Source organism: Coleofasciculus sp. G3-WIS-01 (genome assembly GCF_040223135.1).
Taxonomy (GTDB): Bacteria; Cyanobacteriota; Cyanobacteriia; order Cyanobacteriales; family Coleofasciculaceae; genus Coleofasciculus.
In genome coordinates, this window is the sequence record NZ_JAVJZI010000225.1 from 1 (window position 1) to 48,065 (window position 48,065).

The following is a 48,065-nucleotide window of genomic DNA, read 5'->3' on the forward strand; positions in this document are numbered from 1 at the left end:
AAGGATTTATCAGTAAGAATTCACAGTTGCCATGAGTGCGGATATACAACGGATAGAGATGTAGCTGCGGCACAAGTTGTGATGATTCGAGGTGTAGGTGCGACTGGGCAAGCCGTACCTGAAATTGCCTGGCCAGACGTACTGCCGGGGGTCATTGACCTAGGTAAGTGTCCGCGAACCAGGAAATCTCCGTAGCGATACTGGGAATCCCCAACTTCAACGAAGTAAGTTGGGGAGGATGTCAACCCCTCTAGGATCTGTTTTCAAACCTTTAGATCCCCCCTAGCCCCCCTTTGAAAGGGGGGAACCGGATTCAAAACGATAACTTAGGATTTGGAGAGTAGCAACATATAATTATTTAACCGGATATGATATTATTTCTTGTTACCTGGTTCTTGCCAAAAAACAATGGAATCATTTAACGGTTGAACTTGGGTTCCTGGATAGTAAAACGTGAGAATTTTCTCTCCTGCCCAACCAAGATTGGCTAAGTTATACGAACCATATTGGCTCAAACCAACGCCATGTCCAAAGCCACCGCCGACATAGGCATAGCCTTTGAGGGTTTTATCAGCGCCGTATATGGGTTCAAGGTAAAATAGGGTACTGCGAGGTGGATAAAAGGCGCTACGGACTTCATTTTTATGGAGTTCAACCACACCCTTATCTGTTTGCACATTGAGCTTGAGGATGCGTCCGGCTGGCGATCGCTTGACGACTTGCATCTGTTGTATGGTGGTAAACTCGGCTAGCGGGTGTTTGATTCGTTCCAAATAGCGCTGCAAATCTGCCTGAATTTGTTCGAGGGAGTTTTCTATCCGCCACCGGAAGGGGGATCTACCACTTTCATTGAACCCTTCTTTCAAATTAATGAATTCGCGGAGGTTTTGTTCATTCCCTAAAGGCTTCTTAGATAAGTCCCAAATCGGTTTAGGAGAGTCAACCACAGCTTTTAGGTAAGGACGTTCTGATCCGTTCCACGAATCACTAAAGGGCGCGGTGACACCGCCAGAGGTGGAGGAGTATAAGGCGTCTACCAACTCATTATCATAGGTTAAGACTAGCCCTTGGGTTTTTGCGATCGCGCGGTCAGCCGTGGGAACGGTTCCTGTGAGTCCCCGATAGACTTGACAATGGGTATCTGCACAGATTTGGTAATTGTCCGCCGTAAATCGACGCAGATTCCGCAGGGCGTAGGTGCGGGCAATAATAGTTTGCGCTTCTACTGCAGCATAAGGCGCCCCTGGTCCTATTTCATGGGGGACAACACCGCGCAGATAGGTTTCTAAGGGAACGTCATTAACCAGGGTGTAAGTCCCGTAAGCATTAGGCTGGATTTTCAGACTCCCTGCATACAGTCGCGGGTTGCGCTTATCTTCACCACGAGTTACCTGGATTAAATCATTCTCCGAATCAATCTCTATCCACTGACGACTATACCGATAGCCATCCACCACAAACGAAATTCGCGGCACTTGGGGAAGGACTTGACTTTCTAGTCTAACTGTGTTAATTTCTTGAGCTTGAAGGCTTTGCAGCAACAGGCGTCGCAGCAGGGGCGTCTGATAGACATCCCGTTTCGCCCAAACTTGCCAGCGTTCCGGCTGCACCACTTCCACCTGAATCCCCTGTGAACGCCATTGATTCGCCGCATCTTCTGCGGTTTCAAATGTGGCGTGATCGCTGAGGACTAAATGTTCAGCTAAAAGGGGTTGGGATAGGGGTTGCATCGCCACTTCCAGCGTCACCTGATCGGTTTCCAGGGTTTTGGGTTGCATATTTCCCGCCAAAAACCGCAAACTCAGCCGATCTCCAGGTGTGGCTTTTAGGAGCAGTTCATCGGTGGGTTCTGAGCCAAAACGCTGCACCACACCCACTTTCAGGTCTACATCCTCCGCCTGAGCCGCCATACTTCCAGAGAGTCCCCAAACCCAGAAGGCGATCGCGCAGGCTTTCAGGACAGTTGGGATTGGTGATGGGTGATTGATGATTGAGGAAGAGTTTTTGGTCTGCATGATATCAAGTTATATCAAGTCCGGTAGGGGAAGCTGGGGGAGCCTGTTCCAGACATACGACTACAAATTCATCAAGCCTCAGCACTAAAGAGCACTTCACCCTGAATCATCCGCACAGCCGCATCAAGTAGCACTTCTTCCAGATAGGGTTTGGTAAAGTAACCACTCGCGCCAAGCTGTGCTGCCATTTGCCGATGTCGTTTCGCCCCACGAGAGGTAAGCATGGCAATGGGTAACTGGCTAAGATTCTCGTCTTTCTGAAGTCGAGATAGCAGTTCCAATCCGTCCATTCTTGGCATTTCGATATCACAGAATACGATATCACAGGGTAAGCCTGAGCGTAGTTTATCCCAGGCTTCTTGACCATCGCGGGATTGTTCCACCCGATAGCCAGCTTTGGAGAAGGTCATCGAAAGGAGTTCGCGGACTGTAATCGAGTCATCCACAATCAAAACCAGTGGCTCATGGCGAGTTTCTGGGGCTTCCTCAATTCCTGCACCTTCGCTGTCCCCTCTTGACCATATCGTCACGCTGTCTTTCCGCAGGCGTCCACTGGCGAGATCAATCAGTTCTAACACATCGGCAATGGGCATGATTCGACCATCTCCTAAGACTGTCGCCCCAGCAATGCCAATGGGTTTAGGCGGAGGACCTTCGAGTTGTTTAATTACGATTTCCTGTTCGCCTAAGACTTGATCCACTTCAATCGCAATGAATGTCCCAGAACTGCGTAGCACGACAATTGAGATTTGGTCGTCTTCTCGCTTACCCCCATAAACATTGCCCCGACTAATGGAACGGTTGTAGGAGAGCAACTCGCTCAGAGGTTGTACAGACAGGAACGTGTCCCGCCAGGAGACACCGACTTGACCGTTGGCATCCTTGTGGAAGCGATCGCGCGATACATCAAACATATCTTCCACCCCATCCATCGGAAAGGCAATGCGAGCGCGCTCGGAAAGACAACATAGAGCTTTACAAATACTTAGGGTTAAGGGTAGACGAATGGTAAACGTTGTGCCTTTTCCTAATGTCGAATCAATGTAGATTGCGCCCCGAATTTCGCTCAAACTCGTGCGGACGACATCCATCCCCACACCTCGTCCCGAAAATTCATCGGCGTTGTCTTTGGTACTAAAACCGGGGTGGAACAGAAAGTCATACAACTCTGTCGGGGTTAGGTCTCTCGCCTCGGCTGGGGTGATCAGTTTCTTCTCCATTGCCTTCCGTTTAATCCGGTCTGGGTCAATACCCGTACCATCGTCGGAGATGGCAATCACCGTTTGGTTTCCTTGGTGGAACGCTCGCAGGCTAATTTGACCCACGGCTGGTTTACCCATCTCTTGCCGTTCTTGTGGGGATTCAATGCCATGGGTAATCGCATTATTGATCAAGTGGGTTAAGGGATCATAAAGGTGTTCCAGGATCATTTTGTCGAGTAAGGTTTCTCGACCTTCCACTTGCAGTTGGGCTTCCTTTTTTAACTTGAGAGAAATTTCCCGCACCGGACGAGTTAGACGGTCAGCCGCATTCGCAAAAGGCACCATGCGCGATCGCGTCAGTCCTTCTTGGAGTTGAGTTGTCACCTGTCGTAAGTTGCGAGCCACCTGATCGGTTTCATCCACCAAAAATTCCACGTCTGACGCCGACTCCCGCACTTGCACGATTAACTCGATCATCTCTTGGGAGAGTAAATGGAAGCCGGTAAAGCGATCCATTTCCAACGGGTGATAGTCCTCCCCTGACTCGGAATTCGTAGATGCAGATGCAGAATTCTCTGACCCGAACACAGAGCGAGAGCGCTGTTGACTACTGGCTAAAAGAGAACTCTCCAGAAGCGAGCGCTCATACAAATCCCGCATCCGCGCCCCGACATCACTTAACGCCGAGACTTGATGCTGTAAATTATCCAAAAATTGCCGCAGACGCTCTTGATCTTGTTCTAAGCTATTACGGCTCACCACCAGTTCTCCCACCAAGTTATTTAGACTGTCGAGATGCTTAACCGGCACTCGCATCGTCTGCTCAAATGTCCGAGGCGTGCGCCGACTTGGCAAGGAGGCGGTTTGTCGCGAACCTGTATTTGTTGTGGCTGAACCTACCGTGGATTTATCAGTTTCCTGAAGAGCCTCCTGCAGCATGAGTTCTAACTCTTTATCTAGCTCATCTTCCTTTTGAGATGGGCGAGTTTTAGCGACAGACGATTGATTGTCTTGAGTTGATTCCTCCTCGCCTAAGAATACTTCTAAATCCTCAAACAAATCTGTCTGTGAGGGAGTATCACTCAGCATGGCTTCTAATTCCCCAAACTCATCGCCGCTTTCACTGGTCAATGTTGCGGCTGGCGTCTCCCCGTTCAGCATGGCTTCTAATTCCCCAAACTCGTCGGCGCTTTCTCTGGGTGAATCCAGATCCCATTCGGTTTCTGCTAGAGTTGCTAATGAAAAATCATCGTCAACAGTCGCTTCGTCCAGACTAAAAAGTTCCTCTAAGTTTTCGCTAGGCGATGTTTCTGGAATTTCCCAATCCCCAAATATATCGGCGGCGGTTTCCCCCGTTTCTGGTTGCTGTATCTGTTGAGACTCATCGATTAACCAATCTGCATCTAAATCCTCTACCTCGGCGCTGTTGGCTAATCCTTCCTCTTCTTGTGCAAATAACTCATCTAACTCTTCACCCGACGGGGTTTCTGTTGTTTCCCACTCGCCCCATAAATCCCCTTGGGTTTGTGGTGTTTCCGGTTGCGGTGTCCCTTCTGACTCATCGGTTAACCAATCTTCATCATCTAAATCCTCTACCTCGGCGCTGTTGGCTAATCCTTCCTCTTCTTGTGCAAATAAGTCATCTAACTCTTCACCCGACGGTGTTTCTGTTGTTTCCCAATCCCCAAATATATCGGCTTGGGTGTCCGATGTTTCTGGTTGCGGTGTCCCTTCTGACTCATCGGTTAACCAATCTGCATCTAAATCCTCTACCTGGGCGCTGCTAGCTAATGATTCCTCTTCTGCTTCGCCAAATAAGTCGTCTAACTCTTCACCCGACGGTGTTTCTGTTGTTTCCCACTCGCCCCATAAATCCCCTTGGCTTTGTGATGTTTCCGGTTGCGGTGTCCCTTTTGACTCATCGGTTAACCAATCTGCATCTAAATCCTCTACCTGGGCGTTTGAGTCCAATGACTCCTCACCATCTTCATCTTCAGCAAAGAGGGCGTCTAAATCTTCGCTAGATGGCGTCTGCGGTGTTACCCAATCGCCAAATAGGTTAGCTGATGATTCAGTTTCCGATGTCCACGGTTGTTCTGTCTGTTGAGATTCATCCGTTAACCAATCGATCTCGAAATCCTCTACCTGGGCGCTTGAGTCAAATAACTCTTCACCTTCTTCAGCAAAGAGTTCTTCGGCATCTTCTGTTACTCCTGGCAGAATTTCGTCGCCTTCTTCCTCAAACCATGACTCCGAACTTTCCCCATCCTTTTGGAATGAAGTTGTGCTTTCATTCAATAAAGCTTCATCCCTGGATAGGGGCATCTCAACGATAGAAACCTCTTCTGGGTCAGTCAAGCTATTGACTGGCGTCGATTCAACTTCAGGTGATTCTAAATCAAAGAAGTCATTGAGAGCCTCAAAATCGGGGAGATCTTCTGACTGTTCCCAAGCTTCTTGAGCAAAATCGTCGAGAGATGTTTCTTCAAACATATTTGATACATCTCCCGCTTCCGGTGTTGCTGATTCGATGTCGATTGTATCAGCTTGATTGCTATTGTCTAAATTGTTTACTAGATCTAAATCTAAATCATTACTGTCTAGATAGTCTTCCAGAGCTAAATCGCTCTGATTGGCTGATTCTCCTGGGGTTTTAAGATTTTCCTCACTGCTGGAAATTTCTAGCAGGTCATCAAAGTCAAAGTCTGATTCTGAGACAGTTTCATCGCCCTCAAGGGAGGATTGGAGAAAGTCCTCATCTACGTCCAAATCCTCAAGTTCTGAATAACTGAGAATGGCTGCTGGCGAATTTTCTCCTTCCCCGTCAAAGAAACTATCACCAAATAAACCCTTTAAGTCATCACCTGATTGACTCATTGGGTCGGAATCCTCTGAGCTATCTGACTCAAATAGTAGAGCAGAAAAGTCATCGGTAAAGCTGGATGAGATATCTAGGGAATCTTGTGATTCTTTTGAGGTTTGAGGATTTGCGATCGCGTCTAGGGCGAACTCATCCGCTAACCCTTGCCTTAAGACATTATTTGTTAAATTCTCACTATCCTCACTATCCTCAATTAGATCCGAGAAATCATTCGAGTCTTCCAGATTCAGAAAATCATCTGAATCAGAGTTTAAGGATTGAGCATTTAGGCTGATAATTTCTTCTTCTTGCCAACTTTGATCGAAATCAGGTGTTTGAGTTTCAAAAATATCGGCTAAACTATTGAGTTCTGCGATCCCTACTTCGGGTTCGCCCTGATCGGAGAGGGGAGAGATCGAGTTTGAGGATTGAACCACCGAGAATTGGAGTCTATCGCGTCTGAACTGTGTTGTGTCGTTTGGATCTTGGATATAGGTATCCTCGGATTGGATATAGGTATCTCGACTATCGGGGAGATGGGTGGCTTTATTTAGGTTTAGGTCGGATTCTTCGGTTACGGGAGTTGGTTGATGGGAAGAATGGGTGCTAATATCATGTGCTGTCGCTGATTCGACTTTTGTGGCGTCTGGTGCCAGGGCTTTGAGTTGTTCACTGGGTACAATCTCAACGGAGCGACCGCTCAGAACTAATTCTTGAGCTTGTTTAATTTCCTTAATGGTGACGCTAGCGAGTAAGCGATAGGAATTTTCGAGATTCGCGATCGCACTTTTTGATGTCTCTAGTAATTCACCCCACCCCGGTAAGTCTAATTGGTCCCCTAATTCGATCAACCTTTGACAATGTTCTTGCAGGGCGTGGCGATGTTCGGGAGTATCCGACTGCTTATACAGTTGCAACATCTCCCGCAGTTCTACCAGCACATTTCGTTTAAAGGTGGCGGGCAAGGTTTTTGTTCCTTTACTAGAGGATTGAGATGAGTTGGCTACCGAAGGAGTATCACCAGCCGCTTGAGTGTTTTGGACTAACTGTTGCAGATAGCTGTTGAGTTGCTCAAAGACAGGCTCAGCATCAGACATAATCGTACTGGCTGTTTCGTCGGTCAATCCATAAGATCCTTGAAGCTGCCCTAAAAGAGCGCTGAGGGTATCGAAAACTCGCAGCAACAGGGATTCTAGGTGAGTATCTACTCTAATCGGAGCTTCTTGGAGGATTTTGAAGTAATCTTCTAGGCGATGGGCAGTTTGATGTATGCTATTGAGTCCTAACATAGCTGCTCCGCCCTTAACCGAATGAGCAGCGCGGAACATTTCGTTCACCGTCTCAGCGTCTTCGATGGTGCTTTGCAGATTTAGCAAACCTTGCTCTATGGTATTGAGGTGGTCTTGTGCCTCCTCCATAAAGTAGCCCATGATTCGCTGTTGTTGTTCCGACTGCATAGCCATGTCCCTCAAAGCGTTTTGAGTAATGTGGGGTATTTTGCTTCCCTAAGTGCCCTGATTCAGTGCAGCGCCCGATTAAGGTGGGAGCATCAATAGTTTTTAATGTAGCCAATCTATTCAGGATTGACCTCAATCCCTTTATTCACAAATCGAACATCGCTTTCCCCGTTACCCCCTCTGATTGTAGCATTGCGGTCTACCGCCTAATGTGAGTGTTTCCTTTCGGTGCGCCCACATAGCGACCATTCTCCCGTTGGATTCCCAGCACCACCACGCCTTCTTGCCTCAATCCCAACTCCGCTAACTCCTTGGCTCCATCAACGCCAGGAGTTGGGGATGGGAGATTAGTGACTGATTCAACCATCATAAATTTATTAGTTCAATAGACTATGGTTAAACTGCTCCAAACACAACAGCATTCACAGGCTTGCTTATTAGAGATTCATCAAATCATTCGAGGTGTTTTCGGTGGTTTCTTATTTGGCATTCCTCTGCTCTATACCATGGAGGTTTGGTGGATAGGTTCTTATATTGAACCTATCATATTACTGGGGGTTCTAATCATTACCTATCTAGTCGTGTTTTTATTTAATCGCAGCGAAGGCTTCCGGAAAAACAGGCGTGATGGGATAGTTCATGCGGCAATAGAAAGCGTAGAAGCCTTGGCAATTGGCATTGTTTGTGCGACAGTTATTCTAATTTTGCTGCGTCGAATTACCGGAGAAACTCCAATTGATGAAGCATTGGGAAAAGTAATTTTTGAGAGTGTACCATTTTCCTTGGGTGTAGCGATGGCGCGATCGCTACTGCCGGAACAATCGGCTGAATCTGACTCCAGTCAATACTTACAGCCGATCAAAAAACTCGGTTTCCGGGATATGATAGCTGATATTAGTGCGACCTTAATCGGTGCAATCATTGTTGCCTTTAGTATTGCCCCGACTGACGAAATTCCCACCCTGGCGGCTGCAGCATCACCCCCTTGGCTGTTGGTCATTATTGCCGCCTCCTTACTCATTTCCTACGGGATTGTTTTTGCTGCTGGCTTTGCCCACCAACGCCCACGCCGCCTACAGAAAGGAATCTTGCCAACTCCTATTGGGAAAACTATTCTCTCCTACTTGATTTCACTGCTGGCTTCGGCTTTAATGTTGTGGTTCTTCAACCGCCTTAGCTTGAGTGATCCGTGGTTTTTGTGGTTACGGTATACGCTGTTATTAGGGCTACCTGCCACTATTGGCGGTGCGGCTGGACGTTTAGCGATATGATGTCAACTGAGGCTTTCCTCCCCACATAAGAGTACATAGACGAGGTATCCAGCCACGAAAAATAGATGAGTGATCAGTCTTCCGATCAAGCGAACTCCTCTCATCGTTCCCCGGCGGAGTGGGTCAGCTTTACAATTGCCCTGTTCATTTTAATTACAATTGTGGGACTGGTCACATTTAGAGGACTGGGTAGAGACAGTCAACCCCCTATCCTCTGTGTAACTGTTAAACAAGTAGAAATTCGCCAAGTAGAAGGGCAATTTTATGTCCCCTTTACCGTCACCAATAGTGGAGGTAGAACGGCGGAATCTGTTCAGGTTGTTGCGGAACTCACAACAGCAGTGGGAGTTCAAGAATCAGGGGAACAAACTATTAACTTTTTGTCCAGTGGTGAAATTCAAGAGGGAGCATTTATTTTTAGCTACCCTCCCCAAGAGGGAGACTTACAGGTACGGGTGGCTAGTTATAAACTGCCGTGAGTAAGCTCCGACACCCGCCAAGAACTTGAGTTCTTGGCTAAAAGCTTAAACCCGTTAAAACGGGTTCAAAGATTTACTCAGTAAGCTCGATTATTACTTAAGCTTGGGTTAGAGGAAATTCATTTTCTGGCATCCAAGTTGGCGACATTCTACTTAAGGGGTGTGCCTTTCATATTAGGTTAATGCTTCAAAACCTGCCACCACATCTAGAAGTTCCGCCGTAATTGAAGTTTGACGCTGGCGACGATATTGAGAATTTAAATCAGAAAGTCGTTCATCAATGTTCTTTTGGGCGGATTGCATTGAGGAGAGACGACTGGCATTTTCACTAGCTAGAGATGCAGCAAACGCCTGATCAAGAGACACAAATAGATATTGGCGGATTAATGCGGAAAATAATTGCTGCGGTGTTCATGGTATAACTAGGCAACATTGATGTCGCCCATTCTCTGGCTTCTAACTGGCGCAACCATTCGGGATCGAGGGGTAAAAGCTGGAGATGGCGCGATTCGTAGGACGCCCCTGATAACGGGTGATTGTAAAATAAGAGGATGCGATCGCATTGCTGTTCCTCTCGCCATTGTTCAATCGTCAGCACGAGTTCTTGGACTTGAGGTGTAATATCTGATGCAGAACGCGGTACAGGAAATGCCTCAGTTACCGCATATCCAGCGGTTTCCAGGGAGGGAATCACTCGCGCCCCAATTCCTGCGATCGCTAATTTGTCGGACGGAATGTCTTGCTGATCCAGTTGTGCGATCGCATAATGAACAATTTGCTGATTAAATTGACCGCATAATCCTTGATCTGACCCAAAAATAATCGCAATCGTACTCTGTGACGGCGATTGGGCTTCACCTAGATTGATGAGCGATCGCGGTATGGTGAAGGAGTCGGCAAAATGACGCTGTTTGAGGAGAATCTGTAATCCCATTTCTACAGTACGATTGTACTCAACCAGAGACTCTACGGCTTTTTCCTACTGACGAATACTCACAGCCGCCAAGGCTTTCATCGTCTTCACCACCGATTGCAAATCTTGGGCGCTGCTAATTTGGGTTTTGAGTTCCTCAATGGTTGCCATTTCAGATTTTACTGTTTGGACTCAAACGCTTATCCAGTCGTCTTTAGAGGACTTTAGCCGCTTACTGTAGGAGAAGTCATCCGTCATAAGTCATAACTTACAGAACTTACGCCAAATCCGGGTTAGCTACCCCCGTTATAGTTTAGTCCGCGCAGGCGGACTTTGTTTGTGTGGTTCCGCGATTTCAATCGCCTCCTCTTGGTTTGTGTAGCCGCTTCAACTCCTAATGTAAAGTTTTGTATCAATCTGGAATAGTCCCCCCTTAATCCTCGTTTCTAGTAATAACCGAGGGACAACCCGGTTAATCACTAAGTACAGCGCGGCGGAAATCAATTGATCAGTCAAGCCTTACTGAAATGCTGACAATCAAACCATTGTGAATTTCTCGGAAGCGGTACTCAATTCTGATGTTCTATTAAAGGAGTTTCAAGCTAATGGCTGTATCCACAGTTATTTCTACATTCGAGCTTTTGGTTAAACCCTTGGTTCAGAAAAATGCTGACATATTAGGGGCGGGTCGGACTATTATCCAAGGCTACTTTTTGACAATTTCTAATCTCAATAGCAGTGTTCCTGTAAAATTGAGAGTGAACTTCACCGCTCAGTCTCCCAACTTAAGCAGCCAACCCCTACTTGCGTTTTTTGATGTCGCGGGTTCCAATGAGCTATTAAAGCCCATGAGTTCAACCCGAAAGACCCAAACTTATATGATTGAAATTGGCGCACACGATACCGGGTTATTTCTCTTACAGCCTGATGTGACCAAAAAAGAGGTTGTTGACAAGGCAGATACTGAAATACGTGGATTTGTTACGCTTTCCCTAGCCAATTTATTTGGTTCTAGCTCCTTTGACTTGTTGCTGACTCCTCAGCAACGAGGAACATTCTTGCCGAACAAGTTCCCCGAAAGCAATACAGACTTTGATCAACTTGCTTATGCACTTCCCACGGCTACAGGCGGTTCTAAAGTTACGCTAACTCAGTTTAAATTCCCAAGTTTTCCGATACGGCAACTTCCCCCGGAAATCCTTGATCTTGATCCTGGATTAGCCGAAATTATCCGAGAAAATCCTGATCTGATTAATCTTAACCCCCAGAATTTGGGCAATGGATCAATCTCAAGCACAACCGATAGCTTGCAACAGGTTTTAACCGCGATGGTGGAACGGATTAGTGAGTTAGAAACCCAAGCTCCAAGCCGTTAAATAATCACAGCTTAAACCGTAATCCAGTCGGTGTCAATCTAGATTTTGACCAAAAAGATAGTAGAGATGTAGCAGGTTACGTCTCTACTACCATACTTAGGAAATATACCAATTTTCCTTCGGCTTACTACCTATTCAGATTTCTCCTACCCCCCTAAAAGCAAAATTAACTGATATGAACGAGAAAATCAAATTTTCGCCCCTTTCCTTTAGTTGGGTTGCTATTCATCCCAATCCCAAAGGTGTTATTCAATTTATCGGCGGTGCTTTCTTTGGCAGTTTTCCCACAGTTTTTTATCGCTATTTATTAAAAGCGTTGTTTAACGAAGGTTATACCATCATTGCTCTACCCTTCCGGTTTACCTTTCGCCATTGGTCTGTCTCAATTAATTTGTTAAAAGAACAGAAAGTTCTGTCCCAGGAAATTTCCCAAATTGCCAAGAAACTTAACTATCCAACTGAAGTTTATCAAAATCAAAAAAACTATTTTTGGGTAGGTCACAGTTTAGGGTGCAAGTACATCGCCCTTTTAGAGCTTTTAAGTGGCGACAGATGGCGAGATATTTTAAAGCGGTGTAATTCAGACGCGGACAGCCAGATTCGCCAAATTGAACAGAGTTTTATGGATAGTCCTGACCTACAACGTTCTATCAAAGGTCAACCCTCTTTACTCATCGCACCTGATATTAGTGATACGCAAAGTGCCATTCCTCGACCTCTAGCTTTCATCGCCCGTTTCCTTGACTCAAAAAACCTGGGTGTAATTCCCACCAGGGAACAAACGTTATGCTACATCAGCAAAAGCCCACTGTTTAACTTAACAGGCATTATTTCATTTGACAGGGATACAATTGCTGGAAGTGAGCAGGACAGATTTAAAGATGAGGAACACAGAAGAAATAGTGATGTGCTGTGGCTCATTGATTATTTAAAGCAGGGCAAGTTTCCCTTACTGCACCAGGAACTATCCGGTAAGCATTTAGCACCTCTGGGAATTCAAATTGGGAATTATGTTATTGAACTCAACCCATTAACTAAATTTGTTCAAAGGATTCAATATAGACCGCTGGAAAGGGTGATTATCCAGTTTTTGGATAAACTCAGTATACGGGTATAAAAACTGCATTAATGATCGAATTTCAGGTAGGGAGGCAATACAACCTTGTCCCCTACTTAGCTAATTAATAGAAATATGCTATTGTTTTATTGTTTAGGGCAAATTAACGTTAAAATTATTAGACTTGATCCAGCGCTTACTTTAACAAAACAACTAAAAACCAAAATAATCTAGCCTACTGTTGGAACATAATTATAGTCATCTTTAGATGACTTGCGCTATAAGCCAAGAACTAAAGTTCTTGGCGCTTGATGCTAGAATAGCTAGAATTTAAGGACAGTCGAGGCGGGTTTTACCAATAACATTGCTTCAGAAAACCCTTAACTTCACTCAACACGGCGTATCGATATGACAACCCAACTGAAAGCCCAAGCACTATCGCTGCTGCGCCAAGCCCTCAACAACCCAACCGCTCAATTTCGGGATGGACAATGGGAAGCCATCGCTAGCATAATTTTAGCGCGATCGCGGCTCCTGGTTGTACAACGCACAGGCTGGGGGAAAAGCATTGTCTACTTTCTCGCTACTCGCTTGCTGCGTGATAATAATACAGGTCCCACTCTGCTGATTTCACCCCTCCTGGCGTTGATGCGAAATCAAATTGTCGCCGCTGAACGCATTAATATTAACGCCGCCACGATTAACTCCAGTAATCCCGAAGAATGGGAACAGATTAACACTCAATTACAAGCAGGAATCATTGATATTCTGCTCATTTCTCCCGAACGACTCGCTAATGAAGACTTTCGCCAAACCATTCTGTTACCCATATCGCAACGAATTGGGTTATTTGTTGTTGATGAAGCCCATTGTATCTCAGACTGGGGACATGATTTTCGCCCCGACTATCGGCGCATTGTCCGTGTTTTGCAAGCGCTTCCTCAAACCATTCCCGCCCTCGCCACAACCGCCACGGCAAATAACCGTGTGGTTAACGATATTATTACTCAACTGGGTGCCAATTTGCTTGTATCCAGAGGTACTCTTACCCGAAAAAGTTTACAATTACAAACCATTAAATTACCGAGTCCCGCCGCACGTATGGCGTGGTTAGCTGAACAGCTACCAAATTTACCCGGAAGTGGGATTATTTACGCCCTAACTATCAAAGATACCGAACGAGTTGCCGATTGGTTAAATCAGCAAGGGATTCATGCTCAAGCCTACCATGCGGCTCTAACCCATGAACAGCGTTTAATCTTAGAAGACCAACTAATTAACAACAAAATTAAAGCTTTAGTCGCTACAACCGCTTTAGGAATGGGGTTTGATAAGCCGGATTTAGGATTTGTTATTCACTACCAGCGTCCGGGTTCTGTGGTTCATTATTACCAACAAGTCGGACGAGCCGGGAGAGCGGTAGAGCAAGCTTATGGAATTCTGCTCAGTGGGGATGAAGATCAGGAAATTACTGATTATTTTATTCAAACTGCCTTTCCGCCAGAGGCTCATGTTCAGGATGTTTTAAAGGCATTAGAACAAGCCGAAGATGGATTGTCAGTTCCCCAAATCGAGCAGCATCTCAATCTCTCGAATGGGCAAATTAAGAAGGTATTGAAACTGTTATCCCTGGAGTCCCCTGCACCCGTAACCAAGCAAGGCTCTAAATGGTATGCGACGCCCGTATTTTATCAACCGGATACAGAGAAAATTCAACAGTTAACCCAAATTCGTCGCCAAGAACAAACTCGCATGTTGGACTATATGAACAGTCGAGAATGCTTGATGACATTTCTCGCCAGAGAATTAGATGATCCCCAGCCAACGCCTTGCGGTAAATGTGCGGTATGCTTGGGTAGACCGTTATTACCCGAAACCTATTCACTAGACCGAGTTAATCAAGCAATTCAGTATCTCCGTCGTAGTGACCAAATTATCGAACCTCGTAAACAATGGGCATCTAAAGCGCTCCCTAGTTATGGGTTTTCTGGGAAAATTCGCGACAATTTACGCGCTGAACCCGGACGAGCATTATCACTTTGGGGGGATGCAGGTTGGGGAGAATTAGTTAAACAAGGGAAATACCATAATCATGATTTTGACGACGCCTTGGTGCAGGGTGCATTTGAGATGATTCGACGTTGGCACCCTCAACCTTTTCCTACTTGGGTAACTTGTGTTCCTTCCTTACTTCATCCACAACTTGTGCCAAATTTTGCCCAAAGACTTGCCCATCAATTACAATTACCCTTTCAGCCAATTGTGCAGAAAGTTCGCCAGACTCAGCCACAAAAACAGATGGGGAATAGTTACCAACAAGCCCATAACCTCGATGGTGTCTTTGAAGTGAACCCTTGGCAAGGCATGAAGGGTGCAGTATTCTTAATTGATGATATGGTAGATTCACGTTGGACATTCACTGTCATTGCTGCACTGTTACGTCAGGCTGGAAGTGGTTCAGTTTTTCCGTTAGCATTGGCACTCAATTCGTTAACGTAGGCAAATTAGAAGATTATGGATTACCATCTGCTGTCACCCAATACTCAAGCCATTTTATTATTGTGTGCCAGCTTTGGACAAAATCGTCAAACTGAACCCAAACCCTTAACCCTGAGCGAGTATAATACGGTAGCGAGTTGGTTGCTGGAAAATGACATGATTCCGGAGGATTTGCTTGAGCAAACCCTGAAAAATCGCTTATCTCAAATTACCATTGGTAAGCTTGATTCTCAGCGGTTATTCGCTTTACTTGAGCGCGGTGTTATGCTAGGTTTGGCGGTGGAAAAGTGGACGAATCAGGGGTTATGGATATTGGGACGAGGTGACGCTTCTTATCCTCAATATCTGAAGCAAAGATTGAAGCATAATGCACCCGCGATTCTCTATGGAATTGGGAATAGAGAATTGCTTTCTCAAGCTGGGTTGGCTATAGTGGGTTCTCGTGATGTTGATCAAGAAGGACTCAATTATACTGAAAGAGTTGTCCAGACATGTGCTGAACAAGGAATTAATGTGATTTCTGGTGGGGCGCGTGGAGTAGATCAAGCTTCCATGTTAGGTATATTAGCAGCAGGTGGGAACGCTGTGGGCGTACTTGCTGATAGTTTAACGAAGGCGGCTGTGGCGAGTAAGTATCGTGCTGGAATTAAAGAAGGTAGACTGACATTAGTGTCTGCTTATGACCCCGAAGCGAGTTTCAGCGCGGGTAATGCTATGGGGCGAAATAAGTATATTTATGCGTTAGCTGATTATGCGTTAGTGATTAGTTCTGCTGTTGGTAAAGGTGGAACCTGGGCGGGGGCGACTGAGGTGTTGAGACAGGTAAAAGATGTCCCGGTTTTTGTACGAATGCAGGGAACTGTACCTGAAGGGAATCATAAATTACTGGAAAAGGGAGCGCTATTTTTTCCAGAAGCCCCTTGGAATAAACCGTTGCGTATACTTTTAGATGCGGCTATAGCTGAGGCTGAAGAAAGCAAAGTTGATGAGGGAGTAATAGAGTCTGAGAAATCCTCAGCCGGAGATGGTTTAGGCGGGGATAAAAAGATTTTTATTAATTTATCCGCAAAAGATATCTATGAAGCGGTTTTACCCTTTATCCTCAACCAGTTAGAGCAACCTCAAGATGCGAAATCTCTGGCTGAATCGTTGCAGGTACGAAAAGGACAAATGGAGGATTGGTTAAAACGAGCGGTGCAAGAGGGTAATGTGATTAAGCAGAAGAATCCGGTGATGTATGTAGTGAATAAGGAATTGAATTTATTGTCTTTGCTGGAAAAAGAGGATTCTGGATAACGCGAATGTGAGACGCCCGCCCAGAGTTCAAACTCCGGGCTAATAGCTTAAGTCCATTAAAATGGACTAGAACTCTTATCCAGTCCTCTAAAGACGACTTTCGCATTGGTCTTTGGGTTTTAAAGGCGGTTTAATTCGAGTGGTGTAAGATTTAAGCATAAGGGCGGGTTTTGTTGCTCAGTTATTTCACCAATAACTGACTGTAGTGGCGTGGCAAACCTAATTTGCTGGATTAGCATTGTAGGGGCGCACGGCGTGCGCCCAATTTCACCGTCAAATCTATCCCGCCATTTTAGCTGTGCCACGCCAGTATTTCCTAAACCCGCCCGTAACTGTATGGAGTGAAGAACAGCAACATTTATCAAAAAATTTAAATGATAAACTTAAGCCTAATTCTCGGATAAATTTAAAATCAGATTCAAGAAAACAAGAGAGGAATATCTCTTGTTTTCTACAAGGGTTAATTAATATTATTGCCAATTTAATTTGTGGTAAAGGTATTTCCTTGAATGGTTTATTTCTACGACAATCTTTTTCCATAAATACGTCTTGAACTATACAATTCTTCTCTTCCTTGTCTTCTTTCCTTCCTTGTCCTCCTTGTCTTGCCCCCACCCCACAGTAAAAAACCTACACCTGTCAGCATCCCCCCTAGCCCCCCTTTGAAAGGGGGGAACAGGAATCCGCCTCAACTGAATAGTTGATGAAACAAGCTCAATCGTCGGATATCCGTACCTGATGTTGTAGTTTCCCTACCCTTTGTCGGATTAATACGCCAAAACTGTGGGTAAACCACACCGGAAAGTTAGGGATAAATTTGGCAAGATTAAATTGGGAGTAGAAAAGCTTTTTAGCAGAAGTCTCGAAACCGACTTAATCAAAGCAACGAGGGATAAAAAATGTCTCACTCTACTAAAGAACGCATCACCACTGAGTTTCAAAAAGCTAAATCCGCAGAAAGGGAACGGGCAGAACGAATTCAAGAAATTGTCCAAGAGGCTTTCTCGAAAACCTTGGCTGAGGTGAAAGACGGAACGGGTGAAATTCGCGGGATTTTTCAAGAAAACTTATCGGAGATTTTGGCAAGGGTAAATAAAATCGAGAACGAAAACGATGAAGCCACGCCAAAAACACCTGGGCTTCGTTCCAAAGCTATCGTTATCGCCGTCTCCAAAGCGCTTAAAAATCGCCTGTTGCCCTATTTGCGCCAAGCCTATACGGATGTGCAGCATCAATATGCTACGATGAATAATCACGAGGTTAATCGTGATATCAACGGGGCTGAAATTGAGCGCAATCGCTATGAGCGTTTGAAGCAGCGCCTAGAGAATTTTGCCGCCTGGTACAACCAAGTAAAAGCACAATCTCAAACTGTAGAACCAAGTGTTGTAGAATACAAGCAAGCTGAGTTTGAGAATAAGATGGGTGAAGCTGGTGCAACCGTTGCTCAAAGGGAACGACAGGTTAAGCAACAGTTACAGCAATGGCTGCAAACGGCTACAGCTAAGCGGTGAATTAGTTTGTAGTTCGTAGTAAGGGCTTTAGCCTGTAAAATAACTCTGAAGCCCTGACTATAGTCCTTGAATTATTTATACGACTCAATCTATAGTGATTGTCACTGAATTAAGAGTTTGTAGTCAGCTTTTAAGCCTGTAGGGCGGGAGCATGTCAGGGAAAGCACATAACCTTCAAGCTAACCTGCTCTCGTTGGGTTTCGTACCTCAACCCAACCTACAAAGGTGACATGCTCCCTTTAGGGCGAATACAGCGCAACTACGAACGCAGTCGGTGACATCAGTAAGCATCAATAAAATTGTGAGTATATCAAATCAATCTTGGTTGACTCTTCTGCAAGAGCATCGTACCATTGCCGTAATTCGGGCGTCTGACCAATCGTTAGGACGTAAAATGGCGCTGGCGGTAGCCGCAGGAGGAATAAAGTTAATTGAGATTACCTGGAATACAGACGCGGCTGCTGAATTAATTCGTCATCTGCGCCAAGAGTTACCAAACTGTACGATTGGTACAGGGACATTATTAAATCTGGAACAAGTACATCAAGCTATTGATGCGGGGGCTGAGTTTCTGTTTACTCCTCATACCAATACCAGTCTAATTAATACGGCTGTTAACGCTGGAGTTCCCATCGTTCCCGGTGCACTTTCTCCCAGTGAAATTGTTACCGCTATTGATGCGGGGGCAAGTTGCGTTAAGGTGTTTCCTATCCAGGCGGTAGGCGGTGTCAGTTATATCAAAGCCTTACAAGGACCTTTGGGTCATATTCCCCTGATTCCTACAGGTGGCGTAACGTTCGCCAATGCTAAAGACTTTATCACAGCCGGTGCGATCGCGGTCGGTTTGGCGGGAGATTTGTTTCCCAAACCCCTCATCGCGTCTGGGGATTGGCAAGGGATTACCCAACGGGCGAAAAAACTTCGATCTCAATTTAACGATGATCCATAAAATGGAACTAAGAGGATGATGCTGTTACCTCAGAAGTTTCCATGAAAACCATCAGGTCTAAAAAGTGGCTGCGCCGTTCAGGAACCCTCCTCGCGGGTGTCGCCTTAGCCATAACCGTCTTTGGGTTTAATACACCTGTCGCCCATCCCACACCCCAAAATGAACAGATTGCCAGCAAAATGACGGCGCTGCAAAATACGAACCAGCGCTGGATTCAAATTGATGTAAGCAATCAACGGTTAATCGCGTGGGAAGGGGGGGCTCAAGTCTATGCGGTGATTGTCTCCACCGGGAAAAGCGCTACACCTACCCGTACCGGCGTCTTTAACATTCAAACCAAGCTGCGGCGCGATCGCATGCGTGGTCCCGGTTATGATGTTTCTAATGTTCCCTATACCATGTATTACCAAGGTGGCTATGCCATTCATGGGACTTATTGGCACAATAACTTTGGGACTCCGATGAGTCACGGTTGTGTGAATGTAGCAGTTGATCACGCCGAGTGGTTATATAATTGGGCGTCTGTAGGAACGCCTGTGGTTATTCATCAGTGACAAAGACCTACTTGTGTCCCTATCGCCGCCAAAACTTAACCCGCAAACCATCGCGGGGGTGGGGTGTCGGTATTGTAACCATGTCCAAATCCTGTTCCGGAAGCAGTTCCCACTGATAATCTCGCACTAACAACGCGGTAAATAATTTCATCTCCAATTTAGCAAACTCCCGCCCCAAACATTCGCGTACCCCACCGCCAAAGGCTACATAACTAAAGGGCTTGGCTTTATCCTCCGCCCTTTGAGGGTTAAACCGTTCTGGGTCAAATAGTTCCGGTTGCGTATAAACACCGCTATCTTGATGGGTTCTGCTAATTTGATATTGAACCGACCATCCTTTTGGTAGCTGATAACCGTTCCACTCGCAGGACTGAATCACTTCCCGAAACCCACCGCCAACGGGGGGAATCAAGCGCATGACTTCCTTGAGGACTTGTTCGAGATAGGTCATCTGCTTTAAATCCTCCATCGTCAATGGACTTTGCAGATTCAGTTGCTGTTGTTCGGTGCGGACGGCGGCTAAAATATCTGGATGCTGGGCTAATAATAGACAAGTAGACGCCAGTGCAGATGTTAACGTTTCATGACCCGCAAAGAGTAACAACAAGATTTGGTCTTTGAGTTCCTCTAAACTCAAACTATTACCCTCTTCATCCCGCGCTTGCAATAGCAGTCCCAATGCATCTTGACCTGAATCACTGGATTGCTGACGTTGGTGTATGATCTGCTCAATCTGGTTTAGTAGTTGCTTGCGGCAATGCAAAGCACGACCAAATTTCGTCCAAGGTAAGGGTAAGGCAATGCTAAACAATCCCGCACACCACTCTTCAAACCATTTTACCATAAGCGTTTCTGAGGCGGAATCTACCCCAACCAGCAATTTGCAGGCGATATCAAAGGTCAAGTCTCTCAATTCTGGATACCATGTCAATGTATCCAGACGCTCCCATTTGTGTAAATAACCCTCGGCAATTTCTGTCATAGCGGTCAAATATCCCGCTAACGCCCTAGGTTGAAAGGCTTGGGAGAGTAACTTGCGCCGTTGCAGATGGTCTGAACCGCCCTGTACTGCTAGAGACGCCGGTCCCAAGAGTACTTTTGTACTGGGGGGGAAGGTGCTGGTAAAGTACTGGTTCTCATGGGTGAGGACGAAGCGGTTGGCGTCTGCACCACTAATCATCACCGTGGGACGTCCAAATAACTTGGTTTTGAATATCGACCCATACTTTTGATGACGCTTCTTGGCAAAGTCGGGATCACGGAAAAACTGGATTGTTTCCCCAATCAGCGGTAAACCGAAATGACCGGGAGGTAAGGGGCGGGATTTTAGTTCATCGGTGGTCGTCATCGCCTATCAAGATTAAAAGAATAATTTCATTGTGTTAAGTTTATTTTAAAATTGCAACGTTTACGTCTGGAGATAGAGGAACATAGTCCCATCCGGGGTAATTCTCCCCCTATCGACAAACCGATACTGCAAGTGCTATTAAGGACATGCAGACGCCTTGTCCGATGCTTGGTTCATGGTTAACAGTTTTGGTTGGTTGAAAAAAGCTAGTCTGGCGTTTGAACAACTAGAGCGTTGTTTATTAAGAAATTCTAAAATCCAGGAGGCTAAAGTCTAGCGCAATCCTAAAAATTTCATTGATTTATTAATGTATGAATCCCTCGTTCGAGATAGTATAGTAAGTGTGACGGGAGGAAAAAGTATTCCTGAGATTCCCTGGACTACCCTAGTCATGAATTCTTGGTCTATACTGCATGGGGAGGAACTGTCTGATTAATCAACGATCTGATTAATTATTGTTGAATCGAATCATTCTAGGGGATTAGCCGGAGCAAATTTGAGTATTCCAATGAGGAGATTTTTATGAAGTCCTACCCACTTTATACTGGGAGTAGCTCAGTTTGCCATGACGCAAATGTAAGGGTGCAAGCAAAAGTAAGTGGCAAAACTATGGTTGCTATTCAGGGAGAAACTCAGTCGCTTTAGCTGGGAAATCTGCCCGATTAGTAAACGAGAAATAACAAGAACCAAATCAATAGTGGGTGTGAGGGACATTAAATATTGACCCATGACGAAACTTACCGCAACCAACATGATTAAAGTCACAAACCATCAGGAACTCGAAGAATTAATTAAACGGGTTAAAGCAGCTCAAACCCAATACGCTAGCTACACTCAAGAGCAGGTCGATGCCATCTTTAAAAAAGCGGCACTCGCTGCCAATGCTGCCCGTATTCCTCTAGCAAAACTGGCAGTTAGTGAAACCGCCATGGGAGTCGTTGAAGACAAAGTGATTAAAAACCACTTTGCCTCGGAAATGATCTACAACAAGTACAAACACGACAAAACTTGTGGCGTTGTAGAAGAGGATAAATCCTTCGGTTTCCAGAAAATTGCTGAACCCGTTGGTATTTTAGCGGGGATCGTACCCACCACCAACCCCACCTCGACCGCGATTTTTAAGGCACTGATTGCCCTAAAAACCCGCAATGGGATTATCTTCTCCCCCCATCCCCGTGCCAAACAATGCACCCTGGAAGCGGCAAAAGTCGTCTTAGACGCGGCGGTAGCGGCTGGGGCACCTGAGCATATTATCGGCTGGATTGATGAACCAACGGTGTCTCTTTCCCAAGCTTTAATGCAGCACCCCGATATCAAGCTGATCCTGGCGACAGGGGGTCCGGGAATGGTGAAAGCCGCCTATTCTTCGGGTCATCCGTCTCTGGGTGTTGGTGCAGGAAACACGCCCGCCGTGATTGACTCCAGCGCCCACATTAAAATGGCGGTTTCTTCGATTATTCTGAGTAAAACCTTTGACAATGGCATGATCTGCGCCAGTGAGCAGTCGGTGATTGTCTTAGATAATGTTTACGAGGAAGTTCGCCAAGAATTTATTAATCGCGGTGCTTACTTCCTGAAGTCAGAGGAACGGGAAAAACTGGGGAGTAAAATTATTGTCGATGGGCGTTTAAATGCCGAAATTGTTGGTCAACCTGTGGAAAAGTTAGCCGAATTAGCCGGATTTTCCTTACCGGAACAAACCCGGGTGATTATTGGGGAAGTAGAAAAGATTGGCATAGACGAACCCTTTTCCTTCGAGAAACTCTCGCCCATCCTGGCAATGTATCGTGCCAAAAACTTTGAGGATGCGGTAGATAAAGCTGGAGAGTTAGTGGAATTTGGCGGACGAGGACATACGGCGGTTCTGTATACCAATCCAGCGAATGTTGAACATATTAAACGGTTTGAAGACCAAGTTCAGGCGTCTCGCGTCTTAATTAACACCCCCTCATCCCAAGGTGCGATCGGGGATATCTATAACTTCCGTCTTGATCCCTCCCTGACACTAGGCTGCGGCACCTGGGGAGGGAACTCCATCAGTGAAAACGTTGGACCGGAACACCTGCTGAACATAAAAACGATCGCGGAACGGCGGGAAAATATGCTATGGTTCCGGATACCGCCCAAGGTGTACTTTAAGTATGGGTCTTTGCCCGTAGCGCTGCGGGAGTTAGCTGGGAAGCAACGGGCATTTATTGTCACCGACAAACCCATTTACGATCTGGGGATGACGGCTAGCCTCGAAGAGGTTTTGGCTGAAATTGGGATCAAATACGATATCTTCTATGACGTAGAGCCAGACCCCTCCTTAGAAACCGTACAACGGGGATTGACGTTGATGAACACCTTCAAGCCCGATGTGATTATCGCCTTGGGTGGGGGTTCGCCCATGGATGCTGCCAAAATTATGTGGCTGATGTATGAGCATCCAGAGATTGAATTTGAAGGACTCGCGATGCGGTTCATGGATATCCGCAAGCGGGTGTATGAACTCCCCCCCCTGGGTGAGAAAGCGATAATGGTGGCAATTCCCACGACATCGGGAACGGGTTCAGAAGTCACACCGTTTGCGGTAGTAACGGATCGCCGCAACAATATCAAGTATCCCTTGGCAGACTATGCCCTAACGCCAAATATGGCGATCGTTGACCCCGAATTAGTCCTAAATATGCCCAAGAGTCTCACCGCGTTCGGGGGACTTGATGCCTTGAGTCACGCATTAGAAGGCTATGTCTCGGTGTTAGCCAGTGAATATACCAATGGGTTGGCACTCGAAGCTACCCGCCTAATCTTTAAATACCTGCCTTCAGCCTACAAAAATGGTGCAAATGATCCCAAGGCGCGGGAGAAAATGCATTATGCCGCCACGATGGCGGGAATGGCGTTTGCCAATAGTTTCCTGGGCATCTGTCACTCCATGGCACACCAATTAGGGGCAATCTTCCATGTCCCCCACGGGTTAGCGAATGCCATGTTAATTTCCCATGTTATTCGCTACAACGCCACGGATGCGCCCTTTAAGCAGGCGACATTCTCCCAGTACAAGTATCCCAATGCCAAATGGCGCTATTCTCGGATTGCCGATTACCTGCACTTGGGCGGCGATACCGAAGAGGAGAAAGTGAATCATCTGATTGGGGCAATTGAGGAACTCAAGCGTCAGGTGGGCGTTCCTGCTGCCCTCAAGGATGTGATTAAGGAAAGTGAAGCGGAATATTTCGCCAAACTTGACGAAGTGGCGGATCAGGCATTCGATGATCAGTGTACTGGCGCGAACCCCCGCTATCCCTTGATTGAAGATCTTAAGGAAATCCTCACCAAAGCCTATTATGGCGACTTGGGAGAGCTTCCTGATCTAGAAACCGTCAACGGCAATGGTGCGATCGGTGACACCAATATAACCGATACCCAACCTGCCGTACCTGCGGTGTAAACCTGTTGTGGGGTGGGCATTTACCCACCCTACAGATACTCAAATAAAGGAGAGTTAACTATGGCAACTGCGCCCACGGCTCGTGCAGACACCACGGCGGCGAAAAAACCAAAGGAAGCCAAGACAGGACATCCCAGTGGTGATAAGCGCTTCAAAGTCCTAGATATCACTATGAAGCGGGCTCAGTATCGTCCTGATGTTTTGATTGAAGTTCTCCATAAAGCACAGGAAGCCTTTGGCTATCTGGAGGAGGACGTGTTGCTGTATGTCGCACGAGGGCTAAAACTCCCCCTGAGTCGGGTGTATGGGGTGGCGACATTTTATCACCTATTCTCCCTGAAGCCCGGTGGCACTCATACTTGTGTGGTTTGTACGGGTACGGCTTGTTACGTCAAAGGCGGCGGACAAGTGTTATCGGCACTAGAGGAGCATCTTGGCATCAAAGTGGGCGACACTACCCCCGATGGCGAAATGTCCTTGCTCAGCGCCCGTTGTCTCGGTGCCTGCGGTATCGCCCCAGCCGTGGTGTTTGATGGCACAGTTGCGCCGAAACAAACCGCAGAATTGGCACTGGAGAAGGTGAAGGGATGGATGGAATGATGAATTTTGTGCGGGTGGGTTGATTCCATAACTGATGAGGAGAGAAAAAGATGGACTTAACGGAACTGCAAGAAATTGCTGAGGAAGAACGCAAGGCGCAAAAAAGCATCCGGGTACATTGCTGTACCTCAACGGGTTGCCAAGCGGCAAATTCCTTGGGTGTAAAGAAAAATTTAGAGGGAGCGGTTAAAACAGCAGGATTAGGCGATCGCGTGCAAGTAGTTGGTGTCGGTTGTATGGGGTTCTGTGGGCGAGGTCCTTTGGTGGAAATCGATCCCCAGGAAAAACTATATGAGGAAGTAACTCCCGATGATGCCGCTAGTATTATTGAAGCACTTAACGGCGGGACAGCCACGGCAGATGAGGGCGATCTGAATCACCCCTTTTTTGCTCGCCAAATGCGAATCGTCCGGGAAACCAGTGGCAAAATTGACCCAGAACGGATTGAAGAATATATTGCGGCGGGGGGGTATCAATCCCTTTATAAAGTTATTCATGATATGACCCCGGCGGAGGTTGTCGATGAAATCAGCAAGAGTGGGTTGCGGGGACGCGGTGGCGGCGGCTATCCCACGGGATTGAAATGGGCAACCATGGCGAAGATGCCTGGGGAGCAAAAATATGTTATCTGTAATGCTGATGAGGGTGATCCCGGTGCGTTCATGGATCGCTCGGTGTTAGAGAGTGACCCCCATCGGGTTCTAGAAGGAATGGCGATCGCAGGTTATGCGGTTGGTGCTACACAAGCTTTCATCTATGTCCGGGCTGAATATCCTCTCGCGATCGATCGCCTGCAAAAGGCAATCAAGCAAGCCAAAAGACTCAGCCTTCTAGGGAGTCAAATCTTCGGCTCTCCCTTTGACTTTAAAGTTGATATCCGTATCGGTGCAGGTGCTTTCGTCTGCGGTGAAGAAACCGCCTTAATCGCCTCCGTAGAAGGCGGACGGGGAATGCCTCGCCCCCGCCCCCCCTACCCCGCGCAATCGGGCTTATGGGGATGTCCTACTTTAATTAATAATGTCGAAACCTTTGCTAATATTGCTGCCATTATTCGGGAAGGAGCCGAATGGTACGCCAATATCGGCACCGAAAAGAGCAAAGGTACGAAAGTGTTCGCCCTCACGGGTAAAATCCGCAACAATGGTTTGATTGAAGTTCCCATGGGTATCACCCTGCGGGAAATCATTGAAGAAATGGGTGGCGGCGTACCCGATGGTGAAGTCAAGGCGGTGCAGACAGGTGGTCCTTCTGGTGGTTGCATTCCCGCATCACTCCTCGACACCCCTGTAGACTACGACTCCTTGACTAAAATCGGCTCAATGATGGGTTCCGGCGGTATGGTGGTAATGGATGAAACCACCAGTATGATTGAGGTTGCCCAGTTTTACATGGAATTCTGTCGCGGAGAAACTTGCGGTAAATGCATTCCCTGTCGGGTGGGAACAGTGCAAATGTACCAAGCGCTGACCAAGATCCTCAAGGGAGAAGCCACGATGAGGGATATTGAACAGCTTGAACAGCTCTGTGGCATGGTAAAAGACACCAGTCTATGTGGTTTGGGTCAAACCGCACCCAATCCGGTCATGAGTACGTTGCACTATTTCCGGGATGAGTATCTGGCACTGCTTCAGGATAGCCCGAATGGAAAAGTGGCAGTGAAGTCATAAGTCATCAGTCAATTGTCGGGGCGGGTTTAGGGACAAAATTCAGATATTCACAGATAAAGGAAAAACAAAACCCGCCCTCCCCACCGATAACGGAAAAACAAAACCCGCCCTCCCCACCGATAAAGGAAAAACAAAACCCGCCCTCCCCACCGATAACGGAAAAACAAAACCCGCCCTTATTCACAGTCATAAGTTATAAGTTTGTTGACGAATGACCAATGATAAATGACCAATAACCAATGACAAAGGACGAAAAATGATATGTCAGTAAAAACATTGACAATTGATGGTGTTGATCTCGCCATTGAAGAAGGCGCCACCCTCCTAACCGCAGCCAAAGAAGCAGGTGTCCATATCCCTACATTGTGCCATCTAGAAGGGGTTACCGATGTGGGCGCTTGTCGGTTGTGTTTAGTGCAGATTGAAGGTAGTAACAAACTCCTCCCTGCCTGCGTTACTGAGGTAGCAGAGGGAATGAAAGTTCATACCAATACCGAAACGATCCAAGAATACCGCCGCATGGTTGTCGAGATGCTGTTCTCCGAAGGCAATCACATCTGTGCCATCTGTGTAGCCAATGGCAATTGCCAACTACAAGATGTGGCAATTGAGGTGGGGATGGATCACACCCGTTTCCCCTACCGCTTTCCAGAACGAGGGGTGGATGTGTCTCACGATCGCTTCGGCATCGATCACAACCGCTGTATTCTCTGTACCCGATGCGTGCGAGTCTGTGATGAAATCGAAGGCGCCCACGTCTGGGATGTGGCAGGGCGGGGTCCGGCTTCCCGTGTAATTAGCGGGTTAGCTCAACCTTGGGGAGAGGTGGAAGCCTGTACCTCTTGTGGTAAGTGTGTAGATGCTTGTCCCACAGGTTCTATTTTCCGCAAAGGTTCTACAGTCGCAGAAATGGAAAAAGACAGAGGGAAAGTAGAATTTTTGGTCACAGCACGGGAAGACCATAAATGGACGCGGTGACGTAGAGAAGCAGAGGGAGCAGGGGGAGCAGGGGGAGCAGGGGGAGCAGGGGGAGCTAACCAATGACGAATGACAAATCACCAATTATGGGAGAAATAAAACATGGCAAAGATAAAACTGGCGACTATTTGGTTGTGTGGCTGTTCCGGCTGTCACATGTCCTTTCTGGATTTAGACGAGTGGCTACTGGAATTGGCGGAGAAAGTTGATGTGGTTTTTAGCCCCGTGGCTTCTGATATTAAAGACTACCCCGAAGACGTGGATGTTTGTTTAGTAGAAGGGGGTATCGCGAATGAAGAAAACTTAGAGTTAATTCGCATAGCCAGAAAACGCACTAAATTCTTGATTTCCTTTGGCGATTGTGCTGTAACCGCGAATGTACCCGCCCTGCGGAATATGTTGGGAGGGGCAGAACCTGTGCTGAAGCGCTGTTATTTGGAGTTGGGAGACGCTAATCCCCAATTACCAAAATTCCCTGGAATTGTCCCAGAATTACTAGACCGCGTGCGCCCTGTGCATGAGGTGGTTCACGTTGATTTATTTATGCCCGGTTGTCCACCACCAGCCGACCGAATTCAAGCAACAATCGAACCTTTACTGCGAGGTGAAAAACCCGTAATGGAAGGACGGGAAATGATTAAGTTTGGATAGTCATTGGTCATTCGTCTTATGTCCTTTGTCATTGGTTAAAGTTGATAGTTGATGACAAACAATAATTAACCAAGAAAATAAACAAAGGACAAAGAAACAAATAAACAAGGGTAATGTTATGGCTAAAACAGTTGTTATTGATCCGGTTACTCGTATTGAAGGACACGCGAAAATTTCTATCTTTCTCGATGATGCGGGGGAAGTGGAAGACGCTAGATTTCATGTGGTGGAATTCCGGGGTTTTGAAAAGTTCTGTGAAGGACGCCCGATGTGGGAAATGGCGGGAATAACTGCCCGAATTTGTGGGATTTGTCCGGTGAGTCATTTACTGGCGTCGGCGAAAACCGGGGATAAAATTCAAGCGGTGAAGGTACCGCCTGCGGGTGAGAAATTGCGGCGGCTGATGAATTTGGGACAAATTACCCAGTCTCACGCGCTGTCGTTTTTCCATCTGAGTAGTCCTGACTTTTTATTGGGATGGGATAGTGATCCAGCGACTCGGAATGTGTTTGGGTTAATTGCGGCTGATCCGGATTTAGCCCGCAGTGGGATTCGCTTGCGCCAGTTTGGTCAAACGGTGATCGAACTGCTGGGGGCGAAGAAGATTCACCCATCTTGGGCGGTTCCTGGCGGCGTGCGATCGCCTCTATCGGAAGAGGGACGCGCCTGGATTCGCGATCGCTTACCGGAATCCCGTGGGACTCTAGATACCGCCCTGGGGCTGTTTAAGCAGTTATTGGATAAGTTTTCTACAGAGGTAGAAACCTTTGGTTTGTTCCCCTCCCTGTTTATGGGGTTAGTCGGCAAAGATGGAGTCTGGGAACATTATGATGGTCATCTTCGCTTTAAAGATAGTGAAGGGAATATGGTAGCCGATGGACTCAGTGAGGATGATTATCGAGACTTTATGGGTGAAGCGGTTGAACCCTGGTCTTATTTGAAATTCCCCTACTATAAACCCTTAGGATACCCGGATGGGATTTATCGGGTGGGTCCATTAGCCCGACTGAATATCTGCGATCGCATGGGCACGGAAGCCGCGGATCGGGAGTTACAAGAATTTCGCGATCGCGCCGGGGGTGTCGCCACCTCATCCTTCTTCTATCACTATGCCCGCTTAGTGGAAATTCTGGCAGCTTTAGAACGGATTGAACAATTAGTTGAAGATCCAGATATTGTCTCTAAACGCACTCGTGCTGAAGCCGGAATTAACAATTTAGAAGGCATCGGTGTCAGTGAAGCGCCCAGAGGCACATTGTTCCACCACTATAATGTTGATGAAAATGGCATTATCAAGAAAGTCAACATGATTATTGCCACGGGTCAAAATAACTTAGCGATGAACAAAACCGTGGCACAAATTGCCAAACATTACATCCACGGGAATGAAATACCTGAAGGGTTATTAAACCGAGTTGAAGCCGGAATTCGTGCTTTTGACCCCTGCTTAAGTTGTTCCACCCATGCCTTCGGTCAAATGCCCTTGCATATCCAATTAGTCGGTTCATCAGGGGATGTTGTCGATGAAGTTTGGCGTCAGTAATCTAGCTAGCAGCTAGAGACACCCTCGTTCCCAGGCTCTGCCTGGGAATGATCATAGGGAGGCTCCGCCTCCCATAGTCGTAGGGATTCCCAAAGAAAGATTTAGCGATCGCTAAGTTGATCACCATTTCTAAATTTGTCCTTTATTTATGTAAGGGAGATGGGAATTTTACATAACTTAACAGGGTTAAATTGGTTCTTCCGGACTTATTATGCTGGCATTGCCTCAGGCGTGTATTTATACATTAGAAATGAAAGCTTTATCCGAAGCAAATTAGAACTTTTGTACTGTAACTACGCGAGAGCGTACTGCTATAAAGCCGATCCATTTCAGTAGGCGAGCTGGTACTTACTCTTTCTGATTATCACTCTTATTTACCTTTTCATTCTCAATAAACCTGTCAATAAACTCTCATCTTTTTGAGGCTTGAGGGAAAAAATGCTTTGTCTGTCAAGCTTTTGAGCGGCTTGTTACCCCTTCAGCGTTGATACCCTTGCCGTTGTGATCATCCCTCAAGCTAAAGTAGAATTAACGATAGATAAGGTTAGGCATTTCCATGGAAACCAAGGAGCTAAAATTTCTCCTGAAACTGCTAGGGTGTCCAGAATATCGTTCTCTGCTGTCGGCAAAGGTATTCAATAGCATCAAAGGCAAAAACAAAATTGTCCGCGATTTAGAAGCGCGGGGTTTAGTCGATTTCTCCCGTGAAATCGCATCGGTTAAAATTTTACCACCCGGTCGCGCTCTGTTGAATGTGGAACCGGATCAAGTTCCCCTCTCTCCCAGTGAACTTAAGGTACTCAACAGTATAGGTAAAGCATCGGGAAAAATCAAACCCAGCAAAATCGATATCAACTCGTTGAAATCAGCCGAACGCGATGCTATCTTACAACGCTTCGATGAACGGGGATGGATTGAAGTCGAAAAACAACTGAAACGCCAAAAGGCTGAAGTGTGGATAACTCAGCGAGGACTCAATGAGCTACGAGAGGATTATATCCCGAAAAAAGGGACAAATCCAGTAATTAGCTTAGAACTGCTGGGGAATTATCTGCTGTTTTTGCGAAAATCACTTCCGAGTCAAATGAATCCGTCTGTAACTGTCACCCAACCCCAACCTTCGTTGAGTTCAGAACCTGCACTCGCCCAGAAACCAACAGATACAGAAATTTTACAACTGATTCAGCAGTTAGATAAAGAACTAGGAACCGACAATTATTTACCCATTTTTCATCTGCGTCAGAAATTACAACCTCCCTTATCTAGGGATGACTTAGATCAAGCCCTCTATCGCCTACAACGGGAAGACAAAATTGAGTTGAGTTCATTAGTTGAGGCGATGCACTATACCTCAGAACAACTTCAAGCTGGGATTCCTCAAGAAATTGGGGGATCTTTATTTTTTATAATCGTCAACTAGCGGACTTATGTTTAAGTATAGCCGCCAATTCTGTTTGTAATCACTTCTAAAGATAATCATGGCAAAGATTGATGAAATTATAAAACGAGAAGTCAACCCCTTTGATCCCGTAACCTTTAAAACCGGAAACTTTTGGTTAGCAGACAAGCAAACAACTGCCACGGTTGATTCAATTCACCAAGAAGTAATTAATCAGGTGACTGATGTTCTCAGATTAGTAATCAGAGATCAGTATACACGAACGGTCTTGCTTGATGGAGATGCGGGTTCAGGGAAAAGTTATTTATTAGGACGTCTCAAGAGAAAACTGAACCCTTACGCCTTTTTTGTTTATATCGATCCCTGGACTGATAATCAGTATATTTGGCGACATACCTTGCGCGAAATGGTAGATAGTCTGATGAAAAAGCCGGCAGGCAAAAATGATTCTCAGTTAAGCCTTTGGTTGAAAGGATTATCTGCCTTTCGAGATCGCAGCATGATTAAAAAGATCCTGGGTGAACGGGGACTTTTTATTCGCAATTTTAAAAGCACATATCCTTCTGGCATTTACCAAGCCAGAGAGTTTTTTGGAGTTTTATATGCTCTAACTAAACCCGATTTATATAGTTTAGGATGTGATTGGTTACGAGGGGAAAATTTAGATCAAGATGACTTCAAAGCTTTAGGTGTCAGCAAACCGATTGATAGTGAAGAAGCCGCACGAGGAATAATCGGTAACTTTGGCAGGATTTCGGCATCGACTAAACCTATCGTTCTCTGCTTCGATCAAGCGGAACTGGCACCGAACTTTGCTGATGGAATTCCCAATTTACAATCCTTATTTAATCTCAATACAGCGTTGCATAACCAATATCTTAAAAATATTCTGGTTATTATCAGCATTGGAACGAATCCATGGAAAAAAGCAAAAGAACGTCTAGAACAATCAGATTTAGCACGAATTGAAAAACGAGTTCGTCTCAAATCCATCAATCTCGAACAAGCTGAAGCCCTGTGGATAACCCGACTCTATCCCCTGCATGATCAAGCGAATCCCAAACCAGACTCTCCCCTTTATCCTCTCCAGAAACAAGCATTGGAGCAAAAATTTCCTGGAGGGAAAGCCATTTTGCGAACTGTTTTAGCAATTGGCGGACAATTATTTATTAAACATAAGTTAGGTCATATACCACCAATAGATGACGTTGCCACTTTTAAATTAATTTGGCTTAAAGAATTCCAGAAAACCCAACAAAAAGTCGAGCGAATTCGTCAATTTTCATCAGTTGATCTGACCCAGATGTTGCAACAGACAATGAACGCCTTGCAGATCAACACTGACCCTCATCTTTTAAATCATGCAAAGTATAGTAGTTATTCCTTCAGTTATCAGCATCCCGATAAAACTGAACGACTAGGAATTTTCTGGAACGAAGAACCCAACATGACAAGCTTCAATGCAGCAATGAACGCCTGCGAAAAAGACCTGAAAAAAAACTGTTGTGATAATCTGACTCTGATTCGAGCCGAAAAACTGGGTCAAGCCACTAATCGAGGATATAAACTGTTCAAAAAACTCTTCAACGGCTTACCGCATCGTCATCTTACCCCCCATCTAGACTCTATCCATTACCTGAGAACCTATCAGCTTTTAGTCAACTCTGTCGGTGCTGGGGAATTAGTAATTAACCAGCAAACCCTCGATCTCCCTAAATTAGAACAATTGATTCGAGACTCTCACGTTTTACAGAATTGTCCATTGTTACAAGACATAGGAATTGTATCTAAACCCATTATTAAGCCTGAACCCGATTTAATAAAAATCAAAGACTTCCTATTAAACCTCGTCAAAACCCAATTCATGATTGGACGGCAAAAACTCGTTAATTTAACCCTGCAAGACTTCTCCCATATCGATGAATCCCAAATCAATCAGCAAATTCAGACACTCTGTCAAGAAAACCAAATCACCCTAATCCCCCCTGACGCCAAACCCCAAGATCAATCCGTCTGCTGGAAACCCCAAACCAAAAACAACACATCCCCCTAACCTAAATAAAACTAACTCAAAACTCCTCGTCAGCAACGTCAACATTTCTAACCCAAAACGAGCAACAATAAACCTCACTTACCCCTCTGCGCCCTCTGCGCCTACCTCTGCGTTACTCTGCGTTAAAAAAAATCCTCCCATGTACCTCACCACCCCCAATGAAATCCGCCAAATTATCTCCCAACTCACCACCTATCCAACTCTTTGGCTAGACACAGAAGTCGCCGACTGGCAAACATCAAACCCCAGACTCTCCCTAATTCAAATATTAGCAGATCCCACAGACAGAACCGGCGATCGCGCCTATATACTCGATGTCCTAGATAACCCTTACCTAGTCAAGGATTTCGTCGATCAAATTATGGTCAATCCCCACATCGAGAAAGTCTTTCACAACGCCAGCTTTGATCTAAAATATCTCGGCGGGAAACACCAAGCCCAAAATATAACTTGCACCTTCAAACTCGTCAGGAAACTCACCAAAAAGTCCCGCCAAAATCCCCTGCAAGTCTCCAACAAACAACTCAAAACCCTCGCTGTTGAACTCTGTCACTTCACCAACGTTGATAAAACCGAACAAAACAGTGATTGGGGAAAGCGCCCCCTCACCCCCAAACAACTGCACTATGCCAAAATGGACACAGTTTATCTCGCTCATGTCCATCGCCATTTATTACAATTAAAACAGCAGCCTATCCCAACCCCAGTAGCGATGACACCAAAGCGACAAACAAAAACAGCAGAACATCCTCCCTTCAGTGCAACTAAAGTGCGCGTGGCGTTTGAATGTCCGCGTTTATTCTATTTAAAACAACACTTTGATAGTAACACTCTATTTATTCCACCCGGTCAATCTATCGGAATTGGCACCGCCTTTCACACCTTAGCCCAACAATTTATCAAACTCGCTCAAGAAAATTACCACTTTTCCGACTTATTAGAACCGTCCGCTGATCAATTAAATAGCGAAGCTGTCACCATGGGGATGCAGCAGTTATTCTATCAGCAGGTATTTTTTCCCTACATCGAATCCCATCCCGAAATGGCGACGGTATTGCCGAACTTATGGCAAGGCTTAACTGCTTTAATTCAGCGTTGGGTCGAATTATTAGTAGCGAATCGCCGCTATTGTCTGCATCAAACGGTAATTAATCAAACCTTTATTCTCGAAGAACATAAGCTGAGTTATCGCTTTCCTCTCCCCAATGGGAGAACCCAGGAAGTGACAGGCAGATTTGATAGTTTAGTGTTTAATTTTGAACGCAATCGTCTCTGTTTAATTGATTATAAAACCTACGAACCCGTTGACCCATCAGCGCAATTAGTTCAAGTGGCACTTTATGGTTATATGCTCAGCAAAACGAAAGGAGTGCTGGTTGATTCAGCGGTGTATTGTGTTCTCCCAGAGTTTAAGGAGTATGCGTATTCTTGGGAACAGTTGGAAACGGCTGTCCATGAGTTGATTCCCCATAAGTTACAGCAAATGCAGGACTGGGTGAGTTGGCAACAGACTCATTCAAATCCGCCACCGCTCACGTCGAATACTCACTTGTGTGATATCTGTCCTCAACAGGAAACCTGTCAAAGGTACTTTGAAGTCACGAGTACAGATACACAGCCAAGGAAAGATGGCGCGGAAGTGTCTACGACAAAGGCTGATGGCGCTAAAGCGCTTACTACGAACGATGATGGCGCTAAAGCGCTTACTACGAACGATGATGGCGCTAAAGCGCTTACTACGAACAGTGATGGCGCTAAAGCGCTTACTACGAACAGTGATGCGATCGCGCAACAGTTAGTTGAGACGTTACAATCCTTTAGGATAGATGTGACTTGTGTGGGAACCGCCGTTGGTCCAGCGTTTATTCGGGTGAAACTGAGACCGAGTCTGGGGGTAACGGTTAACAGGTTGCTGAGATTATCGGCTGATTTACAGGTACAACTTGGGATTACTCATCCTCCCCTGATTGCGCCGCAACCGGGGTATGTCAGCGTCGATTTACCACGTCCAGATCGACAAGTAGCGCAGTTTGAGAAATATATCACATCCCGGACGTCATCGACTCAGGCTCCCGTAAAAATTGCCATTGGTGTAGATTTAGATGGGAAACTGGTAGAAGCCGACTTATCCGATGCGAATACCTGTCACTTTCTCGTCGGGGGGACAACCGGAAGCGGGAAGAGTGAATTTTTGCGATCGCTGCTGTTATCCTTACTCTATCGCCATTCCCCTCAGCAGCTTAAAATCGCCCTGGTTGATCCTAAGCGTGTCACCTTTCCCGAATTCGAGCAAATGCCCTGGTTATACTCGCCTATCGTCAAGGATAGCGAAGATGCGATCGCGCTGATGGAAAGTTTAGTCACAGAAATGGAACGGCGTTATCAGCGATTTGAGCAAGCCGGATGTTCTCACCTCGATGCTTATAATCAACGACATAATTCACCTTTACCCCGTCTTGTCTGTATCTTTGACGAATATGCTGACTTTATGACCGAAAGAGATATCCGTAATGCTTTAGAATTGAGTATCAAACGATTAGGTTCAATGGCGAGAGCGGCGGGTATCCATTTAATTATTGCTACTCAACGCCCAGAAGCGAGAGTGGTTACTCCGATTATCCGTTCAAATTTGCCGGGGCGAGTGGCGTTGCGGACAGCTAGTGAGGCGGATTCTGAGATTATTTTAGGCGGGAGACAATCGGAAGCGGCTTATCTTTTGGGGAAAGGGGATTTACTTTATCAAGTTGGGGCGAAGTTGCAGCGGTTACAGAGTTTATTTGCCCAAAGGATTGAATTGTGAAGGGGGAAGGATATTTTTTTAACGCAGAGGTACGCAGAGGTTTTAACGCAGAGGTACGCAGAGGGAGTGCGAGACTGTAGGGGCGGGTTTTACTATTATCGTTTCTTTTTGACCCAAATGGGACTAAACCCGCCCCGACTAACTTAGGTATTTAATCTTAGTTATTCTAACTGAGGATTCACTATTATACTTTGCACGGACATAACTTGAGGTTTACTGATAAACCCGCCTCAACTAACCTACTTCATAAAGCACCGGATAAGGCAGATCAGAGTATGATAGAATCATTGTCAATACAACCATGAATGGGACAGGTTATTTCAATCGTCAATATGAAAGGCGGTGTGGGCAAAACCACACTCACCGTCAACTTGGGGACAAGTCTTGCTAAGGAACATGGGATGCGAGTCTTAATCGTGGATCTCGATACCCAGATTAATGCTACTCTTAGTCTGATCCCTCCCGTGCAATTTACGCAGCGCCGCAAAGAAAAGCGCACGCTACAACAATTAGTTAATCAAGCCTTTCAATCTCATTCCTTGTCCTCCTCCGCCATTGAGGATGTGATTATCCCCAACATTTGTCAGGTGAATGGATTGAACTTGATCCCCGGTAATATCGAACTGTACAACGATTTCTTATTAGCCACCCAGATTTATGCACAAACCCATAGTAATCAGCAAGAATTTGAAAAAAGCTGGAATCATCTGGAAGATGGGTTAGTTAAGCGGATTATTCAACCTGTAATCAAGAATTATGATTGGATTCTGCTGGATTTTCCGCCAGGAGATAATTTATTGACACGCAGTGGTATGATTGCCAGTGACTTTTATCTGATTCCCGCCAAGCCTGAACCCCTATCGGTTGTGGGAATGGGTATTTTGGAGGGTCGCATCAGAAAACTAAAGCAGAGCGATCGCGCTACACTCAATCTACTGGGTATTGTCTTTTCCTCCCTGGGTCATGCGACGACGATGGCGGCAAAAGTCAAGAAGCGAGTCCGTTCTGATTTTGGTGATGATAAAGTCTTTATCACCGAAATCCCCACCAATGTAGCTATTGCCAAAGCCGTTGATGAGTTTCAACCTGTGGTTCTCACTGAACCCGCTTCCACGGGTGCTAAAGCATTCACCGAGTTAACCAAAGAATTTCTCCAACGGATTGCTTAGTCTCAGGGGGTGGGGAAGCAGGGTAAGCTGGTGATAACTGTAAAGGATAGGGACACAGGGTTGTAGGGGCGGGTTTTACCGATAACATTTTGGCACAAAACCATAACTTTACTAAACCCGCCCGTCTGGTTAAAACCGGGGGTAAAAACGTAACCTGTGATAATTATACCCTTGGGGCGGGGGAGCATGTCACCTTTGTCGGTTGGGTTGAGGAACGAAACCCAACGCCAACGGGTTAGGATGTTGGGTAACGCTTACGTTCTACCCAACCTACAAGAACATTTTGTGCTGTCCCTGACATGCTCCTGGGGCGGGGCGGGTTTAGTGACTTATGGGTGGGAAAGAAACGATAGTTGTGAAAAGAGCCCCTACAGAAACTTATTCACTTGATGGGTAAAATCGCTTACTATAATAGACTATTGCCAAGAGCTAGGTAAAGTCCAGACGCGATACAGCGTTTATCATCTAGGTTGGCTGATACCTAACCGGGTAACGTTTCTCCAAGAGGATTTTATACATGGGATTTGTTATTGCCACAGTTAACATGAAAGGCGGCGTCGGAAAGACGACACTAACCGTCAACTTGGCAACGTGCTTGGCGAAACATCACCAAAAACGGGTTTTAGTGGTCGATTTAGATACCCAAATCAGCGCCACACTCAGCTTAATTGCCCCTCAAGATTTTGCGAAAGCTAGAAAAGGCAGACGCACGTTAAATCAGTTAATTGATAAGGCAATTCGCCCCCATCGTCACGCTAAATTGGCGATTCAGGATGTTATTCAATCTTACGTTTGCTCGTTAAAAGGACTAGACTTATTACCGGGAGATATCGATCTGTATGATGAGTATTTAGTCTCCGAAATGTTGCATCAAGAAGCCAGCCGCGAAGAAACGCCCAATTTTAGTCAGGTGTGGAATCGGTTTGAGAAGCTATTGATTAAAAGTATTTTAGAACCGATTATTGACAACTATGACTTTATTATTTTAGATTGCGCTCCTGGCTATAATCTTTTGACCCGTAGCGGTATTGTTGCCAGTGATTTTTATTTACTCCCGGCTCGTCCTGAACCTTTATCGGTTGTGGGAATTCAACTTTTGGAACGGCGGATTGCCAAATTGAAAGAGAGTCATAAGTCTGGCAGTTCTCTCGACCTACAGTTATTAGGCATTGTCTTTATTTTATCAGGAGGATTGCTGGGTCGATATTATAAGCAGGTGATGAATCGGGTAACGGAAGATTTTACACCGACGCAACTGTTTAAGAGTCGCATTCCGATGGATGTTAATGTGGCTAAAGCCGTCGATAGTTTTATGCCTGCTGTTCTGGCTTCTCCCAATTCTTCAGGGGCAAAAGCGTTTATACGGTTGACCGAGGAATTTGTCCAAAAAATAGCTGCGTATAAGAATGAATCTGAGAATAACTCTAAGAAAATGAATTTGGCAAACTTGGAGTGATTTGTTATTGACCTAAAATGCCTGAATCCATTCTTTCACGTCGTACTCTGTCCAAATCCCATTTTGCCAATAGGGATCAGCTTCAATCAATTGGCGCACGGTGGCTTCATCTTCCGCTTCATAAATACCAAACACTTTGGTCAAATCTTTGGTTGGACCAATCGTAATTAACACGCCAGATTCTTTTTGCTGAGTTAAACCATCCAGATGCGCTTGGCGATGAGGTGCGCGTTTTTCTAATACGTCCTCGCAGTAGCTTCCCCAGATTATATATTTAGGCATGACAAATCAAAAGTTAAAGGTTACATCGATACTCTGTACAATATCCGTTGCCTTAATACTACTCGGATAAGCTCTAATTTACAGCATATTTGGTGGTTGATGAAATACAGTACATCCAAGCAAGATCCCCGACTTCTCTAAGAAGGGGATCTCGGATATCCCAGCTATAGTTTCTTCTCCCCCGGCTTCCCCGAAACAGGGCGGGTTTAGTCCAGTTAGGGGTGGTTGGCAAAATGTTATCTGTCAAACCCGCCCCTACAACCGGGCTTCCCTATCCCTGTTTATTGCCTAACTTCTTAGGCTAACGCCAAATTTTTCCAACAAGGCGTCTCGAACCTTCTGGTGGGCTGATTCCACTTCTTTGTCCGTCAGCGTGCGATCGCCTGCTCGATAGATCAGCCGGAAAGCCAGACTCCGCTGTCCTTCTGGCACTCGTTCCCCGCGATATTCATCGAATAATTGCACCGATTCCAATAATGTCCCGGCGGCTTTTTGGGTGGTGCGTTGAATGTCAGCGACTGAGACGGTATCGGGGACAAAGAAGGCAATATCTCGATCTGCTGCAGGAAATGTGGAGTAGACGGAAAATCTCGGTGTCAAGTTTTCATCTTGGGCAAGAGCATTTAACATAACATTCAGATCCAACTCAAACCCATAAACTTGATCAGGTAAGCTCAATTGAGCTCTAACCTGGGGATGCAGTTGTCCGAATCTGCCCAAGCGATCGCCTTGTATCCATAAGGAAGCTGTGCGCCCTGGATGCAGGCGCGAATCCTGGCGATCGGGTTGATATTCCACGGTTAAACCTAAACGCTCAAAGACGCTTTCGACAATCCCCTTTGCCTCATACCAACTCATCGGTGCATCTTGTCCGCCTCTGGTCCATTTCCCCTGACTGGGATCGCCGCCCAAAATTCCCGCCACGCGATCGGTTTCGGCAAATCCATCTTCGTCGCGCCAGAAAACTCGCCCGATTTCAAACCCATTTAATACTCCATTCCCTTGTTCGATGTTGTACTGGGCTACTTCTATCAATCCCGATAGTAAGTTAGTCCGCAGGGCGGAATATTCGACAAATAGGGGATTTGAGAGGCAAATTTGCTCCTCTTTTTCTTCCGGTTTCACTAGGGAATATTGCAGCAATTCTGTTAATCCAGCCGCGCGGAAGGCTTCCCGAATCTTGCGGGTTAAAACCTGGTCAATCGATAGATAACCGGGTTCAGTTTTGGGGGGTAAATCCTCACAAAACTGATCATAGCCGTAGAGACGGGCAATTTCTTCAATCAGGTCAATTTCCCGTTCTAAGTCTCGGTAGCGATAGGGGGGAACCGTGACTGCCCATTTCACCGCTTCCTCGGATTCCACCGGCTGAAGTTGACATCCCAACGCCGTGAGAATGCGTTCAACGTCCTCAGGCTGAATGTCACCAATATCATCACCTAAATCCACCGGACCTAATACCTGATTTACACGTTCTAGGCGTAATTCAATCGAGCGCACCCAACTCTCTGGATCAGGGCGGGTATCGGCACTTTCTTGCACAATCGGCTTACCCTGGGCGAGTTCCTGAATTAACGCGATCGCTCGTTTAGCGGCGATACCCAATTCTGCTTGATTGACACCCCTTTCGTAACGGGTGGATGCCTCAGTGCGTAAGCCTTGAGAGCGGGCTGAGCGACGAATGGCGACGGGTTCAAAGAGGGCGGCTTCTAGAACCAGATTCTCTGTGCCATCATGGACTTCGGTTTCCTCTCCACCCATCACTCCCCCTAGCGCTACGGGGCGATCATTGGCGGTAATTAACAGAGTTTGGGATTGAAGGGTGCGGGGTTGACCATCTAGAGTGGTTAAAGATTCGTCTTTATGAGCGAAGCGAACCCCGATGGTTAAGGATTTGCCGCCTGCTACTTGTTGTAAGCGATCGCGATCAAAGGCGTGGAGAGGCTGACCCCATTCCAACAGGATATAGTTGGTAATATCCACAACATTATTAATGGGTCGCACCCCTGCGGCTTGTAAACGCTGTTTTAACCATGTCGGCGACGGTTGAATTTTCACCCCTTCAATAACCGTACCGATGTAAGCGGGACAGGCTTTAGGGTCAGCAATTTTCAACGTCAACCCACCGGTTCCTTGAGGAATTGTCAGCTTTGGCGTTGCTGGCAGGTTCAAGGATGCCCCTGTCAGGGCAGCAACTTCCCGGGCAACCCCAACCATACTCAAAGCATCAGCCCGATTCGCCGTTGCCGTCAAATCCAGGATCACATCCGTGAGTCCGAGGAGGGGACGAGCATCACTCCCCACAGGTAAAGTCTGTGCCTCAAAGATGTGAATCCCTTCCGACTCTTTTTCTAAGCCAACTTCTGCCAAGGAACAAATCATGCCCTCGGAACGTACCCCCCGCAGTTTTGAGGAGCGAATTTTCAAATCAACCGTTGGCAGGTAAGTGCCTACTGTTGCTACCGGGACATAAGCCTGTGCCCGAACATTAGCCGCGCCACAGACAATGGTGACAGGACTATTGGCGTCTCCAATATCGACTTGAGTAACTCTGAGCTTATCGGCATTGGGGTGGGGCTGCACATCCAGAACCTTCCCCACAACTACGCCATCGGCTAACTGTCGCTGATCCTCAATATCCTCAACCTCAAATCCAGCATTAGTGAGAATTTCCGCAATTTCTTGGGGAGCTAGGGTCACATCCACCAGTTCCCGCAGCCAATTTAAAGAGATACGCATTAATTTCTTGCTTGTACCGACCTCAGCTTATATGCAGTTCCGTTACTGTTATCTAACTATACCCGATTTGTTATTCGTCATTTTTCATACTCGCTTCCCGACAAGAAGCAAGCTACGTCTTATGTCATTTGTTGAAGGTGACTTGCACTCTAATCGGGGCGGGCGCGAGTGATATCACGGTGACAACCTTCCCGTTAATGGTAAAACCCGCCCCTACACGCTCTCCCTCTGCTTCCAGACGCGCTTTTGAAGCGTCTCTACATGCTCCCTCTGCTCCCTCTGCTTCCCCAGCTCCCTCTGCTTCCCCCGCTCCCTCTGCTCCCCCGGCTTGCCACACTTTACCGATTCTTCACAAACACAGGAGAATCTTTATCAATACTTTACCCAAAAACGACTCAAATCAATGCGTTATTACGGTATCTGTGTCTAAACGGTAGGGAAAATTAAGATATCCTGTAGATAGACAAGATTGCTTGCCAAGGCTTACCAAAGCGAGGTTGCATTCGGCGGTGCGTTTCCCACTAATGTCCACTATAGATCTTATAGATAAGCCGGGTGCTTCGATCACAATTGAGAAAGCTTTCGTCCTAACCCGGACAAACGCCCTATTGGTGATGCTGAATGAGCTACTGCCTAAATCCTGACTGTCCTCAGCCCAAAAATCCGCCGCACGCCACTACCTGTCAGGCGTGTGGTCATTCTATTATGTTGCGAAATCGCTATCGTGTGCTCAAGGCCCTCGGTCAAGGCGGATTTGGCGCTACGTTTTTAGCCAGAGATGAGTCTCTTCCTGGCAATCCCAGTTGCGTCATTAAACAACTTCGTCCTGCAACCACTACATCGCAGGTTCTGGAAATGGCTCAGAAGCTATTTGAGCGAGAAGCCAGAACCCTGGGTAAGATTGGCAATCATCCTCAAGTTCCCCGACTGTTGGATTATTTTCAAGACAATCATCAGTTTTATTTGGTACAGGAGTATATTAGTGGACTCACGTTACAGCAGGAAATTAAACAATGGGGTCCACTCTCAGAAGCTGGGGCTAAGCAATTTTTGAGTGAAGTTCTTCCCCTGATTAAATATATCCACAGCCAAGAGGTGATCCACCGGGATATCAAACCGGCTAATTTAATTCGACGAGAGCAAGACCGGAAACTAGTCTTGATTGACTTTGGCGCGGTTAAAGATGAAGTCAACCAAGCCGCCGTTGCCAATACTTCTGATCAAACCGCCTTGACAAATTTTGCTATTGGTACTCCCGGTTTTGCACCGCCGGAACAAATGGCATTGCGACCTGTTTATGCTAGTGACATTTATGCCCTCGGCGTGACTAGTGTGTATTTGCTCACCGGGAAATCACCAAAAGATTTAGATTACAATCCCTCAACCGGTGAAATGGTCTGGCGCAAATATGTGCAAGTCAGTGATCATTTTGCTAATGTTTTGAAAAAAATGCTGGAGGCTTCTGTTCGCCATCGTTATCAAACAGCAGAAGAGATTCTCAGAGCCCTAGATTTAGAACCTTATTTTGATAGTTTGGCTCAAGGCTTGGCAACGCCAACCTCTGGGCTATCGAATCCAAATGACAATACCCCTGAATCTAAAGAGGTAGACTCGCCCAGTTCTCCTTCATCTCCTTCATCGGCAACCCAGAAGTTAGCGGCGGCGATTCGTAAGCGTCGTGAACGACGGGAACGCAGCCGTCCGGGTTCTCCCCACACCATTGGTAATGGCAATCCCCACAGTAACTTTGTATCTGGGTCAGTGACAGCCATTTATAAGGGGGATATCCCATCGAGCCAAAGTTTTGCCGCCAGTAAACCCAAAAAGCTTGATGCTAATGGTGTTTTAACGGCATATATGAAAGGTCGGAGAGATTTTGCTGCTCATGATTTAAGTGGGTTAGATTTGCAAAAATCTGATTTATCGGGCGGAATTTTTTACCAGTCAAAGTTAACTCGGATTAATTTACAAGGCGCTGATTTATCCAGTGCTGATTTTGGTCAGGCAAGTTTAAATCGAGCGAATTTGCGAGATGCCAATTTAGGACGGGCTTATTTGAGCAATTCAGATTTAGAGGGGGCAGATTTACGCGGGGCAGATTTAAGTTTTGCTTATCTGAATCATGCCAATCTTAAGGGGGCGAATCTCTGTGGTGCAAATCTTGCCAATGCCAAAATTACGGAGGAACAGTTAGCCTTAGCTAAAACTAATTGGGCAACAATTATGCCGAATGGCAAGCGAGGTCTTTGGTCTTGACAACTCCCATCGCGCTCAAGCGAGGATTCTTCTTTCGTTGTTCAACGCCTTACGCCTCTACAAGCTCCCCCCGCTCGCCATACTTCCACGCCTTACGCCTCTACAAGCTCCCCACGCTTCCCCTGCTTCCCCTCATCCCCATACTCCTTGTCTGGAAAAAAGTAGTGACAATCCTCTGGGGATCTGATAACAAATATTGGTGGCGGTTATAGGTAAAACTGGGCGATGTGAGACATCCTTGTGGAGAATGCTCACAACTCCCATAATCAAAACCTTCCTCCCCTGTTTCTGATATCCCCTACCTATCTTCTGATTAGGGTGGGGAGTTAGGACTGTTCTTTTCAAGTGTTGCTGACTTAACAGGTAGTATCTTGGTGGATAATCGTTATTTTATTTATGAAGTCGTCGGTTTGCGTCAGAGTGCAGCCACCGACACCCTCAGCTACCCGATTCGTCGGAGTAGTTCTGTCTTTATCAGAGTTCCGTACAGCCGCATGAACCAAACGATGCGGCGAATTTCTCAATTAGGGGGCAAGATTGTCAGCATACAAACCCTAACTTCGGACACAGAGCAAGAGAGTTCCTTCGCTTGGTGGGTAGAAATTGTCACCGCAGAACCTGCGGTCACTTACTACTTTGGACCTTATGATAGCCCTGAAGAATCCGCGTCTTATGAAGCAGGTTACATTGAGGATTTAGAACAAGAGGGCGCTCAAGGGATCGCCGTGACGATTAAATGGTGCAAGCCCGAAAATTTAACAATTTTTTAAGCTCTCTGGGTTAGATCCCGTCAATTTTCACCAGAATCACGGTGATATTGTCCCGTCCGCCTTTTTCTTTGGCGGCGGTAATTAGGTTAGCCGCGATATCTTCGCCATCCCCATTGGACTGGAGATGGGACGCGATCGCGGTGTCAGAGAGTTCCTCAGTCAGCCCGTCGGTACAAAGGAGCAGGAAATCTCCTGACTGAATCTCCATAGACTCTACATCAACGGACTGTAAGTCCTTGCGACCTAGACACTGAGACAAAACATGACGCCAGGGATGCATTCGCGCCTGTTCTGGAGTCAGATCCCCAGCTTTCATGGCCCGTGCTACCCAGGTATGGTCGTCAGTCATTTGCTCGAGTTTTAATTGTCGCCATCGATAGAGGCGAGAATCACCCACATGAGCCAGCCATGGCTGACCTTTACGGAACATGACGACGACCGCCGTCGTGCCCATGTCTGCCCGTTCGGGATGCTTTTTTTGATCCTCTAAGATTGCCTGATTGGCGTCGTAGAGGGCTTGTTCCAGTAATGATTCCGAAGGGACTGAATCTAGCCATTGCTGCTCTAAACGAGCCTGAATGACCTCAGTAGCCAGTTGGCTGGCTTCTTGTCCCCCGGCATGACCGCCCATGCCGTCGGCGACAATGAAAAAGCGTCCCTTCGGATCGATGTAGTAATAGTCCTGGTTTACGGTACGAATTAAGCCCGGATCAGTGAGACCCGTGAAGCAACATTTCATAAAGTTTGTGCTGACGTCAAGAACCTTATGGGATTTATAACATGCGATCGAATCGGTCGAGCCTTCGGAGTAAACGAATTAGGGCAGTTGCGATCGCGGCGGCGACTAACGCCACAACTAATGCCAGCCCGGCTTGACCATTAACAAATAAGATCGTAGCTGACAATGTGAATGCACTGAGTAGTAACGCATAGTTTGTTCCTATCTGAATGCTACTCATGCGGCGCAAGATCCGATCAGATTCAATAGAACGAACCCGTAGGCGTATATCTCCCCGTTCTAATTTTTCAATCGTATCCTCAATCCGCCGAGGTAATCCCAACGCCGTACTACTCACTTGAGCCGCTTGGCGTCCCAATTCATTTAAGAAGCTATTGCCCTCAGGGCTATTACCGTTAGTCATGATTTGCAGAGCAAAAGGTTTTGCCACTTCCATAAAGTTAAATTCTGGGTCTAAGCCCTTACCCACTCCTTCTAAGGTGGAAAAGGCTCGCATCACAAACGTGAAGGTTGCCGGAAAGCGAAAGGGTTGACCGTAGGCAATTTCATAGAGATCGTCGCTAATTTCACTCACCGACTGTTGTTCAAAGGGCTTATCCATGAAGTGATCCAGCATATACTGAATCGAACGCCGCACAGGACCCATATCATCAACGGGAGACAGGGCACCCAACGCGACTAGAGACTCGACCACTCGAGTAGCATCTTTTTGGGCAACGCCAAAAAGCGTCTGCATCAACTCTTCCCGGACATTTGCCTTAATCCGCCCCATCATGCCGAAATCATAGAAGATCAGTGATCCTTCCGGACTAACCGCAATATTACCGGGATGGGGATCGGCATGAAAGAAACCGTCATTGAGCAACTGCTGAAGATAAGCTCTTGCCCCAAGTTGAGCCAGAAGTTTCCGATCCAATCCTGCGGCTTCTAATGCCTCGTAGTGACTAATCTTAATTCCTGGAGCATACTCTAGGGTTAAGACTCGATTTGAGGTATACCGCCAATAGACACGAGGAACTTTTACCCAATTATAGGTGCGGAAATTGCGGCGGAAGGTATCGGCATTGCGACCTTCACTAAGATAATCAATCTCTTCCCAGAGAATGCGACAGCATTCTTCATAAATGCCCATCCAGTCTCGACCTCGACCCCAATCGGGGTGATTTTGGAAGTAACGGGCAATCCCCTTGAGAATTTGTAGGTCTATCGTAAACAGTTTCTGCAAGCCCGGTCGTTGTACCTTGACCACGACCTCTTCTCCACTCTGGAGTTGAGCTTTGTGGACTTGTCCTAAACTGGCTGCTGCTAGAGGAATCGGATCAAAATTGCCAAAGAGTTCACTTACAGATTTCCCTAAATCTTTCTTGACAATTGCCTCAACTTGATCGTAGTTAAAAGCGGGGACGCGATCCTGTAGTTTAGACAGTTCCTCTACATATTCACCAGGGAATAAGTCAGACCGGGTTGAGAATAGCTGTCCCACCTTGATGAAGGTCGGACCTAACTCTAAAAATGTATCTCGAATCCAGATTGCCTGTGTCTTACGGCGAGCCGCCTGTTTTGCCTCGGTTATGCCCCCTGGATAGCTCCAAGGTTTGCCGTTGAGCCACAACTGGAAGAGTAGAGTTAAAACAAATGCCCAAATATCAATGAATCGCCGTTGTCGGGAATAGTTTTCCCGATTCCAACGATATGCCTTGTCTTGGTTTATCCCTCTTAGGGAACGTTGGCTAGACACCTGGCGTTCCTTATATTGCTTGAGGTTAACATAGTTATCAGAAACAGCAGACACCTAGATTCCTGAATGATGGTCTCCTCTTAATCTTAATAAAAATTCAAAATCTTTGAAAGCTAAGAATACGCTAAGCAAACCTATGTTAGCTGTGAACCAACGGCTGAAGGGAGCAGGGAACAGGTTACAGCCAACAGAATATATCACAGATTGCTATGAGACTAACATACTGACGCTAAGCGTGCAGCATGACTCTAAATACTAACCAGCTAAAATATCCTGGAATTCCTGTGCTCCTCAGTTTCCCGGCTTACATGGAGATGGTCAATTTGCTTGCTCAACCTGAAAACACCTTCAGCATCTGTCAAATTAGGTCACTGATTTATTGCGGTAGAGCTGTAACTCAGTCCGCAAGCGAGCAATTTCAGCTCGCAACTCGTCAATAGTAGCTTGTAGATCAACGGATTGAGAGCCAGTCGATACGGTAGTACTTGAATACTGATCGCCCATGGCGATTTCCATTTCCTGTTGCGCCCTTTCCATGACTTGCTCAGTAAACTGTTGCAAATGCTCGCGCTGTTCAGCATCAAATTTGCCAAGTTCGCTCAGAGCATTGGTTAAGGCATCTTCTACGCGATCGCCCAGAGTTTGAGCTAGCGATCGTCCGACAAAAAAAGCATGAATGACTCGATTGCTCATGGGGAAGATGTTTTGGGTATCCGTAACAAATTATAACGTGATTATTAACAGTGACACAGAAGCCGCAGAGCAGGGGAAGTAGAGACGTAAGGCGTGGAACTATGGCAAGCAGGGGTGCGGGGGTTAGAAGCTGCCACTAAATATCTGGACACTTCTGGACATTTCTTCCTGATTGGGTAATAATAGTCAGGTACTCTATATCAGTAACGATATGGAAGCACCAGAAGTGACACTTAGTATAGGAGATGCAGCAAAAGAGTTAGGCATCTCAATCAAGACACTAAGGAGGTGGGCAGACTCCGGAAAAAT

The 48,065-nt window shown here is 46.3% G+C and carries 35 protein-coding genes and 2 pseudogenes; 25 read left to right on the forward strand and 12 right to left on the reverse strand.

The window, feature by feature from the left end; all coding sequences use genetic code 11:
• Positions 1 to 195, forward strand: a pseudogene (locus tag RIM23_RS22935) (RNA-guided endonuclease TnpB family protein); the annotation flags it as partial.
• Positions 196 to 374: 179 nt separating this feature from the next.
• On the opposite strand, the gene RIM23_RS22940 reads toward RIM23_RS22935, so the two are convergent.
• The 3 genes from RIM23_RS22940 to RIM23_RS22950 all read right to left on the reverse strand — a co-directional run bounded on the left by RIM23_RS22940 (position 375) and on the right by RIM23_RS22950 (position 7,904).
• Positions 375 to 2,015 (reverse strand): SpoIID/LytB domain-containing protein, encoded by a 1,641-nt coding sequence (locus RIM23_RS22940; RefSeq protein WP_446369639.1) that lies wholly within the window; start codon positions 2,013 to 2,015, stop codon positions 375 to 377.
• A 71-nt stretch (positions 2,016 to 2,086) separates the two neighbouring features.
• Complete coding sequence (locus tag RIM23_RS22945) at positions 2,087 to 7,534, reverse strand: response regulator (RefSeq protein ID WP_446369641.1); 5,448 nt, start codon at positions 7,532 to 7,534, stop codon at positions 2,087 to 2,089.
• A 199-nt stretch (positions 7,535 to 7,733) separates the two neighbouring features.
• Positions 7,734 to 7,904 (reverse strand): hypothetical protein, encoded by a 171-nt coding sequence (locus RIM23_RS22950; RefSeq protein ID WP_446369643.1) that lies wholly within the window; start codon positions 7,902 to 7,904, stop codon positions 7,734 to 7,736.
• Between the two features lie 22 nt (positions 7,905 to 7,926).
• Between RIM23_RS22950 and RIM23_RS22955 the strand changes: the two genes are divergently transcribed.
• The gene (locus tag RIM23_RS22955; RefSeq protein ID WP_446369645.1) at positions 7,927 to 8,805 is read left to right on the forward strand and encodes a TIGR02587 family membrane protein; all 879 of its coding nucleotides are present in this window, start codon (positions 7,927 to 7,929) and stop codon (positions 8,803 to 8,805) included.
• Positions 8,806 to 8,870: 65 nt separating this feature from the next.
• On the forward strand, positions 8,871 to 9,284 hold the full coding sequence (locus RIM23_RS22960) for a TIGR02588 family protein (RefSeq protein WP_446369647.1): 414 nt from the start codon (positions 8,871 to 8,873) through the stop codon (positions 9,282 to 9,284).
• A gap of 174 nt (positions 9,285 to 9,458) precedes the next feature.
• Here RIM23_RS22960 and RIM23_RS22965 read toward each other — a convergent pair.
• A pseudogene (locus RIM23_RS22965) lies at positions 9,459 to 10,368 on the reverse strand (F0F1 ATP synthase subunit gamma).
• Positions 10,369 to 10,802: 434 nt separating this feature from the next.
• Between RIM23_RS22965 and RIM23_RS22970 the strand changes: the two are divergent.
• From RIM23_RS22970 to RIM23_RS22985, 4 genes are all read left to right on the forward strand, one after another.
• On the forward strand, positions 10,803 to 11,573 hold the full coding sequence (locus RIM23_RS22970; protein WP_446369649.1) for a hypothetical protein: 771 nt from the start codon (positions 10,803 to 10,805) through the stop codon (positions 11,571 to 11,573).
• Between the two features lie 175 nt (positions 11,574 to 11,748).
• Positions 11,749 to 12,690: a DUF1350 family protein gene (locus RIM23_RS22975; RefSeq protein WP_446369651.1), complete on the forward strand. Its 942-nt coding sequence runs from the start codon at positions 11,749 to 11,751 to the stop codon at positions 12,688 to 12,690.
• Between the two features lie 348 nt (positions 12,691 to 13,038).
• Entirely contained in the window at positions 13,039 to 15,129 is a 2,091-nt protein-coding gene (locus RIM23_RS22980; RefSeq protein WP_446369653.1) for a RecQ family ATP-dependent DNA helicase, read from the forward strand.
• 15 nt (positions 15,130 to 15,144) lie between these two features.
• A complete protein-coding gene (locus RIM23_RS22985) occupies positions 15,145 to 16,425 on the forward strand; it encodes a DNA-processing protein DprA (RefSeq protein ID WP_446369655.1) in 1,281 nt (426 codons plus the stop codon).
• A 119-nt stretch (positions 16,426 to 16,544) separates the two neighbouring features.
• Here the strand turns inward: RIM23_RS22985 and RIM23_RS22990 are convergent, their stop codons facing one another.
• Positions 16,545 to 16,790: a hypothetical protein gene (locus RIM23_RS22990; RefSeq protein ID WP_446369657.1), complete on the reverse strand. Its 246-nt coding sequence runs from the start codon at positions 16,788 to 16,790 to the stop codon at positions 16,545 to 16,547.
• Between the two features lie 534 nt (positions 16,791 to 17,324).
• Between RIM23_RS22990 and RIM23_RS22995 the strand changes: the two genes are divergently transcribed.
• From RIM23_RS22995 to RIM23_RS23005, 3 genes are all read left to right on the forward strand, one after another.
• Positions 17,325 to 17,939: a hypothetical protein gene (locus RIM23_RS22995; RefSeq protein ID WP_446369659.1), complete on the forward strand. Its 615-nt coding sequence runs from the start codon at positions 17,325 to 17,327 to the stop codon at positions 17,937 to 17,939.
• Between the two features lie 307 nt (positions 17,940 to 18,246).
• Entirely contained in the window at positions 18,247 to 18,888 is a 642-nt protein-coding gene (locus RIM23_RS23000) for a bifunctional 4-hydroxy-2-oxoglutarate aldolase/2-dehydro-3-deoxy-phosphogluconate aldolase (protein WP_446369699.1), read from the forward strand.
• Positions 18,889 to 18,929: 41 nt separating this feature from the next.
• A complete protein-coding gene (locus RIM23_RS23005) occupies positions 18,930 to 19,442 on the forward strand; it encodes a L,D-transpeptidase (protein WP_446369661.1) in 513 nt (170 codons plus the stop codon).
• A gap of 19 nt (positions 19,443 to 19,461) precedes the next feature.
• Here the strand turns inward: RIM23_RS23005 and RIM23_RS23010 are convergent, their stop codons facing one another.
• Positions 19,462 to 20,790 (reverse strand): cytochrome P450, encoded by a 1,329-nt coding sequence (locus RIM23_RS23010; RefSeq protein WP_446369663.1) that lies wholly within the window; start codon positions 20,788 to 20,790, stop codon positions 19,462 to 19,464.
• Between the two features lie 751 nt (positions 20,791 to 21,541).
• Here RIM23_RS23010 and adhE point away from each other — a divergent pair.
• The 12 genes from adhE (at position 21,542) to RIM23_RS23070 (ending at position 38,539) form a co-directional block, all read left to right on the forward strand.
• Positions 21,542 to 24,223 carry a bifunctional acetaldehyde-CoA/alcohol dehydrogenase gene (adhE, locus tag RIM23_RS23015; protein WP_446369701.1) on the forward strand — a complete coding sequence of 894 codons (2,682 nt, stop codon included), beginning with the start codon at positions 21,542 to 21,544 and terminating at the stop codon, positions 24,221 to 24,223.
• Between the two features lie 60 nt (positions 24,224 to 24,283).
• Positions 24,284 to 24,823, forward strand: coding sequence for a bidirectional hydrogenase complex protein HoxE (hoxE, locus tag RIM23_RS23020; protein WP_446369665.1), 540 nt, complete (start codon positions 24,284 to 24,286; stop codon positions 24,821 to 24,823).
• A 50-nt stretch (positions 24,824 to 24,873) separates the two neighbouring features.
• Positions 24,874 to 26,490, forward strand: coding sequence for an NADH-quinone oxidoreductase subunit NuoF (gene nuoF, locus RIM23_RS23025; RefSeq protein ID WP_446369667.1), 1,617 nt, complete (start codon positions 24,874 to 24,876; stop codon positions 26,488 to 26,490).
• Positions 26,491 to 26,751: 261 nt separating this feature from the next.
• Entirely contained in the window at positions 26,752 to 27,468 is a 717-nt protein-coding gene (hoxU, locus tag RIM23_RS23030) for a bidirectional hydrogenase complex protein HoxU (protein ID WP_446369669.1), read from the forward strand.
• Positions 27,469 to 27,570: 102 nt separating this feature from the next.
• Positions 27,571 to 28,119, forward strand: a complete 549-nt coding sequence (locus RIM23_RS23035) for an NADH-quinone oxidoreductase subunit B family protein (protein WP_446369671.1) — start codon at positions 27,571 to 27,573, stop codon at positions 28,117 to 28,119.
• Positions 28,120 to 28,237: 118 nt separating this feature from the next.
• On the forward strand, positions 28,238 to 29,662 hold the full coding sequence (locus RIM23_RS23040) for a Ni/Fe hydrogenase subunit alpha (RefSeq protein ID WP_446369673.1): 1,425 nt from the start codon (positions 28,238 to 28,240) through the stop codon (positions 29,660 to 29,662).
• 556 nt (positions 29,663 to 30,218) lie between these two features.
• Positions 30,219 to 31,082, forward strand: a complete 864-nt coding sequence (locus RIM23_RS23045) for a transcription factor RcaD (protein WP_446369675.1) — start codon at positions 30,219 to 30,221, stop codon at positions 31,080 to 31,082.
• A gap of 58 nt (positions 31,083 to 31,140) precedes the next feature.
• On the forward strand, positions 31,141 to 33,114 hold the full coding sequence (locus RIM23_RS23050; protein WP_446369677.1) for an ATP-binding protein: 1,974 nt from the start codon (positions 31,141 to 31,143) through the stop codon (positions 33,112 to 33,114).
• Positions 33,115 to 33,253: 139 nt separating this feature from the next.
• Entirely contained in the window at positions 33,254 to 35,914 is a 2,661-nt protein-coding gene (locus tag RIM23_RS23055) for a DNA translocase FtsK (RefSeq protein WP_446369679.1), read from the forward strand.
• A 305-nt stretch (positions 35,915 to 36,219) separates the two neighbouring features.
• Complete coding sequence (locus RIM23_RS23060; RefSeq protein WP_446369681.1) at positions 36,220 to 37,083, forward strand: ParA family protein; 864 nt, start codon at positions 36,220 to 36,222, stop codon at positions 37,081 to 37,083.
• An 89-nt stretch (positions 37,084 to 37,172) separates the two neighbouring features.
• On the forward strand, positions 37,173 to 37,322 hold the full coding sequence (locus tag RIM23_RS23065; protein WP_446369683.1) for a hypothetical protein: 150 nt from the start codon (positions 37,173 to 37,175) through the stop codon (positions 37,320 to 37,322).
• Between the two features lie 278 nt (positions 37,323 to 37,600).
• Positions 37,601 to 38,539, forward strand: a complete 939-nt coding sequence (locus RIM23_RS23070) for a ParA family protein (RefSeq protein WP_446369685.1) — start codon at positions 37,601 to 37,603, stop codon at positions 38,537 to 38,539.
• Between the two features lie 12 nt (positions 38,540 to 38,551).
• On the opposite strand, the gene RIM23_RS23075 is transcribed toward RIM23_RS23070, so the two are convergent.
• The 3 genes from RIM23_RS23075 to RIM23_RS23085 form a co-directional block, all read right to left on the reverse strand.
• On the reverse strand, positions 38,552 to 38,821 hold the full coding sequence (locus RIM23_RS23075) for a YciI family protein (RefSeq protein WP_446369687.1): 270 nt from the start codon (positions 38,819 to 38,821) through the stop codon (positions 38,552 to 38,554).
• Positions 38,822 to 39,109: 288 nt separating this feature from the next.
• Positions 39,110 to 41,560 carry a phenylalanine--tRNA ligase subunit beta gene (gene pheT / locus RIM23_RS23080; protein ID WP_446369689.1) on the reverse strand — a complete coding sequence of 817 codons (2,451 nt, stop codon included), beginning with the start codon at positions 41,558 to 41,560 and terminating at the stop codon, positions 39,110 to 39,112.
• Between the two features lie 124 nt (positions 41,561 to 41,684).
• Entirely contained in the window at positions 41,685 to 41,897 is a 213-nt protein-coding gene (locus tag RIM23_RS23085) for a hypothetical protein (protein ID WP_446369691.1), read from the reverse strand.
• A 284-nt stretch (positions 41,898 to 42,181) separates the two neighbouring features.
• Here RIM23_RS23085 and RIM23_RS23090 point away from each other — a divergent pair, with 284 nt between their 5' ends.
• Together RIM23_RS23090 and RIM23_RS23095 are read left to right on the forward strand one after the other, a co-directional pair.
• Positions 42,182 to 43,816, forward strand: coding sequence for a protein kinase domain-containing protein (locus RIM23_RS23090; protein ID WP_446369693.1), 1,635 nt, complete (start codon positions 42,182 to 42,184; stop codon positions 43,814 to 43,816).
• A gap of 374 nt (positions 43,817 to 44,190) precedes the next feature.
• Positions 44,191 to 44,586 carry a DUF1816 domain-containing protein gene (locus RIM23_RS23095; RefSeq protein WP_446369703.1) on the forward strand — a complete coding sequence of 132 codons (396 nt, stop codon included), beginning with the start codon at positions 44,191 to 44,193 and terminating at the stop codon, positions 44,584 to 44,586.
• A 10-nt stretch (positions 44,587 to 44,596) separates the two neighbouring features.
• Here the strand turns inward: RIM23_RS23095 and RIM23_RS23100 are convergent, their stop codons facing one another.
• The 3 genes from RIM23_RS23100 to RIM23_RS23110 all read right to left on the reverse strand — a co-directional run bounded on the left by RIM23_RS23100 (position 44,597) and on the right by RIM23_RS23110 (position 47,756).
• Positions 44,597 to 45,325, reverse strand: a complete 729-nt coding sequence (locus RIM23_RS23100; protein WP_446369695.1) for a Stp1/IreP family PP2C-type Ser/Thr phosphatase — start codon at positions 45,323 to 45,325, stop codon at positions 44,597 to 44,599.
• A gap of 34 nt (positions 45,326 to 45,359) precedes the next feature.
• Positions 45,360 to 47,063 (reverse strand): ABC1 kinase family protein, encoded by a 1,704-nt coding sequence (locus RIM23_RS23105; protein WP_446369705.1) that lies wholly within the window; start codon positions 47,061 to 47,063, stop codon positions 45,360 to 45,362.
• A 363-nt stretch (positions 47,064 to 47,426) separates the two neighbouring features.
• Positions 47,427 to 47,756, reverse strand: a complete 330-nt coding sequence (locus RIM23_RS23110; RefSeq protein WP_446369697.1) for a DUF6825 family protein — start codon at positions 47,754 to 47,756, stop codon at positions 47,427 to 47,429.
• A gap of 211 nt (positions 47,757 to 47,967) precedes the next feature.
• On the opposite strand from RIM23_RS23110, the gene RIM23_RS23115 reads away from it, so the two are divergent.
• Positions 47,968 to 48,065: MerR family DNA-binding transcriptional regulator (locus RIM23_RS23115; protein ID WP_446365327.1), on the forward strand; the 98-nt coding region annotated here is incomplete at its 3' end.

What these genes read in the sequence shown, in the direction of transcription:
- RIM23_RS22940 (WP_446369639.1), bottom strand. Translation starts at nt 2,015, where the DNA reads ATGCAGACCAAAAACTCTTCCTCAATCATCAATCACCCATCACCAATC.
- RIM23_RS22945 (WP_446369641.1), bottom strand. Translation starts at nt 7,534, where the DNA reads ATGCAGTCGGAACAACAACAGCGAATCATGGGCTACTTTATGGAGGAG.
- RIM23_RS22950 (WP_446369643.1), bottom strand. Translation starts at nt 7,904, where the DNA reads ATGATGGTTGAATCAGTCACTAATCTCCCATCCCCAACTCCTGGCGTT.
- RIM23_RS22955 (WP_446369645.1), top strand. Translation starts at nt 7,927, where the DNA reads ATGGTTAAACTGCTCCAAACACAACAGCATTCACAGGCTTGCTTATTA.
- RIM23_RS22960 (WP_446369647.1), top strand. Translation starts at nt 8,871, where the DNA reads ATGAGTGATCAGTCTTCCGATCAAGCGAACTCCTCTCATCGTTCCCCG.
- RIM23_RS22970 (WP_446369649.1), top strand. Translation starts at nt 10,803, where the DNA reads ATGGCTGTATCCACAGTTATTTCTACATTCGAGCTTTTGGTTAAACCC.
- RIM23_RS22975 (WP_446369651.1), top strand. Translation starts at nt 11,749, where the DNA reads ATGAACGAGAAAATCAAATTTTCGCCCCTTTCCTTTAGTTGGGTTGCT.
- RIM23_RS22980 (WP_446369653.1), top strand. Translation starts at nt 13,039, where the DNA reads ATGACAACCCAACTGAAAGCCCAAGCACTATCGCTGCTGCGCCAAGCC.
- RIM23_RS22985 (WP_446369655.1), top strand. Translation starts at nt 15,145, where the DNA reads ATGGATTACCATCTGCTGTCACCCAATACTCAAGCCATTTTATTATTG.
- RIM23_RS22995 (WP_446369659.1), top strand. Translation starts at nt 17,325, where the DNA reads ATGTCTCACTCTACTAAAGAACGCATCACCACTGAGTTTCAAAAAGCT.
- RIM23_RS23005 (WP_446369661.1), top strand. Translation starts at nt 18,930, where the DNA reads ATGAAAACCATCAGGTCTAAAAAGTGGCTGCGCCGTTCAGGAACCCTC.
- RIM23_RS23010 (WP_446369663.1), bottom strand. Translation starts at nt 20,790, where the DNA reads ATGACGACCACCGATGAACTAAAATCCCGCCCCTTACCTCCCGGTCAT.
- adhE (WP_446369701.1), top strand. Translation starts at nt 21,542, where the DNA reads ATGATTAAAGTCACAAACCATCAGGAACTCGAAGAATTAATTAAACGG.
- hoxE (WP_446369665.1), top strand. Translation starts at nt 24,284, where the DNA reads ATGGCAACTGCGCCCACGGCTCGTGCAGACACCACGGCGGCGAAAAAA.
- nuoF (WP_446369667.1), top strand. Translation starts at nt 24,874, where the DNA reads ATGGACTTAACGGAACTGCAAGAAATTGCTGAGGAAGAACGCAAGGCG.
- hoxU (WP_446369669.1), top strand. Translation starts at nt 26,752, where the DNA reads ATGTCAGTAAAAACATTGACAATTGATGGTGTTGATCTCGCCATTGAA.
- RIM23_RS23035 (WP_446369671.1), top strand. Translation starts at nt 27,571, where the DNA reads ATGGCAAAGATAAAACTGGCGACTATTTGGTTGTGTGGCTGTTCCGGC.
- RIM23_RS23040 (WP_446369673.1), top strand. Translation starts at nt 28,238, where the DNA reads ATGGCTAAAACAGTTGTTATTGATCCGGTTACTCGTATTGAAGGACAC.
- RIM23_RS23045 (WP_446369675.1), top strand. Translation starts at nt 30,219, where the DNA reads ATGGAAACCAAGGAGCTAAAATTTCTCCTGAAACTGCTAGGGTGTCCA.
- RIM23_RS23050 (WP_446369677.1), top strand. Translation starts at nt 31,141, where the DNA reads ATGGCAAAGATTGATGAAATTATAAAACGAGAAGTCAACCCCTTTGAT.
- RIM23_RS23055 (WP_446369679.1), top strand. Translation starts at nt 33,254, where the DNA reads ATGTACCTCACCACCCCCAATGAAATCCGCCAAATTATCTCCCAACTC.
- RIM23_RS23060 (WP_446369681.1), top strand. Translation starts at nt 36,220, where the DNA reads ATGGGACAGGTTATTTCAATCGTCAATATGAAAGGCGGTGTGGGCAAA.
- RIM23_RS23070 (WP_446369685.1), top strand. Translation starts at nt 37,601, where the DNA reads ATGGGATTTGTTATTGCCACAGTTAACATGAAAGGCGGCGTCGGAAAG.
- RIM23_RS23075 (WP_446369687.1), bottom strand. Translation starts at nt 38,821, where the DNA reads ATGCCTAAATATATAATCTGGGGAAGCTACTGCGAGGACGTATTAGAA.
- pheT (WP_446369689.1), bottom strand. Translation starts at nt 41,560, where the DNA reads ATGCGTATCTCTTTAAATTGGCTGCGGGAACTGGTGGATGTGACCCTA.
- RIM23_RS23090 (WP_446369693.1), top strand. Translation starts at nt 42,182, where the DNA reads ATGAGCTACTGCCTAAATCCTGACTGTCCTCAGCCCAAAAATCCGCCG.
- RIM23_RS23100 (WP_446369695.1), bottom strand. Translation starts at nt 45,325, where the DNA reads ATGAAATGTTGCTTCACGGGTCTCACTGATCCGGGCTTAATTCGTACC.
- RIM23_RS23110 (WP_446369697.1), bottom strand. Translation starts at nt 47,756, where the DNA reads ATGAGCAATCGAGTCATTCATGCTTTTTTTGTCGGACGATCGCTAGCT.